Raw genomic sequence first — 57,671 nt, forward strand, 5'->3', positions numbered from 1 at the left:
AACCATCACCTGGATCCGGTCGAGGGAACTGTCGACAAAGCGGACGGTGCCGCCAATCGCACCCTCTTCACCAAGCACGTTCCAGGGCTCTAATGCGTTGCGCAGCTCAATCTCCACGCCCTCATACCGGGCGACACCGGCACGTGGGAACCGGAACTCAAAATGCGCCTTGAACCAGTCTGGCTTCATCTCAATGCCGAGGGCAGCGCTGGTTTGGCCCAACACCTCCTGGAAGTCCTGCCAGAGGAAGTAGGGCAGCATGAACTTGTCATGCAGCGCCGTCCCAAATCGGCGGAGGCCGCCATGATAAGGCTGATCCCAGAACCGGGCGATTAGGGCGCGGATGATCAGCTGTTGCGCCAGGCTCATCTCTGGATGCGGCGGCATCTCAAACCCACGGAACTCAACGAGGCCGAGGCGGCCAGCAGGGCCGTCGGGTGAGTACAGTTTGTCGATACAAATCTCCGCCCGGTGGGTATTACCCGTGACGTCGACGAGTAGGTGACGGAACAGTCGGTCAACAAGCCAGGGCGGACATTCCTTACCCGCAGCGCTGGTTGGGTCCGGCACCTGGGCCAGCGCAATCTCAAGCTCATAGAGGCTGTCATGCCGCGCCTCATCAAAGCGGGGCGCCTGGCTGGTTGGGCCGATGAACAGGCCAGCGAACAAATAGCTTAGCGATGGGTGGTTCTGCCAATACCGCACGATGGAGGCGAGCAGATCAGGACGACGCAGAAACGGGCTGTCATCGGCCGTGGCGCCGCCCACCACGATGTGGTTGCCGCCACCGGAACCGGCGGGGCGGCCATCGATATGAAACTTTGAGGCATCGAGGCCAGCCATCCGTGCCTCATCATACAGCGCCTCGGTAATCGCGATCTGATCCTGCCAGCTGGTGGCTGGGTGGATGTTGATCTCAATCACTCCAGGGTCTGGCGTGACCTTGATCACATTCATCCGTGGGTCATGGGGTGGGGCATAGCCCTCAATCTGCACCGCATGACCGGTATTGCTGGCGACCTCTTCAACCGCCTGCACCAGATCCACATACTCATCCGCTGACTGCAGTGGCGGGACGAAGACGCAGAGCTTGCCATCCCGTGGTTCAACGGCGAGGGCCGTGCGCACGGCGGGGCCATCGCCCTCAAAATCACTGTTGAACCCGTAGCCTGACGCGAAGCCCTGGGCGTCGGTGCGGACCTCTTGCTCGGTCATCCGGCTGATCGCACCAGCGGCGGTTTGAATGACGGGTGCGCGGGCAGGCAGGTTGCTGCGCGCGGCAAACGGGTCAAGCTGGTGGATCGCCTGGGTCGGTTCCCCATCACGCCCAGTGAGGGAACCAAGCGGCAAGCGATAACCGGCGGCGCTATCACCGGGTACGAGGAAGAGGGCTTTCCGCCGGGTCTTCCACTTCTCACTCTGCCATTTGTAATGGCGGCGGCGCTGTTTGGTCTTAGTGGCCTTCGCCTGCATCGGTTGGACCGGCAGGACGAAGCTGACCGGGTTGTTCAGCCCACGGTCAAAGACGGCCGACATGCGTGCGCGCTCTTCCGGGTCGGCGAGTTGGTTATCAATCGGGTCAATCTCAGGCGCCAGCGAATGCTCTTTCAGCATGAATTCGGCTGGATCTTCAAAGGCCGGTTGGACGGTGTCGTCCTCAATCTCCAAGGCCTGGGCCAGTTCGCGGGTGAAGGCCTCGGCATCCTTGATGTCAGGCCCATCGCCTTCTGGCTTTTCTTCCGCGATCAGCTGGTGATCAGACCATAGGGGCACCCCGTCACCACGCCAGTAAAGGCCAAAAGCCCAGCGCGGCAGGGTCTCACCCGGATACCATTTGCCCTGGCCGTGATGCAGCAGGCCGCCAGGGGCGAACCGGGCCTGCAATCGGCGGATCAGCTTGTCGGCATATTCCCGCTTATTCGGACCAACGGCATCGATGTTCCACTCGTCATCATCGCGCTCATCTGAGGCGACGAAGGTTGGCTCCCCACCCATGGTGAGGCGCACATCGCCAGCCTGCAGCTTAGCCTCAACCGCGTCACCGGCGCTGACGATCTCCGCCCATTCATCACGGCCATAGGGGCGCGTGATGCGTGGTGTCTCTTTGAGGCGCGTAACCGCCATCTCAAAGTTGAAATCCACATGGGCTGAGCCGACAACGCCGCTGATTGGTGCCGCACTTTGTGGGGCAGGGGTAGCGGCGAGGGGGATATGCCCCTCACCAGCGAACAGGCCGGAGGTGGCATCGAGGCCAATCCATCCAGCACCGGGCACATAGATTTCGGCCCAGGCATGGAGGTCGGTGAAATCAGCCTCCGGTCCATCGGCACCATCTGTGGCCTTAAGATCGGCCTTCAGCTGGATCAGGTAACCGGAGACGAAGCGCGCGGCATAACCCAGATGCCGGAGCATTTGAACAAATAGCCAGGCGGTATCGCGGCAGGAACCCTTGGCCCGGCCTAATGTTTCCTCCGGCGTTTGAACACCCGGCTCCATCCGCACGATGTAGCCGATCTTGTTTTGAAGCATGGAGTTGAGGTCGACGAGGAAGTCCACCGTTGAGCGTGGTGTCAGATCAACCTCGTTAACCAGTGCCTGAAGCAGCGGCCCGTTCTCTGTCACCTCAAGATAGGGGGCGAGTTCTTTTGCTGTGCCTTCGTCGTAAGCGAGCGGCACCTCCCGGCAGTCTTCCTCGAGGAAGAAATCGAACGGGTTGATCGCATCCATTCGGGCGACGAGATCGATTGCCACCTCAAACTCACGCACCTTCTCAGGGAACACCAGGCGCGCCATGAAATTGCCGAATGGGTCCTGCTGCCAATTGATGAAGTGGTCAGCCGGGGTGATCTTCTGTGAGTAGCTGATGATCGGCGTCCGGCAATGCGGGGCTGGGCGCAAGCGCACGATCTGCGGCCCCAGCTCTACCGGGCGGTCATAGTGATAGGTCGTGCGATGGGTTAACGCGACGCGAATGCTCATCGGTAAGGCTCTGGACGGCTTGAAAACGGCTGTTTAGCTGCGACAGGCTTGTACGCAACCCGCCAAGCCTAACACAAGTGCCATCCGGAAGGGGCAGCCATCCGTTAGCCGTCACCCATCAGTCAGAACCACGTGCCAGGCGTAGCTCGTCACCTGGCTTCACGACCTTCTGCAGGATAAAGGCGCCCACGGTGAGAGCTGCACCAATGGCATCGCTGATTAAGCCGCCCTCAATTAAGAACAGGGCCGCAATCAGTAGGCAAACCCGTGATGGCCAGGCGGCGGCACTCTTGATGAACCAACCCTGTACAGCGGAGGCGAGTAGGAACACGCCGATCGATGCGGTCACACCTGCCTGCAGGATGGCAATCCAGGTGCCGTCCATCAGCAGCGCTGAGTTGTAGAAGAACATGAACGGCACGATGAAGGCGGTAATCCCGACCTTGAACGAGGTAACCGAGGTCTCCATCGGGTTCGCCCCGGAGATACCGGCCGCCGCATATGAGGCCAGGGCCACTGGTGGCGTAATCGCTGAGACAACCGCGAAATAGAAGACGAAGAAATGCGCCGTCAGCATTGGGATGCCTAGCTCAACCAGACCTGGCGCCACGACCGATGCGGCAACAGCATAGGCCGCCGTGGTTGGCATCCCCATGCCCAGTAGGATTGAGATGCACATGGCGAAGAACAGGGCCAACAGTTGCGATGCCTCGGCCAGATCCAGCAGTAGGTTAGAGAAGCGCGCCCCAACACCGGTGAGGGAAATCACACCAACGATAATGCCAGCACAGGCACAGACGGCGATGATCTGGATCGACATATTACCTGCGATATCCAGCGCCTTAATGATGCTGCGTGGCCCCATGCGATGTGGGGTTAGCCAACTAACAACGGCAGCGGCGGCAATCGCCAGCGTTCCCGCCCGAATAACCGAGTAGCCTGCGAAGAGGGCGTAAATCAGGATTACAATCGGGATGAACAGGAAGACCTGTTTGGCCATGGCCTTGAGCTTTGGCAGCTCATCATCACGCATCCCACGCATGCCGAGGCGGGCCGCTTCAAAATCCACCATGAAGTAGATGGACATGAAATAGAGGATCGCCGGGATCACCGCGGCGGTGGCGATGTCGGTGTAGGGAATGCCCGTAATCTCCGCCATGATGAAGGCGCCAGCGCCCATGATCGGCGGCATAATTTGGCCACCGGTTGAGGCGGCGGCCTCGACAGCGCCTGCCGTCTTTTTTGGATAGCCAACCTTCTTCATCAGCGGGATGGTGAGAGAGCCAGTGGCCACCACATTGCCGGCCGATGTGCCATTGATCATGCCCATCAGTCCGGAGGCAAAGATCGCCACCTTGGCCGGGCCACCACGGGCACGTCCAGCCGCCGCGAAGGCGAAGTTAACGAAGTAATCGCCCACCTTTGACGCCTGAAGGAAGGCGGCGAAGATGATGAACAGGATAATGTAGGTGGAGGATACCGCCGTGGTCGGGCCCAAGATTCCGGCATCGGTGTAAACCTGGCTAAAGAAACGCTGCCACGTCACCGCTGGCGCGTTCAGGAAGCCAGGTAGGAATTGGCCAGCAAAGACATAGACCAGGAAGACCGAGGCGATGACAACCAGCGCCAGACCGGCAACCCGGCGTGTCATCTCCATAATCAATAAGGTGCCCGCAACGGCGGCGATTGAGATGCCAATCGGTGCAAATGGGGTGCCGGTGGAGTTCCGCATCAACGTGCCATAGACCGTGATCAGATAGATCGCGACGGCAACACCGCAGACAGCTAGAACCAGATCTGATGGGGCGAAGCGAAGCCGGGTCCGGCGGTTGAACCAGGACATAACAATCCCGCCCGCGCTGGCAATGATAAGCGGCAGGCCAAATAGCCAAGTTTCATTGAACTTGATGGTCTTATCGATGCCATTCCAGCTGACGCCATCGGCGATTTGAAAGGCGAAGTAGAGCGCCATGCCAAGCGACATTAGGGCGGGCGCCAGTAGGGCCCAGCCAACCCAGCCGAGAATGGTTTTTTCATCCGATTTCTCTTGGGCAAAGCCACAGCCAGCAAACATTAAGAAGCCGAGGGTAAGGGCACCCGCAATGTGGACGATCCGGAAGTTCCAGGTTTCCATCGGGAAGGTCGGCAGATAGGGGATATCAATCAGACCGGCGGTCATCGCACTGATCGAGAGACCGTTCAGGGCCGCCATGTGGAAGCCAGCATAGACCGTGGTCAGGAAGCCAATGATGTAGAATAGGCGTCCCTGGTACTGGCGGCGGTTGCTCTCAACCGGCTCATCATCTACCCCGTCGGCAATCATCGGTCCGGCATCGGTCTGTGGCGCTGTGGTCGCCGCTGCCTCGATTGCAGGTTCGGCTGCAGTATCTTCAGACGTCTTGTCGTTGTTAGGTTGGTCTGTCATTGGCGATGCTGCAGCGCCTTATGCGCTGTCCTTGGGGCGAGGGGGCTATTGATTGGTCTTTAGAGAATGAAGGCCGCGCCTCAACAGCGCGGCCTTCAACATGTGTTCAAACTGCACGCGGCAGATTAATTGCCGTGGATCAGATCGGCTGGGATCGACGCGCCGTTCTCGTTGAACCACTTCGCAGCACCTGGGTGCCAAGGCATGAAGTCGTTCTTGTCCCAGTTCTCAACCAGGGTGGAACGGGCAGCGCGGTGGATGTTCACCATGCGCTCGTTATCGGACATCACAACCTTGGTCGCCTCATAGACGAAGCTCTCAGGCAGGTCACAATTGGCGATGGCGAAGTTCCACATAGAAACCGAACGCGCATCGGCGGTCAGCGTGGTGTAGGTGTCGGCCTTGATGCTGAAATTGGCGACCGGGAAGGCCTCCATGATCTTCTTCTGCTCAGCTTCGGTGAACTCAATGATGTTCACGCTGGTCTGAACTTCCAGCTGGCTAACCGCTGGGACTGGAACACCAGCCGCAAACGCGATCACGTCTAGCAGGCCATCTTGAAGCTGGCCGCCAAGGTCGGTCCAACCGCCATTCCGACGCTCAAAATCAACGCCTAGGGTCTCCATCATGCGTGGGAAATAGGTGTCGGAGGTTGAGCCCGCAGGACCAAAGCCAATCTTGGCACCGGCTGGGATGTCAGCGATCGATGAAATGCCGGATGAGCTCAGCGCGGTGACTGAGAATGGGGTCTGGTACATCGGGAACATGGCGCAGGCATTGGTCATCTGCAGACCAGGCGCGATTGGATTGTTGCCGTCGATGGACTCACGGGCTGGACCCATGGTGGTCATGCCGAACGCCGCATCGCCCGTGTGGACAAGGGCCATGTTCTGCATTGGGCCGCCGGTGACTTCACCACCGCCGGAGACACCCAGCTCATCAGCGACAAGATTTGCCCAGCCAGAACCATAGGCGAAATAGGTGCCGCCTTGGCTGGCAGTACCAACGGTAAAGCTGGATGGCCAATTGGATTTGTCAGCGGCGTCAGCTGCCATAGGCAGTGACATCATTGCGAGGCCAGCAGCGGCCGCGATCAGTTGTTTCATGGAGGGGGTTCCTTTCCAAGATGGAAAGCCGTTGTTCCGGCTCATTTGCAAACAAATAGCGCGGTAACCTAGCCGGGCTCATCCAGCTTGGGAAGCTAACCTTGTGCTGCGGCGCAGCAGGCTTACGCGGCTAACGCCTTCGCCGGATCGCAGTAATCGAGCGATAGGCTCTCCGCCACCTGCTGGTTCACGACCTGGCCCTTATGAACGTTGAGGCCGGCACGTAGATGCGGGTCACGGATCATAGCTTCCAGGCCATGGTCAGCCAGCATCAGGCCGTAATGAAGGGTGGCATTGCCGAGGGCATAGCTCGACGTCTTTGGCACGGCACCCGGCATGTTGGCGACGCAGTAATGGATCACGCCATCAACAACATAGGTTGGGGCAGCATGGGTTGTAGCGTGGGAGGTTTCAAAGCAGCCACCCTGGTCGATGGCCACATCAACCACCACGGTACCTGGGCGCATGGTCTTGATCATCTCTGCCGTCACCAGCTTGGGCGCACTGGCGCCCGGGATGAGGACAGAGCCAATCACCACATCTGCTGCTGCAACCTCAGAGGCAATTGCCTCAGTGGTCGAGTAAAGCGTGTGGATACGGCCACCAAACTGGTCATCCAACTGGCGTAGGCGGGGTAGGGAGCGGTCGAGGATGCTAACCTCAGCACCGAGGCCGACAGCCATCTTGGCCGCTTGGGTGCCAACGACACCGCCGCCAATGACAGTTACCTTGGCAGGCGCCACACCCGGCACGCCACCCAGCAACAGGCCCTCACCACCCGCATGGGCCTCAAGGGAACGCGCCGCCGCTTGAATTGAAAGGCGTCCAGCAACCTCAGACATCGGGGCCAGAAGCGGCAGGCCGCCGGTGGCGCCAGTGACAGTCTCGTAGGCAATCGCCGTGCAACCGCTGGCCATCAAGCCTTCAGTCTGTGGGCGGTCAGCTGCCAGGTGCAGGTAAGTGTAGAGGATTTGACCGGCGCGTAGCTGTTTGAACTCAGCTTCCTGTGGCTCCTTAACCTTCACCACCATGTCTGACTTCGCGAAGATTTCAGCGGCGGTATCAACGATCTTGGCGCCTGCCTTACGGTAGGCGTCATCATCGGCGCCAATGCCAGCACCAGCCTTGGTTTCAATCAGTACCTCATGGCCGTGGGCGACGTATTCACGGACAGCGGCCGGGGTAAGGCCAACGCGGTATTCGTGGTTCTTGATTTCCTTAGGGCAGCCGACACGCATGGTTCATTTCCTCACGATATGAATATGGGCGCTATTCTCTGCGCCATTCATGCCAGAATATGCCGATAGACCCTGCAATGTCCTTGCAATTCGTGATCATGTTGCGCAGCATTGCGCACGAAATAAGCGTGATTAATAGTTTTAGCGCGTGAAAAGCGCGTTTAGATTTTTGCAGTGCGAAATAATGGCTGAAATGGACCGTTTTGACCGGCAGATTCTGGACGCTTTGCAGGACAATGCGCGGCTAAGCAATGTGCAGCTGGCCGAGCTTGTCGGGCTATCGCCATCTGCGTGTTCCCGTCGCATTCAATCGCTTGAGGATGCCGGGGTTATCTCTGGCTATCGCGCGGTCCTAAACCGGGAGGCGATTGGCCTGCCGATGACGGTGCTGGTCAATGTTTCAATCCAAACCCTAAGTCGCGATCAAATGGATGCATTTGAGGAGGCCGTGGGCAATATCCCAGAGCTTTTGGTTTGCTATCTCGTCTCTGGCAGTAGTGATTACCTGTTAAGGATTGCCGCCCGTGACCTCGGTGATTTTGAGCGGATCCACACTGAGCATCTGGCTGCGCTGCCCTATGTTTCGCGGATTGAGTCTAATTTTGCCCTGCGCGAGGTGGTTAACCGCGCGCCTTAACGCGTTGATATTTGACGCTTTGTCCTTCAATCATTCGGTGAAACTGGTAATCTGCGCGTGAGTGTCGTCAAACACTGTATGCAGCTTATTCTCGCAATTCTGAGAGTCCCCATGATGTCGTCTTTTGCTGTGCGGTCTATCCGCCGTGCCGGTTTGCCGCTGGCCTTACTGGCGTTGGTTGCGTTTATGGCCTCCACCGGTGCTCGCGATGCGGGTGCCGTTGAGTATGTAAACCCGGCACCAATGAAGGATCGGGTTCAGGCCTCCGCCCGGGATTGCCGACCAGTTGATACGCTGGCCGTGCCGATGATCACCTGGGGCGCTGATGCTATTGCCATTAACGCCAATGGGGCGCCCTCAACCCAAACCGGCACCCTGTTTGATGAGGCTGGCCTCGATGTCCGCCTATATCGTGAGGATGTGTTTGCCGAGCAGGTGCGCGCCTATCTGAACTGTGACAGCCCATTTCTGCGGGCCACAACCGGCATGGCGGCCCTCGCAACCGATGTGACAGAGGCCGACCCACGCACCGCCATGGTGCCAGTTGCCCAGCTATCGTGGTCAGCCGGGGGTGACGCCTTGGTGGTTCGCGGTGACCTGTGCTGCAAGATTGAGGCGCTACGCGGTGCAACCATCGCGATTCAGCAGGATGGCCCACATATCGATTACATGGCCAAGCTGCTTCAGGATGCGGGCTTGTCCGTTGATGACGTAACGATCCGATGGACCCGTGACCTAACCGGCCTCACCGGCTCTACCCCTGGTGAAGCCTTCGTCGAAGATCAGAGTGTTGATGCGGCCTTTGTCATCCTGCCGGACGCCGAGGCGCTGGTAAGTGGTGGCCTCTACGGTCCGGTGGTTAAGAATGCCCGGTTGGCAGCCTCAACCCGCTCAGCGAACCGGATTATCGCTGACCAGTATTTTGTCCGTGCGGACTTCCTGCGTAGCAACCCTGAGATTGTCTCCCAGTTTGTGAATGCCTTGCTGCGATCAGAGGAGCGGGTGCGTGAGCTGTTGACCCAGCAGGGCGCTGCAAGCAGTCAGCTAGCCCGCCAATCGGCCACCATGCTGCTCGATGATGTGGCGGCGGCCGAGGATATGGTCCTGCTTTACCTTGATGCCGAGACTATTGGCGTGCGTGGTAACCGCGACTTCTATGAGGATCGCAGCAATCCACGCCGGTTTGAGGCAGTAATGGGCCAGGCGCAATCGGCGCTGGCTGGGCTAGGCCTCATTGATCAGGTTCGCCCGATCTCACTACCGTCTGAGATTGTCTCCGGCTGGTCTGTGGACGCCCTATCGCAAGGGGTTGTGAGCCCAGATCGGGCGGCGCCCAGCTTTAACCCAGCTGCAGTGAACCAGGTCATCTCTGCCAAACAGGCACAAGGCACCCTGGACGATGCCACCTTGTTCGAGTTTGAGATCCGGTTTGAACCAAACCAGCGGGAGTTCCCGTCTGACATTTACCGCGATGATTTCAGCCGCGTGGTTGACCTGTCATCCACCTATGCCGGTGCGGTGATGGTGATCGAGGGGCATAGCGACCCACTCGGCTACCTGAAGGCGCGGCGCTCAAATGTCGGGCAGGTGGCCTTGCAGCGCCAGGCGCGTGCGGCCCTGAACCTGTCAATTGAGCGCGCCAACTCTGTTCGGGATAGCTTGATCAACTATGCCGGGGGTGAGGGTATTCAGCTCGACCCCGCACAGTTTGAAACGCTAGGCCTCGGCTTCCGTGAGCCGCGAACCGGTCTGGAGACGGACGGGGTTACGCCACGTGCCCCGGCAAGTAAGGCAGAGTGGCTATCAAACATGCGTGTTGTGTTCCGCCTGATCGCCGTTGAGGCAGAGGCCGCACAGTTCACCCTATTGGATTGAGGAGGCTAGAGATGGGACGTCGTCGCCGCCGCTCAACCCGGGGTGGTTTTGTCGCCCGATTACTAGGCGCCATGACACCGATTTTCATCGGTATCTTTGTGCTGGTGATGCTGGTCGATGGGATCTTCAACGATAACCAGCTGTTGAGCGAGGACCCCGATCAACGCTCTGCCGACCAGGCGACCCGCGCTGCATTTGCGTGGGCTGGCGGCGTTGGTGTGGGCGCTGAGCTTGCATCCGCGCTCGATAACAATCGGGTACGCCGCAACTACCTGCTCGCGATTGATGCTAGCGGATCCATGGAAGACAACGACAATTGCGCGCCATCTGGGCAGAGCAAGTTCTCCGTCGTGGCGCCGGCGGTTAGCAGCTTCCTCGATAGTGTTAGCCCCGACGATTATGTCGGCCTGATTGCCTTCCAACGGGATGAGGCAAGCCTGCTGCGCCCACTCGGTCCACCACGTAAGGATGAGATGCTGCAGGCGATTAGCACCATCACCCCAGGTGGCCGGACACCAATTGGTGCCACGCTCGTGCTTGCGAAGTCCGTGTTGGAAGCGCGTGCCGCGGCACAGGCTGGCTATGGTGAGTATACGATTGTGCTGGTAACCGATGGGGCCGCAACCGATCAGGAGATGATGGACCGGATGTTAAGCGACATCACGCTTGAGACCCCGATCATCATTCAAACCATTGGCTTCTGCCTGCGCCGCTCTCACGCGCTCAATGATCCCAGCCGGGTGATTTATCGGGCGGCTGATGACGGTCAAGCGTTGAGCCAAGGGCTCGCTGCCGCCGTCGCTGAGGCTAGCGATTTCGATGCGTCCGACTTTGAGCAGCTGAACTGATGACCAACGCACTCACTAATCCCAAGGCTGGACCTTGGTCCCGACGTCGCTTACTGCGCCTGATGCTTGGTTTGGGCATCGTCGGTGGCGCCACCGGCTATGTCGGTTTAAGCGGTGTCCAGTATCAGAAGCGTCGAGTGCGTCGCTGGATCGTTGCCTTTGACGGCAATGTGCCGAATGAGGATGGCGCCGCCATGCTGCAAACGGCACTAGACGACGCCAAGCTGCGCCTTGATCAGCCAATCCGGGTTGTTGGCCATACTGGCACCGTTGGCGCCGCTGCCGCCAAGCGCGCGCAGTCTGAGACGCGGGCCGAGGCGGTGCGCGATGCGCTGGTTGATGGCGGCATTGACCATAACCGTATTGCTGTCACGGCCCTGTCCGATCAGGCGCCACTTGAGCAACAGCCAGGTGAGAGCCGCCGTGCCTATGAACGGCGGTTGCAGCGGGTTGAAATCCTGGTCGGCAGCGTTGGTGGCTAAGGGACCAGATCAATGAGTCGTCAAGAAACCCATATGGCGGGCATTGAAAAGCTGCCCTGGTGGGGCTGGAATCCGGGTCTTGATAATGGTGATCGTGTCCTGGGCGAGGTGCTGGGCAGCATGCCGCAAGTGGATGCGAGTTCGATCCCGTGGCAGATCAAATGGCTTGAGAACCCCACCTCTTGGATTGCCCTGCCTGGTGCGATCACTTTGCAGCGGCATGACGCCATTCATGTGCTTTTGGGCCGTGGATTGCGATCCCAGGATGAGGCATTTGTCATTGGCTTCACCATGGGGGCAACCAAGGTGCTGAAGGGCTGGCAGGAGGCATTGTTTGCCTTTGCGACCAAGCACTTCTACCCCAAACCTTACAACTTCACTGATGATGATCTCTTCGCTCTTCGCCTTGGTTTTGGCGCTGGGCAGGATAGTAAGGCAACGCGGCTTGAACGGTTTCCGTTTGAAGATCACTTCGACAAAACGGTTGATGAGGTAAGGGCGATTGTGGGTATCAGCCTGCCGGATTTACACGCCTATTATCGGAAAGAGCGGCTGCTCAACCCACACACCAAAGAAACCGCGCGGCTGGATTTAGATGTTGGTGGGGTCGACCCATCTGATATTGCTAAACCCGACGGTGAAGAGTCCGATTGGAAGCGCGAGAAATAGGGCCATGGTGGCGCCCCACAAAGCCAATGTGATGGAAGCGTTGGGGATCAGCGAGATTGCTGACCGCCAGGCCCTGACCACTGCCATTAAGGCGGTCGACGATCACATGAAGCAACTGACCCCAGTTCCCTGGCGGGAGTGGGGCCGTCAGCTTTTTGCTGGTGCAGCCGCCGCTGCCTTGGTCGTCCTGGCCGATTTGTATGCGGGTATGGGTTGGATGGAGGCTGGCCTATGCGGTGTGATCGCCTGGATCGGACTATCCGTCATGGTAGAACCAGATGCCCCGAGCCTTCGTGATCAGAACACATGGCTATCGGTGGCCGATCTGTATGATGGTTTAACCCGGCTGGCAAAGTCGATTGATGCGCTCCGAAATCTGAAGATGGTGTCGGTTCCGACGGCGCGACATCCTGTCGATCAGATGTGCGATATCCTCTTGTCCATTGCTGAGGATTACCGTGTTGATCCTGGGGATGTTGTGCGCTCCCGTACCTTCTTGCATCACCATGTGCCCATGGCAGTAGAGGTTGCCCAAACCGTTGACCGTTTAAGCGCGCGCGGTGGTTTGTCCGAGGAGCAGGATATCGCCCTACAGGATGCCATTCAGCAGTTACATACGATCCGCGATGCTTTTGAACGGCAATTGCAGGCTTTGGCCCGTAACGACACGGATGATCTAAAGATCACCGGTGATGTGCTAGATAGCCTCCTCATCAAAACATCAGAAGCTGGTGCGACCGCCCGGTAGTTGAAAGAGTTTCCATGATCATCAAAAAGGCCCCATCGGAAGATCTTTTTGGCCGCTTCCGAGAGGTTATCTCTGACCCGATCAATGTGCTGATCGAGCGGGTGCCCCAGGCCGGGCAGGTCGAGAACGGCATTGTCACCCTGCATAACGGCAACCAGGTGCCACTGATTGGCGCCGGGGCTTACTACGGTCCCTATTCTGGCCTGCTTGTTATCAATCGCGGGGTCACAGAGCCTCTAGAAGAATACATCTTCCAAGAGGTTTTGAAGCAGCTGCCGGAAGCGCCGCGCATGATGGAACTGGGTGCCTATTGGGCGCATTACTCCATGTGGTTGAAGCGCGCGCGGCCTGATGGCCACTGCATCATGCTGGAGCCTGAAGAGGCTTACTTGGAGGCTGGCAAAGCTAACTTTGCCCGAAATGGGTTCAGTGGTGATTTCGTTCAGGGCTTCATCGGTCCCGATGGTTTCTCAATTGACGACTACATGGCGGAGAAGGGCCTTGATCGCCTTGATATCCTGCATGTCGATATCCAGGGGCTTGAGCCATACATCTTCACCTCAGCGGCAAAGCTGATTGAGGGCCATAAGATTGATTACCTCTTCGTTGCGACCCATGGCGATGACACCCACACCAATGTGCTGAAGGCATTGGAGGTGGCGGGTTATCGGATTGAAGCGGAAAGCGATTTTGAGCTTCACACCACGTCGACCGATGGGTTGGTATTTGCAACCGCACCCCATATTGACCCGCTGCTTGACGGTTTTCAGTTTAAGGGACGGCAAGAGCTGGCCGTTGCCATGCCGGACGAATTGGTAGCCATGCTGAACAGCAACGTCAGCCGGTGACCCTTAAAGCCCATATACGCGATACGGTTCGGCTCTCCCTGCCCGTGATGATTTCACGCGCTGGGATACTGACCATGATCCTGATCGACACACTGATGGTTGGGCGATTCAGTGCGACTGAACTCGCCTATCAGGCCATTGGCTGGGCGCCGGTCGTCGTCCTTACCACCGCCGGTGTTGGTCTGATGATTGGCACCATGGTGGTGACGGCTAACGCTCTGGGGCGTGGACAGCTTGAGGGCTGCGGCATCGCCTGGCGACGCGGCATGGTGATGGCCGGTGTTATCGGTTTGCTCGCGGCGGTTATCTGCCAGTTTGGTCCAAGCTTCCTGAGTGCAACGGGTCAATCAGCTGAACTCTCAAACGAGGGTGGGCGGGTGGTTGCTGTCCTCGGGCTTAGCCTGCCGGCCACCTATTTCTTTGTTGTCACCACCTTTTCCCTCGAGGGGTTAAAGCGGCCGGTGCCCGCGATGTGGGTCATGTTGCTCGCCAACCTGGTCAATATCGGCAGCAACTGGGTGCTGATCTACGGCCAGTTTGGCCTGCCCTCCATGGGGGCGGAAGGGGCGGCCTGGTCCACGGTGATTGTGCGGTGGATCCAGGTGTTTGTGCTGGTTGGCATCTTGCTAACCATGCGGGATGCCGCGGCGCTCGGTTTCCGTGGTGCTGGATGGGGCATTGGCAAATGGGCCGATTGGCAGCGTCAGCGCTCTATCGGCTACGCGAGTTCACTCAGTATTCTGGCTGAGAGCGTTTCATTTGCGACGCTGGCGATCATGGCGGGGTGGTTGGGCAATGCCCCGTTGGCGGCCTACAACATCGCCCATAATGTGCTGGCGACCATGTTTATGGTGGCGCTCGGCATCGGTTCAGCCACCGCGGTCCGGGTTGGATTTGCCCATGGCCAGGCAGACCACCGTAACCTCGCCATGGCCGGTTGGACTGGTCTGGGCCTGAACACCGTTTTGATGGCGGCGTTTGGCGTTGTGCTTTGGGTTTTTGCGCCGATGGTGGCCGGTGGTTTTACGACGGATGTTGATGTGTTGGCCCTGGCAACCGCGGCGATGGCCATTGTGCCTTGGTTGCTGATCGTTGATGGCGGTCAGGTTGTTATGGCCAATGCCGCCCGGGGGCGCAGTGATGTGTGGATCCCAACCGTAATCCAATTTGTGGCCTATTGCGTGATCATGGTGCCCATGGGGTACCTGCTCGGTGTGCGCTGGGATTGCGGTATTGATGGCCTGTTCTATGCCGTGCTGCTGGGCAGTGGCGCTGCCGTCCTGTTGCAATGCGTTCGATTTGCATGGCTAGGTCGGTTGGACCGGCGCGGTGGTTTGGTGGCGGCACAGGGTTTCTGAGCCAAGGCTTAAGATGATAGCGCTGCTGGATCGTCTAGCCGCACAACCTTCAAGCTCTGCTGCTTGCCCCGGATGTCAACCTCAACGGGGTCAAAGCCCATCACGCCCCAGCCCGCTTTCTCCATCAGCTCAACCGAGGCAACAACAGGCGTGTTCCATTCCTTGGCGAGGCTCTCAAGTCTCGCTGCCGCATTGACCACATCACCAATGGCCGTTGGCCGCCGTGCTTGCCCTGCACCCAAATCGCCAAGTACGGCAGTGCCAACATGAACACCGATGGCCATGCGCAGCGGCTCCTCAAGCCCCAGACGCTCATCCTGATTCAGCATATCCAAGGCCTCGAGCATGTCTGTTAGGGCGTTTAGCGCATTCTTGCAGCAATCCGAGGCGTCAACGGTCTCAGCATCTGACCGGTCCATAATATCCTCGGCACCGAATAGGGCCATGATGCCGTCGCCCATGAATTTGTCGACGCGACCACCATGCTTGCGGATCGCGGATTGCTGCCAGGTGAAATACTCGTTCAGCAGGAAAATCGTGTCATAGGGCAGGCGGTCTTCGCTGAGGCTAGTGAAGCCGCGGAGGTCTGCGAACAAAACCACAATCTCACGCTCAACGCCGAGGGAGCGGCTATCGAACTTTTTGATCTTCTTCATGGCGTCTTTGGCCGCCACGAGTTGCACAATTGAGAGCTGGCCAACAGGGCGCAGCTGACAAGCAAGCCGAACGCCTTTGGGCGCCCCAATCTTCTCTAGTAGTTTGGCCTCTGCTGGTTTGGGGTCCGGCTGTGGGTCGGATTGCGGGCCGATATGAACGCGGCAAGTGGAGCATCGCCCACGACCGCCACAAACCGAGGTGTGCGGAATACCATTGGACCTGCTGACCTCAAGCAGAGACGCACCGCGCAAGGCTGATACGGTTCGTCCCTCGGGGTATCGAACCTTTACCCGTGGCCCTAAATGCCGAACCCAAATGGCGATCAATGGTGTGATGAAGGCCAGCGCGGCAAAGCCGACATACATCCAAATCCAGATGACGGATTTGTCCTTAATCCGACCATAGGTCCAGGGCTTGCTAACGCTTGTAGCGCTAACGTTGGTGACCGCTACTGTCGTAAAGGATGCGGGTATTAAGAGCGGCGATGGTTGAACAACCTCTGCCCGCTCAGCGCGTCGCAGCTTGCGTTCGGCCTCAATCGTTTTGCCAGCCATCACATATCCGGCAATGGCAAGGGTCGGCACCAGAATGGCAACCGCGTGCCAAACCATCACGGTACGCTGATACCAGGGGTATAGGTTCAACCAGAAATGCATACCGATACAGGCATGGCCCCATACCACGAGGGCAAGCAGCACCGGCAGCCATGGCTCCCTTGGCCAGTAGCCTGGAATGGTTTTCCGATAGGTGTCGTTGAAGTCGATTAGCCAATTGCTGATGCGGGTGTCGGCCAAATGCTCAATCAGCAGGATGGGGATGGCCACCCCCAGCAGTAGCTGGATCAGCTCGCGCTTTGGCAGTCTGATGCTGTGGCGGCTAGCCGTCTTACCAAGTGCCAAAAACACATGGGTTATGAGCGCGCCGTAAAGCACAACCGTGCCGACGGGATGCCGCGTTACAACCTTCCGCCATTCCTGAACCCGCTCCATCAGATCAATGTCGAGGATGCCTAGGCTGTGGTTCAGAAGATGGGTGAGAACATAGACAAACAGGATAATGCCGCTAACCAAGCGGCCACGCCGCGCAATGGCGTCGAGGTCCCATTTTTTCGCACTCGATGGCTTCGGGCTTTCTGATGTGCCCGTTGTTCCCCCAATACTCATAAAACCCCCAGGCCTATCGCATCTGTTCTAGATCGGTGGCCCAGTTGCGGTCTGCCCGTTCGGTTAAACGGGCCTGATCCGCACGCCATTGATCACGCGTGTTCTCAGTGTAGTGGAGGAAGAGGCGACCATCGGTGATGGTGAAAAGCCGTGGATCGCCAAAGACATACTGCCCAACCGTAACTGGCCAGGCGCCATGGCCACCATAGGCCGGGGCATAGGTTTCCGGGTTGGCGCGGAACGCCTCTAGATTCATCTGGCTGGTGAACAGCCAGCGGGCACCTTTCCAATGATAGCTGAACTCGTCACTACCTTTGGCTGGTGCATCTGCTTCGAAATAAGTCACCGGGTCAAAGCCACCCATGGCTAGGTTGCCAATCGGTGTCGTTCGGATCTCAGAGACCTGTGCGCTGGCTTGTTGAACTTGCAGGGTGAGGCCGAGCAGTAGGCCGACCCCAGCCATCAAGAGGCCATGCCCAAAGCGGGTGGGGCTTAAGAAGTACGAGCGGTTGGCCATGTGGACTGGATCCTGATCAGCGCGAGGTCTGTTCCCTACAGGCTAGATATATTCGCGGCCTGGTCAATCTAGGCGAGGTAAACACCCCGCGAACATGGCCCATATCGTGGGGTTCCTGCCGCGCCTTTTAGGGCATCAACTAAGCGGCTGGGGATCGTTTCTTTCGATATCCACACGATTTTTGAAAATTTTGTATTGAATTTTATCTAAATTGCAGGCGATTATGGTGTTGTTGATATGCAATACAGCTGCAGAGGGGGCTCTAAGGCAAGGCGCATATCAGCCCCACCTTAGTGGGTTTGGGATCATAGGCGCGAGGCTTTGGCGTCAGCACTAGAAGCACTGGGGGGTGGCTAGTGAGTATTCTGGATCAGATTTCCGTTGAGCAGCAGGCCTCCTTTGGCCCACTTACCAATCCCGGTCTCGGTATTGGGGCCGAAGGGTCAATAGCCAGCGGCGCAGGTCAGGCCGATATTACCGCCCAGGTGATGGCCTTACTGCCGGCCCTTAAGCCGCAATCGGAATCATCCGACCCCAGTATTGAAACCGCACTCCCAACATCATCAGTGTCAGCTGGCATTGATAACCGTGCCGCAAGTGACTGCGCCTATCCTGGCCTTGGGTGCTGGGCAGTGCAGCTTGGTGAGGCGACCCTTGATAACGGGCAAACCCGGTTCTTCATCAATGTGGTAGATGGATTCGGTAAGATCGTCATCCAGCTTCATGGTGTTGCCACCGACCGAACCTTTGGGGATGTGTACCTGCAAGGTGGTGAGATTGATCACCAGCTTCAGCTGTTTGCCTTTATCGGTGATTTCTTTGGCGATGTGCCCCGGCTCTTGCACCCGCTGCACCCGGTTGGCGATCAGGCTGCGATGATGGCGCTGTTAAGCCAGATCGCAGCTGCCGCTGACCGGATCTCGACCGCCAATATTGATTATGTAGAAGATCATCCGGCAGCGGATCGTGGCGCCGCCCAGGATGAGAATTCTGTCGTGGCCACACTGATCGACTTGATCGGTCGTGTGGTGCCTAGCTTCGATAACCGTAAGTTTAGTGGTTGGCAGACCCCAAGCGGCCTACAGCGTAACCTCGACCGTCGGATTGATCGGCCGTTCCATGATGATGACGATCTACTCTCTGAGGCTATGCCGCCGGCACCATCTGGCCGTATCGCGCCATTTTCAAAAGCGCAGATGACTGCTTGGTTCCGGTCCGCCGCACGCCATCAATACCGCACGACTGTTCCAGCGGCGCGTCTACCATTTTAAGCAAGCGTTTTGACTATCGAATGCGCTTTCAATAGTCTTTGCTAGATTATGCGTTGATGAGACATTAACCGCCTGAAATCTAAAGACGCTTGTGACAATCGCTCCGGCTGTAAGCCGCACCGCCAAACCGGATCCACTATCGCTGCAACGTGTGCAAGAGATGCACGCGGCATATCTGCATGGGCTGGATCAGACGGCACGAGATGCATTGGATAAGCAGGAGCCAAAGCTCGACAGCTGCATCGTTGCGGCAATTGTTAGTCCGGTTGCTTCCTATATCGGCCGACGCCAACAGCTTGCGACCTCAGCATCACCTGATGATGTTTCAGAGCTTCTAAAGTTTGCCGACACACTGCGTGCCAGCATGGATGGGGATATCCGCCCGCTCTCAGAACTTGGCGCTAAGGAAGCGCCCATGGTTAAGAAGTGGCTTGAGGTGGCCGTCGTTCAGGCGACCAGCTTGCTAAACGATGATCATGAGCGTGCAATCTCGAAACTGGTTTCCGAAGCCCCAGCAGATCGGCCAGATACGTTCGACGATCAACTGTTTCAGGGACAGGACCGCGTCTACTTCCAGCTCCCAAAGCCGGAGAGCAAGATCGCCGCTGAGATTGAACGTCACCTGATCGCTGGCGGTTACAAGGATATGGACTATCAGGCGGGTACAGTGATTAACCCGCAGGGTCCAATTACTAAGATTGGTCGCGCCTTACAGCGTGTCGGGCAAATGGAGTTGCGCGATGCCTATGCCAAGGACCCGGCCCGTGCCAGCGATATGATCGTCATGATCTCCCGTGACCCGGAAGACATTGCACGCATGTCCACAAAGCGGAAATGGGATAGCTGTATGAACCCCAGCCATTACCGCTTTGGGCGCCACGTAACGGCTGATCTTCAAGAGGGAACAGCTATTGCCTACCTTTTGAAGCCGAATGATGTGAATGCCGTGAACCCAATCGCCCGCATCGCTTTGAAGCCCTATCGAAATGAAGAGGGCGAGGTTTTGATGGTACCAAATCGAACCTTTGGCCTAACGCGCACACCCTTTGCTGATTTTGTCCGTGATGTCGCCGACACCTATGTCAACGAGGGCAAGACCGGCGTATTCAAGATTCATCATGATTTGGGCACCGATGACTTAGCGTCAGAGGTTGAGCGGTTCCCCGATGGGCGCATCGTCTCTGAGATTACGCTTGAGCCCAATATTCAGGCCGGTGAGCCAGTTCGTAAGCTGCCTGACGGCACGACGGCCAAACGAGGAATGCGCGTTGCCATCTAGTTCTGCCAATAGCCAATCGGCGATCATGGCCATCCGCTCTTTGTTTCAGCCCTGCAGCGCTCGTGAGCTATCCGCACGCATCAAGGCTGCGCTGGAGCAGGGGGACCTAATCCCCTTCGCTGGGGAGGTTGAGTGGCAGCTTGAGGCTGAGGATCTGGAGCGTATCTGGGAAGGTCGCTCAGAATCCATGGATGCCATGGGCCCAGATTTGCTGAACCTGATGACGGGCACGGCGATTGCCGAGGACTGGGAAACGCCTGTGGCTTTAACGATCAAAGACCCGGTTGGTTAGCGGCTGCCCGCAACCTTCGGCGTGGCTGTCTCGGATGGCGGCGCAATACGAGAGGCCTGCGCCCGGCGGTAGAATGCCAGGGCATCCCCAACATCCAATGCATTCGGGCCAAAGTTGGCTTTAGTAGCCGTCTCAGCCGGGATTTCCGTCATCTTAGGCAGGATCGTGGCGTAGTCGCGTGGTCCCGGTGTGCGACCGGCGCGGATGAAATGCTTCAACGCATCGCGGTTCACAAAGGTCTCATCAGCCGGATCGCCACTGATCGGTGGGACCACCATTGACCAACCTGGTGGCAGGCGGCGGCTCATCATATCCTCAGCGTCCAAATGCTCGGGCAGATCACCCCAATAGGCCTTCAGTTCCTCGGCGGCATCAAGGCCACGCTGGGCCGCTGCACCGATCTTTGGCGCGATCTCTTCCGTCGTGGCTTGGAACAGGCCTGCGGCTTCCTCCTGATGCATCATGACGGCGGCCTCAACCCGGTAGGGAAGTCCGATAAGGCGGTTGGTGAATGCCATCTCGGCAATGCTGGTTGAGAATTCATCAGCAGGTGTCACGCCGCGGCCAAAAATCATGTGGAACGCGTCATGCCATTCCCGGCCTTCGGTCTTGTTAAAGACTCCATGAAAAGCGTCGATCTGTTCGCCGATCGTTGGCTCTGCGGTGGCGCCGGCGGCTTGCTTTGATGCGTCGGACATTAATCTCTCAACCAGTTTGTTGGGCTGTGTTTCGCCCATTAAACACGCGAGCCTGAAAGCGCTAAGGGGCAACTGGTACCCAGTTAAGCAAAAGCCCGCACCATGCTGCATGGTGCGGGCTCTAAACTGTCTTAAGCCGGTGGTACTTAGCCGGCCTCTGCCATCTGTTTGGCCATGCGTTTGCGCACATGTGGGTCAAGATAGCGCTTGCGCAGGCGGATCGTTTCCGGCGTTACCTCAACCAACTCATCATCATTGATGTAGGAGAGGGCGGCTTCCAGGCTCAGCTTCTTCGGTGGGGTTAGTTGAACCGCATCATCCTTGCCCGAGGCGCGAACATTGGTCAGTTTTTTACCTTTGAGTACGTTTACATCGAGGTCGTTGCCACGGGTGTGTTCACCGATGATCATGCCCTCATAGACCTTCACGCCCGGGTCGATCAGCATCGGCCCACGCTCTTCCAGGTTCCATAGGGCGTAGGCGACAGCCTCACCATTATCGTTGGAAACCAGAACGCCAGTGTGGCGGCTGCCAATCGGGCCTTTATAGGGCTGATACTCATGGAACAGGCGGTTCATGACACCGGTACCGCGCGTATCTGACAGGAACTCAGACAGATAACCGATTAGGCCACGGGATGGGGCGTGGAACATCAGGCGCTGTTTGCCGCCGCCTGATGGCCGCATCTCTTGCAGCTCACCCTTACGCTCAGAAATCTTCTGAACCACGGTGCCAGAGAACTCTTCATCAACATCGATGATGACTTCTTCAATCGGCTCCATCCGTTGCCCGTCTTCTTCCCGGAACAGGACGCGGGGGCGGGAGATGGAGAGCTCAAAGCCTTCACGGCGCATGGTCTCAATGAGGACCGCCAGCTGAAGCTCGCCACGGCCGGCAACTTCAAAAGCATCCTTCTGGTCGGTCTCAGTGACACGGATAGCGACATTGCCCTCGGCCTCACGCATCAGGCGATCACGGATCACGCGGCTCGTGACTTTGTCACCCTCCGTACCAGCCAGCGGGCTGTCATTAACCGCGAAGGTCATGGCCATGGTTGGTGGATCGATAGGCTGTGCTGGCAGCGCCTCGGTCACCTCTGGCACGCAAATGGTGTCGGCGACACCTGCCTCTGGAAGGCCCGCAATGGTAACGATGTCACCGGCCTCAGCTTCATCAACCGGCTGCTGCTGAAGGTTTCGGAACGCCATGACCTTTGCAATCCGGCCCTGTTCAACCAGCTCGCTCTCGCGGTTGAGGACCTTCACTTGCAAGTTCGGTTTCACAACGCCGCTGGCAACGCGGCCAGTGATCAGGCGACCAAGGTAAAGGTCATAGCTCATGATCGTGCCGATCAGGGTGAACGGCGCGTCTTTATCCACGGTTGGGGCAGGGACGTGGCCCAGTACCAGCTTGAACAGCGCATCCAGGTTTTCCCGGGAGCCCTCAAGGCTGTCATCGGCCCAGCCATCACGACCGGAGGCAAACAGGTATGGGAAGTCGAGCTGATCTTCATCGGCATCAAGGGCGGAGAACAGATCGAAGACCTCATCCAACACCTCATCTGGGCGGGCATCACCGCGGTCGACCTTGTTGATCACCACGATGGGCTTCAGGCCACGGGCCAGTGCCTTGCCAACCACGAATTTGGTCTGGGGGAGGGGCCCCTCAGCGGCATCGACTAGCAGGATGGCACCATCCACCATGGAGAGGATACGCTCAACCTCGCCACCGAAATCGGCATGGCCGGGGGTGTCGACGATGTTGATGCGGGTATCTTGCCATTCGACGGAGGTCGCCTTGGCCAGGATCGTGATGCCACGCTCACGCTCCAGATCATTGCTGTCGAGGGCGCGTTCGGCCACCTGCTGATTGTCACGGAAGGCACCGGACTGTTTCAGCAGCTGATCGACGAGGGTGGTCTTACCATGATCGACATGGGCGATGATGGCGATGTTGCGCAAATCCATGGGGCAGCTCGCGGGCAAATCGGTTTTAAGCGGAAGTTGTGAGGCTTATATACTGCGGCGCAGCAAAGTCACAAGCGTATCCGGCCAAATTAGCCCGCATAGCTCCCGTGATGGTTCGAACGCACCTGGCGAGATTAATCGCGCTTGCCGAAGCCGTAGGTGCCTTTTTGCGCCTGATCTGCCGCAACTACCGCCGCACGCTTGGCCAGTAAGCGATCTTGAGCGTCCATGGCGAGGAAGGTGCCGGTATGCTCTGGCATGTGACCGATCACCTGCTTCCACGGGCCGTGCTTGGCGTGGTCGCGGGCGTAGTCATCGAGAGCGACCTGCCCATCATAGGTTCGATCAACGACAAGTTTGAGCGTCGTCAGTAGGCGTTGGCCACCTTGTGAATCAACCTGAGGTGCCGCCATGGCAAGCCCATCGGCAGCAGCACCGGTCGCCACATTATCTGGGGTCATAACGCGAGCTGCTTCACGCAGGGTGACCAGGTCGCGGGCAAAGGCAGCCTGATCGGTTGTGCCGTTGCGATTGCCTTCCCAGGCCTCGACCACCTCGTCTTCTGCACCCTTGAAGATCATATCGCCTGCGATGTCCGTAAGGCGTGCGCGCTCAGCTTTTGAGAAGGTTGAGGAGACGAGCGGTAGATCAACCAGTGATTTCACGAGTGAGTCTGCCTGCAAGAACTGCTCAGCATTGGTCAAGCCAGAGCCAACAGGCGTAAACAGGGTCGCCATTGAGTTTGCCTGGCTCAGCTCTTCGCCCAAGGTTGGATTGCCGTTGTTGTGAGCGCCCAATAATGGTTCAGCCGCCAAGTTTTGCAGGACAAGCTCGAACTTTGGGCCTCGGGAAGGCTGTCCGGCAATGTCCGCCATGCGCTGTGCCTGCCTTGGCTCCGCCTCGGCGAAGCGCTCAATCAGTGGCTGATCGTCTGCGGTTGCGTGACCTTGGGCGATCAGTTTGGTGGCGAGTTGTGCGCCAAGTGTTGGTGCGGTCATTGGTTAGTCCTCCGGTTACTTTTCTCTTTTGCTCCTGATCTTTTGTCGTCAGGTTGCGAGGCCGTGTAATCAGAGCGTTATCTAAAGTCAAAGAAAGACGTCAATTGGCTTTGCTAATGCCAGCTATGCGAAAATGGGCTAAGGGCTTTCTCGCGCATCGCATATCACAAACATATACATTCGGTTGACGGCTAGGGGCATGCCCGCTGTCTGATAAAAAGAAGAATGGTGGGCAGCATGGTTGTATCGTTGATGGCTCGCACAAAACTTGGGGAAATGGCTGAACAAACTGGCCGTGTAACCCCGAAAGAAATCGAACTTCTCGACCGGTTTGCGACAGAGCATCCGGACCGAACTGCGCCGCTCGAAACGGCACTTCAGGAGCCCTGGCGCGGTGGCCCTGGCCCGGCTAGCTGGTACGAGTTTCAAGACCAGCCCCGCCAAAGTGATTCCATGGATAGCGGCATCACTGGTGAAAGCGAGGCACGCCTCGCTAAGAACCTTGCTGCCTGGTTCACCCCCGATGGTATGAACCAATCAGCCGTGTCCCGGTATCTGGAGCGTCGTGCTGTTGTTCGCACGCTGGTTGATATCGCCCCGACCGATCAGGCGTTCTCAATGGCTGAACGCGATGCCCTTCAGGATGCCGCCGCTAAGCTGATTGATACAAAAGAGCCTCTGGTTTCCCAGATGAGCTGGCAGATCGACTGGCAGCAAATCCGCGATGACAAACTGCCCGAAAGCCGCTTTGCTAAAGATCTCGGGGATCTCCAGGATGTGGTTCCAGCCTTCTCACCGACAGGGCTTGCCACTGGCCGCGCCACTGAAGCGTTGGAAGCAGTAGCGCCGCAGATGCGCACGCAAGAGGGTGTCAACCTATGGAACGCCCTGGGTCAAGTGGTGGCCGACGTTGAAGAGGGCATGCGGGTCGCTGATGATGGCGGTAAAGTTGCCTTCATCGCTGACCAGAGTGTTGTTGATCCGAACATTTATACCCGTGGCTATCGCAAATACGGACCTTTCAAAGAGGCGCTAGCGCACGGTAACACCAACATGGTTGGCATGTTCTTGAGCTTAGATGCCCTGGATCGTCATGAGAGCCGCCGCGAGAAAGCCGCGGCTAAAGATCAGACTGCGCGACCAGGCCCAGGGGGCCGTTAACGGCCGCCCCAAGGCATCGATCGCGGCCCATTATTCCTTGTTATTCAATAGCCTGTTTATAAGCATTTGCTGTTCTGGGCTTGCTGTTTTGGTTTAGCGGCGCCATCTACTGTCTTGCGATGCAACCAAGCATTGGCGGCTATTTATTGGGCATTCGATTTGTCACGACGCGACACGTCGTTGTGAGTGCTTGATGGCTTAGCGCCGCCTTTGGGATACATCTGGCCTTATGGAACCCACACTATTTCGCTTCATCTGGCGCCATTCTAAGCGCGAACAGATCATGGTGCTCTTGCTGACGCTGGCATCATTTCCGTTCCTATACATGACCTTGGAGCTGCCCAAGATTATCATCAATGATGCGTTGAGCGGCGAGGCGGGGCCACATGATTTGGGCTTCTTGAGCGTTAGCCCAGTTTCATACCTCATGCTGCTTTGTGCGGCTTTGTTCGTCCTGATCCTGATCTCCGGTTTTCTGAAGATGCGGGTCAATGTGTACAAGGGCGTCTTGGGCGAGCGGATGCTGCGCCGCTTGCGGTTCCAAATGATGGACCGGGTCCTGCGCTTCCCGATGCCGCAATTCCAGCGCACCAGCCAGGGTGAGATCGTCTCGATGGTGGCATCGGAGACGGAGCCGCTGGCCGGCTATATCGGTGATGCCATTGCCCTGCCGGCCTTCCAGGGCGGCACGATGCTGACCATCCTGATTTTTATGTTTGTGCAGGACCCAGTCTTGGGTCTGGCCGCCACGGCAATGATCCCGATCCAGGCGGCGGTGATCCCACGCCTGCAACGACAGGTGAACCAGCTGGGTAAGCAGCGGGTGCTCAAGGTACGTCGCCTATCGGAAGAAATTGGTGAGAGTGTGTCTGGCATCCGGGATATCCGGATTAATGGCACCGCGCGTTACACGCTCTCAGGTTTCTCCCAGCGGCTGGGCGAAATCTTCGGCATCCGCATGTCGATCTATCACAAGAAGTTCTTCATGAAGGGGCTGAACAACTTCTTGGGCCAGATGACGCCGCTCTCCTTCTATGCGATTGGTGGCTATCAGGTGATTCAGGGTGACCTGACGATCGGTGCGCTGGTCGCCGCCGTTGCCGCTTACAAGGACCTCGCTGCCCCGTGGAAGGAGCTGCTGAACTACTACCAACGGATGGCGGACAGCAATATCAAGTACGACCAACTGCATGAGCAGTTCGTGCCGGATGAGCTGCTGGAGAAGCAGCTGCAGTACTGCCCAGGGACGGAGCCATTCGCCCTAGACGGCGTCATCTCTCTCAACAACGTTTCGCTTGCCTCCGCTGACGGTGTGCCGGTGTTCAGCAACCTCTCCCTAACGGTGGAAGAGGGGGCAACGATTGCCATCACCGGCACGGATACAACGGCGCGGGAGCGGTTCGTTGAGATGCTGACCAGGATCACCCCGCCTACTGGTGGTCGGATCCTGCTTGGCGATCAGGACATCGCGACGATACCCGAGACCATTCTGGGGCCGAATTTCGGCTATGTCGGGCCCGACAGCTACATCTTCAACGATACAATCTTCGACAATGTCTTCTTCGGCATGAAGACGACGCCCGACCTTGCTGGTGATGGCGGGAAACCAACCCTAAGCAGCGCCCAGGTTAAGGACGATAAAGAGGCGGGCAAACTATGGATGAAGGAGGCTGAGGCTTCCGGTAATTCCATCGATCCCTACACGGCTGATTGGGTAAATTACGAGAATATCGGCGCCCTTGATCAACAGGATGCCTTGAATTGGTGGTTGCAGGTTATCGAGGTGACCGGGGCAACAGAGACCCTGTTCAAGCTCGGCCTCGATACGGTCATTGATCCCAATGAATATGCCGGGATGGCGGCGCAGATTTTGGGGGCGCGCCAATATATTCGCCAACGGCTGACCACCCGCGATCAAGAGCACTTTGTCAGCCCCTTCGATTACCAGCGCTACAACACCTATGCCTCGGTGGCTGAGAATATCCTGTTCGGCACGCCGATGGATGATCGATTGGCGACCTCACAGCTCGCGCAGAATGATTACTGCCATTCAGTGTTTAAACGCTTCGACCTCGTTGAGCCGATCCAAGAGATTGGGCTGAAGCTAGCTGAGATGCTGGTGGAGATGTTTGAGGACCTGCCACCGGGTCATGAGTTCTATGAACAGTACAGCTTTGTTGATGAAGAGGTGCTGGATCGCCTGCCAAAGATCCTGCGACAGGTTCAGTCCAAGGGGCGTTCTTCCCTTAGCTTGGACGAACGGAACCTACTGGCCAGCCTGACCTTCGAGCTGCGGGTTGAGCGACATCGCTTGGGTCTGATCGATGAAGAGCTGCAGAACCGGTTGGTCGAGTTGCGGCACTACTTCCACGACAACTTGCCGGTTGAGTTGCGTGACGCCGTCGCGATGTTCGACCCGCATGACTACAACCCGGCGCTGAGCATCCGCGGCAACCTCCTCTTTGGTAAGGTGGCGTTCAGCCTCGCCGGTGCAAAGGAGAAGGTTGAGGCCCTCATTGATGAGGTGTTGGAAGATTTTGGCATTAAGGAGAGCGTGATCCTGCTGATCCGTGACCTGGATGCGGGCGTTGGCGGCAGTAAGGTGCCAACCCTGGGCAGGCAGCGCATGGCCTTAGGCCGTGCCCTGGTTAAGCGGCCAAAGATTCTAATCGCGAATGCCCCGCTTCAGGCCATGGCAATTGATCAACGGGATGTGGTGCGCCAGCGCATTCGTAACCTGCTGCCCGATACCACCATCATCTGGCTGGACCAGGATATCGTTGATGATAGCGACGTCGATCGCCGCTTTGAAATCCGCGATGGTCGCTTGATCGAGACGATTGATGCCCAGTCCGATGTGGCCGCCGATATGACGAAGCCTACAGCTTATGGCAACCAGACTGAGACCGCTGATCTTGCCCTCGCCGATGATCAAAGTGCCGAGGTGCGCTTGCTGGCGCAGGTGCCAATCTTTGCCCATCTACAGCCACAGCAGCTTAAGCTCTTGGCTTTCACAGCTGAGCGTTTGCAGTTCGAGGCTGGTGAAGCCTTCTACCAACCGGGTGACCAGCCAGACGGCGTCTATGTCGTCATTGATGGCATGGTCGATATGATCCGCGGTGTGCGGGGTGAAGAGATGGTGGTGGCCACGCTGGGACCAGAGGGGGTGATCGGTGAGCTTGAGGTATTGTCCAGTATCTCGCGTGTTGCCCTGATCCGGGCGGCAACCAAAGTCTCGGCCCTGCGCATTGATCCGATGGTGTTCATCAACTTTGTCCGCAACGACCCGGAATTGGCCTTTGCCGTTATCCGTGGTATCGGCCTGCGTTCAATTGGCCGTGCCGATGAATGGCGCCAGGCCTCCAAAGATCTAGAAGATAAGGCCGGTGCCGCTGAGTAGCGGTGCGGGGCAAGCTCAGTGAGGCAGTCATGCTAACCGTTGGTGATCAGTTTCCAGCCTTCGCCCTTAAGGCCGTGGTCTCACGCGATCCAGACAATGCGGTGATTGAGCTGACGGAGCGGTCCCATCCGGGCAAGTGGAAGGTCATCTTCTTCTGGCCAAAGGATTTCAGCACGGTCTGCCCCACCGAGTTGATCGGCTTTGGTGATCTAAACGCGGCATTTGAAGAGCGGGGCGCCGTGCTCTATGGCGCATCGACCGACAGCGATGCCGTGCACCGCGCCTGGCGGGAGCATGAGCTGGCGCTGCGGGATATGCCCTATCCCATGATCTCAGATATCAAGCGGGAGCTGTCGGAAGCACTGGGCATCTTGCACCCTGATGAAGGGGTTTGCCTGCGCGCGACCTATATCCTCGATCCCGATAATCGTATTCGCCATGTCTCAGTCTATGACCTGCTGGTCGGGCGTAACCCGCAAGAGGTTCTGCGCACGCTTGATGCGCTTCAGACGGATGAGAAATGCCCCTGCAACTGGCAGCGTGGCGAGGCGACCGCCACCGTTGCCTAAGGGCCTTAAGGCTGGATTAGCCTAATGGCCGTTGCGGCGGCTGGTCACTGCCGGGGGCGACCTCTGGGTTCAGCTTACTACGCCCGGCTTCCCGATGAATGATGTAGAGGCCCGAGGCGACAATGATCACCGAGCCGATAATCGTCGCCAGGCCAGGGATATCGCCAAACACGGCAAAGCCGTAGAACGCACCCCAGATCAGGCTGAGATAGTTGTAAGGCGATAGCAGGCTCGCATCGGCATAGCGGAATGCGCTGGTAAGGCAGTATTGCCCCGCACCACCCATCGCACCAATCACTGCCAGGATCGCAAAATCTGCAAGGGTTGGCGTTGTCCAGAACCATGGCAGTACGGCCCCGGCACAGGTCATGATCATGATCGTGCCATAGATGGTGATGGCCGCCGTACTCTCCGTCTCGCTCATCTGGCGGATGAAGATTTGCACCATCGCATAAGAGAAGGCACCGAACAGGGCGACATAGGTGGCGGGGTTGTTCTGCGCGAAGCCAGGTTGCATCGCGATAATCACACCGATAAAGCCAACCGCCACGGCTGCCATCCGATGCATGCCCACACGTTCCCCCAATAGCGGGATGGCCAGCAGCGTTACAATCAGTGGGCTTGAGAAGATGATCGAATAAACATCCGAGAGCGGCAGCTGCTGGAAGCTGAAGACAAAGCAGGCCGTGGTCAGCGCCATCACGAAGCCACGGGACACGTGAAGGAATGGCCGCTCAGTCTTGAGCGCCTTCCAGCCGCCCTCAAACCGCAAGCACAGCAGCAAGACCGGCAGCGACAGCAGGGACCGGAAAAAGATCACCTGCGGGATCGAATAGGATTGGCTGATGATCTTAATCAGCACATCCATGGACGCCAGGATGCTGATACCAGCCACCATCAGTACGACACCGAGTACGGGTCGATGGATAATGCTGGAAGACATAAAACAGGCCTTAAGCGGGAGGGCGGTTATCAGAGCTGGTCAGCTGATCATTGAATTCAGCTGCCGTCATAGCACTGCTAGCGGCCACGCGACCAGCATCCCTGATGATGTAGAGCGTGCAGAGGAAGACTAGGCACACCCCGATCACAGTTGTGCTTCTCGGCGCGGTGTTAAAGATAAGCAGGCCAAAGATGACCGCCCAAATGATCTGAGTGAAGTTCATTGGGGCGACGATCGACGCATCGCCCCTTGCAAAGGCCATGATGATCAAGAGCTGTGCGACAACCGCTGAGATTGCACATCCCAGAACGGTGGCAATTGTTCGAGGGTCCGATATCCAACTGATATCGGTTGCCGCATCTGCGCCAACAATCTGGCTCCCAACTGGGTTGAAGATGGCCAGCGGCAACAGAATCAGAAGAACAACAATATTTGTTAGTAACATCACTTTTTCGGGTGGATCAGCCCCATCCAATGCCCGCAAGATTAGTGTGCCACTGGCAAAGCTAAAGGCCGCCCCAATTGGAAACAGTACCACTGGGTTCAGGGATTGGATGTCTGGCTGCAGGGCAATTAGGACGCCGCAGAAACCCAGGGCAACGGCCAGCCATCGATGCCAGCTTAATCTCTCACCTAGGATCAATGAGGCCAGAACGACACCCAAAAGCGGTCCAGAAAAGCTGATCGAGTAGGCATCGGCGATACTCGGCATATAGCGATAACCGTAGAAGGCGCACTGGACCCCGATCGCCGCCACCAGGCCATGGCCAAGGACAAGTTTGTAACGGTCTGGCCATACGATGAACCGTCCATATTTCAGCCGACACCATACCGATGCGGTTAGAATGGTCGCCACAGCGTTGAAGACAATCAGTTGTTCGATGGCCACGGCGCCATCAAGCAGCTTTGAGAAGGTATCCATCACCGAAAACAGGCCGTAGCCACCAAGTCCACAAAGGATGCTCAGCAGGTGTGGTGGCAATGATGGTCCAGCATTAGAGCTGGTCATTCAAACCTCTCAAACAGATAGCGGGATTGGAAAGAGCGCGGGCTGATTGGTGTTAAGCCAGCGTCTCGAAAAAGCCGAAGAGCAGGCGGGTCAGGCTTTCACTGCAGATATCAGCGGTGGCCAGCGTCTCTTCGTGGGTTGGTGATCCTGGGCCAACACCTTCAGCGAAGTTGGTAATCGCAGCACAGGCCGCAACGCGCATGTCGCAATGCCGGGCGATCAGACATTCGGGCACGACCGACATACCGACTGCATCGGCCCCGATGGTCTGCATCATCCGGATTTCGGCAGGGGTCTCGAAATTGGGGCCAAGCACACCGGCATAGATCCCCTCATGTAGGAAGATGTTATCGCCAAGCGCGATATCGATCAGCCAACTGCGCAAATCCATGTCGTAGGCGTTGTGCATGTTGGGGAAGCGCGGGCCAACCCGATCATCATTCGGGCCGAGCAATGGGTTGGTGCCCATCAGGTTGATATGGTCCGCGACCATCATCAGGCTGCCCGGGGTCATGGATCGGTTCAGGCTGCCGGCCGCTGCGGTCAGGAACAGAATGTCGGCGCCCAGCTTCTGCAATGCCCGGATGGTGATGGAGAGGGCCTCCATAGATTCCGCTGGCCCCTCATAGAGGTGCTGGCGTCCCTGTAGGCACGCAACCTGCGCACCGCCAAGCCAACCCATATGAAGGTTGCCTTCATGCCCCTCAACATTGGCGCGGATGAAGTTGGGAATATCGCTATATGGCACCGTCACCGAGTTTTGCATCGCGCTGGCGATGTGGCTTAAGCCGGAGCCAAGTACCAAAACGGCGCGTGGGGTCCAATCGGCTGGCTTCTTCGTCTCCAGCACGGCCACGGCCTCTTCAACCGCTGCGTGAATTGCCTCTACCGATTGCATGTCCGAAACCCCTTAAAGCCAACTACTGCCCTGCTGGTGTCCAAACCGCCGGATCGGCGGCACCCTGATCACCAGAGGCCATGTCTTTAACTTCATGGGGCTGGTTATCATCAAACGGTGGGAACCACACGTAACCTATGCCCTTCTTTGAGGCATAAGCCAATTGCCGGGCAATCTTGCTTGGGCTGTGGAACATCTCAACCCTTAGGCCGCGATCACGGAGTTGCTTGGCAATCGCTGCGGCATTCCCGCGTCGTTCTTCCGACGGCAGGACAACCAAAACCTGTGTCGGGCATTTGGCGCCGGTTTCCAGCAGGCCATCGGCAACCATTTTGCCAAAGATGCGGGTGAGGCCGATTGAGATGCCAACACCAGGCAGCTTCCGGTTGATGTAGCTGCCAGCCAAATCGTCATAGCGACCACCGGCGATGATGCTGCCAAAGCCTGGCTTGTCGATGAACCGGCCCTCGTAAACTGTGCCGGTGTAGTAATCGAAGCCACGCGCGATTGAGAGGTCCGCAAGCACGTCAGCATTAGGCACTTCATTGGCCAGATGATCCATAACGAAGCGCAGCTCCTCAACGCCTTCGCTAAGCATCTCATGCTCGACACCCAGGGCCAGAACCCGGTCGGCAAAGCTGCTGTCAGGTGTTTGGATCTCGGCGAGGGCTAGGCTCTTCTCAGCCGTGGCTTGGTCGAGGCCAACTTCACTAACCAGCGCCTTCACCACGCCCTCAGCACCGATCTTATCGAACCTGTCCAGGGTGCGGATAACCGGCACGCGATCTTCAATACCAAGGCCGCTAAGATAGCCGTCCAGAATTTTACGGTTTGAGACGTGCATGCGAACGGGGCCGATGCCCAGGCCGCTAACACATTCCAGGGCCACCGCAGGGATTTCAGCATCGAAGTGCAGTGGCAAGTGATCGACGTTAATCACGTCGATATCGCATTGGTAGAATTCACGGAACCGACCATCTTGAGGTCGCTCACCGCGCCAGACCTTCTGCATCTGATAACGCTTGAACGGGAAGTCGAGCGCGTTGAAGTGCTGGGCCACATAGCGGGCAAAGGGCACCGTCACATCAAAGTGCAGCGCCAGTCTTGCCTCTGACTTATCCGCCTCTTCCGCGTGCAGGCGTTGGATTGTGTAGATCTCTTTATCGACCTCACCCTTCGCCACCAGCACATCAAGCTCTTCCACCGATGGGGTTTCGATGGAGGCAAATCCGTAGCTTTCGAACACCCGGCGGATGTGATCCATCCAGCGTTGCTCGACGAGGCGCTGCTCAGGCAGCCATTCGGGGAAGCCGCTGATCGGGCGCGGGCGATAGATGGCGCGTTTGCTCATTATTTGGTGCGGGGTCTAAGGGAAAGAGAAATGGCCGCTAAGCCTTGCCCTGCCTGATAAAGCCGCCGCCTTTGATGGTCAATGCCGGGGCGGTCATATCAAGGCTGGATTGCAGCATTAATTGTTACAATATCGTGAAGAGTGGCGCTGATGCTCTTTGTATTGTCAACTAAATGTATATAAATAGAGGTGCGATAAACGCATTAATCACCGATCGCGCCCAACCGACGCCCCCAAGGCATCTGCCTAGAATGTCGTTGGCCACTAAATCGGTACCCAACAGAAGAGAAACGACAGAACCATGAGGTTGGCTGACATAATTCCCAATAAAGTGAACCAGCTTTGCGACCAGAACATCAACCGGGCTGAACTGCTAGAGCGCCTGCAAAAGCGCCGCCAGGCAGAGCTAAAACAAAAACAGGCTGCACCAGCGCCGTCCCGCGGCCCAGGTCGATAAATCGCTAAGCAATCTTGGTGTTGGTCTTCCATCACCAAATCGCGCGCCGGTCTTAAGGTCGGCGCGTTTTTGATTCTGAAGCACTAGCATTGAGTGGAAATGCCTTGCTTCGATTTTGCCGCACTTTCCGATGGGGCGATGAATGGCTATCTTGGCGCGCCTTCCACCCGGATGTGAGTGCCACCCATGGCATTGGATATGCCAAATCAAGCGACACCTGCACCAGTAAACCGCTCAACCGGCCCAATAAGTTTGGGCCAGTTTGGCGTGTGGTTGGTTGCCTTGGTGATGGGGGTACCAATTGCGGTTGTGTTGTCCCGCCTGACCATCCCGGCAGATGATATCTGGTCCCACCTCACGGACACCGTGCTGGGCCTTTATGTCAGCAACAGCCTGCTGCTGGTTCTTGGCACGACGGTTGGTTCGCTCATTGTCGGTGTCGGATGTGCCTGGCTGGTTGCAAGTTGTGCCTTCCCTGGGCGACGCTGGATGCGGTGGCTGCTGTTAGCGCCAGCCGCCTTGCCGGCTTATGTGGTGGCCTATGCCTATACTGACCTTTTCCAGTTTGCCGGGCCGATCCAAACCACGTTGAGGGATGTGTTCGGCTGGCGGCACGGTGATTATTGGTTCCCGGAAATCCGCAGCATGGGCGGCGCCATTTTGGTGATGACCGCCGTCTTCTTTCCCTATGTCTATATCTTCACTCTGGTAGCGTTTGCCGCACAGGGCGACCGCATTATGGCGATTGCTCGCAGCCTCGGGCGTGGCCCGTGGGGGGCGTTCTGGTTTGCGGCACTGCCGCTTGCCCGTCCGGCGATCATTGGTGGGTTGGCCCTGGTTATCATGGAGACCCTGGCCGATTTTGGTGCCGTTCAGCATTTCAGTATTCCGACCTTTACCACGGGCATTTACCGCACCTGGTTTGCCATGGGGGCGCCACTGCCGGCCGCCAAGCTTGCGGCGCTACTGCTGTTGGCGATTGGCCTGGTCTTGATGATTGAGGCGGCGTTGCGTGGCCGTGGTCATAGTTCCGGCTCAAACAGCCAATCTGTTAGTGGGATGCCAACGCTGTTTCACCTTAAAGGCTGGCGCGCGCTGTTCGCCTTCACGGCCTGCGCAGTGCCGGTGTTGATTGGCTTTATTGGTCCTGTCCTCACCCTGATTGCCCTGGCCATTCGGCCTGAAGGTTTGCAGGCTCTGCCCCTAATGTTGTCCGCCATCTCGGACACCTTGCTGTTGGGTGTGCTGGCTGGCCTTGTGACGGTGACGATCGCGCTGTATCTGGCCCGCTCGGTCGGGCTTCGTGGTTCTGGCGGTGATCAGCTGGGGCTCCTGCCGCGTGCTGGCGTTCGGTTGGCAACCTTGGGTTACGCCGTGCCGGGCCTGGTCTTGGCGGTTGGCATGTTGGCGCCTTTTGGGGCCATAGACCGTCTGCTAAACGCCATTGCTGAAAACTGGTTCGGTGTCAGCGTTGGGCTTGTCTTTAGTGGGACCATCTTCACCCTCATCTACGCGTACTGTGTGCGCTTCCTAACCGTTGCGGTGAAGGGGATTGAGCCGGGGCTTGGCCGCCTACCGCCTAGCATGCTGCAAGCATCCCAAAGCCTTGGGGTTACCGGCTGGCGCCGTATGTTGCGTGTAGAACTGCCGATCCTAAGGCCGAGCCTGCTGGCAGCCTTGGTTTTTGTGATTGTTGAGGTGGTGAAAGAGCTGCCAGCGACCCTGGTACTCCGGCCATTCCAGATCGAAACACTAGCGCTTTTGGCCTACCGCTATGCCAGTGATGAACGGTTGGTGGCCGCCGCCTTACCGTCATTGGTGATTGCACTGATCGGACTGATCCCGGTCATGATCCTGGGCTATGTCATGTTTGGCAGTGGTCAGAAGGCGGCCGAGCCCGCAACGAAAAACAGCCCCGTTTGACCGGGGCTGCTCTTCAATCAGTTCTGTAATGCTGGATTATGGCCAGCCAACCTGATCCGCGATCTTCAGCGCGGCTGGGTTGTTCTTGCCGAAGGTCCGGGCATTCACCGTGTCTTCCTTAAAGGTACCGACCAGTTCCAGCGCCTCAATCGGGGCGACATTTGGATTGGTTGGATACTCGTTATTGGAGCGGGCGAAGATTGCCTGCGCTGCTGGTGAGCTTAGGTACTCGAGCAGGCGACGGGCCTCATCCGCATTTGGTGCGTTGGCAAGGATGCCAGCGCCGCTGATATTGGCATGGGCGCCGCGACCATCTTGGTTCGGGGCAATGAAGCCAACTTTTGCTGCAACGTCACGGTTGGCCGCGTCGTCAGAGGTAGCAAGGCGCATGTAGTAGTAGTGGTTGGCGATCGCGTAATCGCACTCACCAGCGGCCACGGAACGGATCTGGTCGGTGTCGCCGCCTTGTGGTGGGCGTGCCAGATTGTTTTTGATGCCTTGAGCCCATGAGAGAGCGGCGGCCTCACCATCAGCTGCAATGATCGAGCCGATCAGCGACTGGTTGTAGATGTTGTTTGAAGAGCGAATGCAAACCTCGCCCTCATATTTTGGCGTGGCCATCTCTTCATAAGTTTTTGGTAGTTCAGTGCCAGCGGTGGCTTCACGGTTGTAGATGATGCCGCGAACCCGCTTGGACAGACCATACCAAAGCCCCTCAGGGTGGCGGAGGGAGGCTGGCACGTTCTGGTCCAGGATAGCTGAGTTTGCCGCCTGGAACAGGCCAGCATTATCAGCGCGCCACAGGCGACCAGCATCAACGGTGATTAGGATGTCTGCTGGGCTTTGTGCACCTTCAGAGACGATCCGCTCAAGCAGGGCATCGGACTTACCCTCGATAATATTAACCTTAATGCCGGTCTTCTCGGTGAAGGCGTCATAGACCTGGCGGTCGGTGTCATAGTGACGACCGGAATACACATTCACCTCGGCGGCACTAGCCGGGATGGCGAACACGGTCAGCGCTAGACCGGCCAGCAAGCTTGCAGGGCGGGTCATCAAACCTTTGATCATGGGATGTTCCATCTTGGTTGGAAGGGGAGTAGGGGCAGGCACCAAATCTGAATGGCGCTATCTGCAAATAAGAACAATTCTCATTTAACAGATTGCGGCGTTGGTTCAAGGGAAATCGTGTGCCCCTGTCACGCCTTGGTTATTGGGCGCCGACACATGGCGCTAGAAATGATAAAACGGAAGCTCAGTTAGGTGCTTTGGGCCAGAATTTTGGGAAATTCAAAGGGCAGATGGTTTTGGGCAATCGGGTAAAGGCCGGGTTGGTTGGCATTTTTGGCCTGCTAGCGTTGACGGTGGGTACATCGCTTGGCCTCTTGGGCCATGATGGGCGACCGACACAGGCGCAAGCGTGTGGATCGCCGGTTCCAGCAGCGATGGTCAATGTTGAGATCATCCCTTGGAATGTCCGTTACGATTACACCCGTAGCCAAGCTGAACTATCGGCCCTTGTGCAGCGCCAGACCTGGCTAAGCAATGCGCACAGTGCGCGTGGCCTCTATGAATCTGAAATCATGCATCGCCATCGGCTCGTCTTCCATGAGGAGCAGGGCGGTTGGCTGTCATCAAACTGCTTGGCCGTCGCAGAACTTGGCGTCCAGCTGACCTATCATCGGCCAACGATCTATCTGGCTAAGGAGTTGGCTTGGGCTCGCTGCGTTGCGGTTGAGGTCCGGCGGCATGAAGAGAAGCATGCCCGTGTCGATCGGGAGATGATGGATTGGATGCGCGCCTATACCGAGGGGGAGGTCACGAAGTGGCTCTCCGAACGTCCAGTGCAGAAGCCTGCGGATATCCAGCTGGCGAAGGCTGAGATTGATCGTGAATTGAAGGCGGTGATTGAACGCGCCGTTCAGGTATTCGCCGCTGAACGGAACAAGCGCCAGCTAGCTGTCGATACGCCGCAAGAGTATCAGCGTATCGAAGACGCCTGCCCGAACAACTGATCGTTTAACCGGCTTTGCGGAACCGTCCGGTGTCGTCGTCGAATAGCTCGGCGAGGCTATTCATCATGGTGCCGCCCAGCTGTTCCGCATCGACAATGGTGACCGCCCGGCGGTAGTACCGGGTGACATCATGGCCGATGCCGATGGCGGCAAGCTCGATTGAGCTGCGGCGCTCAAGCATATCGATGACTTCGCGCAGATGCCGCTCAAGATAGCCGCCGGGGTTTACCGATAGGGTGCTGTCATCAACCGGTGCACCGTCCGAAATCACCATCAAGATGCGGCGTTGTTCCGGGCGGGTCATCAAACGCTGACTGGCCCAAAGCAGGGCCTCACCATCGATATTCTCCTTCAAGATGCCTTCGCGTAGCATCAGGCCCAGATTGCGCCTTGCCCGGCGCCATGGTTCATCCGCGGCCTTGTAAACGATATGGCGGAGATCGTTGAGACGGCCCGGCCGTTCTGGCTTGCCGGCAGCGATCCATTTCTCTCGCGACATGCCGCCCTTCCAGGCACGGGTCGTGAAGCCGAGGATCTCAACCTTAACCCCGCAACGCTCCAGCGTCCGGGCCAGGATATCGGCGCTGACCGCCGCGATGGAAATCGGGCGCCCACGCATTGAACCAGAGTTGTCGATCAGTAGGCTAACCACTGTGTCGCGAAACTCGGTTTCCTTCTCCTGTTTATAGGAGAGGGGCATCTGTGGGTTCACGACAATGCGCGATAGGCGGGCGGCATCGAGGATGCCTTCCTCAAGATCGAAATCCCAAGACCGTGTTTGCTTGGCTAGCAGGCGCCGCTGCAGGCGATTGGCCAGGCGTGCGATGACCCCTTGAAGATGGCTCAACTGCTGATCGAGTAGGAGGCGCAGCCGGGCTAGCTCATCGGCATCACACAAATCCTGGGCGCTGACCACCTCATCAAACTCGGTGGTGAAGGCGCGGTACTGGTTGGCGGCCTTTGCATCTTCAAAATCTTGGTCCGGGCGACGGCGTGGCTGGCCGGGTTCTTCCACCCCCATGCCGTCTTCCATGTCCTGTTGATCATCCTGGTCCTGGGCCTCGCCCATTTCCAGCTCTTGGGTCTCTTCGCCGGTCTGCTCAGAGTCCATCGCCGTGCTGTCGTCGCTTTCGCTGTCACCGCGGCTTTGGTTGTCGGCTTGTTCCTGCTCGTCATCGGGCTGATCGCCCTCACCATCATCGCTGTCATCAGCGTCCTGATCATCGGCAAAGTCGGTTTCTAGCCGGACCAGTAATTGGCGGACGGCGCGGCCATACTCTTCCTGATCATCCAGCAGGTTCTTCAGATCATTAAGCTGGCTACCGGCGCGGCTCTCAACAAAGGGGCGCCATAGGTTCACAGCCTCGGCAATGCCTGGCGGTGGTTTGTCACCGGAAAAGGCCTCACGCGCCATCTGGTGCAGGGCTTCAGCCAGCGGAATATCGTCCCGGCTCTGGCAGCGATCATACCCCGCCTTGCGGCAGCGTTCGATCATGGCGGCGGTTAGGTTCGCCCGGGTGCCGACCATCGTCTGGGCGCCGAGGCTTTCGCACCGGGCTTGCTCCATCGCCTCAAAGACGGCGCGGGCGGTCTCACCGCTCGGCATGCCGCTGGCGTGGATGGTTTGATTATGGTGGCGACGGCGTAGGGCTGCAGAATCAGCGGACCCACGGACTAGAGCGGCATCGCTGGCCGATAGCTCCCGGCTGGGCAGTGACAGGCGTGCCCGCTTGCCGCGCAGGCTCGGCGCATCAGCGGTAAACGAGATCTCCAGCTCGGGGTCACGCGACATCGCACGCGTTGCCGCGGTTGTGGCCCGCTTGAAGTTCTCTACTGGTTGGTCGTCCTGATCCGACATGTCAGGGGGTACAGCCCTTATGCGGTGGCAGTTACCACGCCGGTCTCTGGCAGCTCAGTGCCAAAGCAGCGTTGATAGAACTCGGCCACGGTCGCCCGCTCCAACTCATCACATTTGTTGAGGAAGCTAACCCGGAAGGCAAAGGCAAGGTCGCCGCCGAAAATCTCAGCATTCTCAGCCCAGGTGATGACGGTTCGTGGTGACATAACCGTGGATAGGTCGCCCATCATGAACGCATCACGGGTAAGGCCAGCCAGGCGAACCATGGCATCAATCTTATCTCGGCCCTCAGCGGTGTCGTAGCTGGCGCATTTAGCCAGCACGATCCCGGCCTCAACCTCCGGCGGCAGGTAGTTGAGCGAGGCAACGATGTTCCAGCGGTCCATCTGGCCCTGGTTGATCTGTTGGGTACCGTGATAGAGGCCGGTCGTATCGCCAAGGCCAACCGTATTGGTGGTGGCAAAGACGCGGAATGCGTTGTGTGGGCGGATTACGCTGTTTTGATCAAGCAGGGTCAGCTTGCCCTCAACTTCCAATACGCGCTGGATAACGAACATCACATCAGGACGGCCCGCATCGTATTCGTCAAAGACGAGGGCGCAGGGGCGCTGCAGGGCCCAGGGAAGCAGGCCTTCCTTATACTCGGTGACCTGTTTGCCATCGCGCAGGACGATCGCGTCCTTACCAATCAGATCGATCCGGCTGATATGGCTGTCGAGGTTGATACGGATGCACGGCCAGTTGAGGCGTGCCGCGACTTGTTCGATATGGGTTGATTTACCCGTGCCGTGATAGCCCTGGATCAGCACCCGGCGGTTGCGGGCAAAGCCAGCCAGGATCGCCATCGTGGTGTCATGGTCGAACTGATAGGTGTCATCCACCTCTGGCACATATTCCCCACGGTTGGAGAAGCCGGGCAGCTCCATATCGCTATCGAGGCCAAAGGTCTGGCGCACCGATACGGTGATGTCTGGTGTGGCGTCAGGGTCTAGGCCGCTGGCTTGGTCCGCCGCGAGGGTAGCTGTGGCACTCATGATAGAAAAATCGCCCTATGGGTAGTCAGGTGGGAATAGTCATTGGTGCGCCGCACCATGCCGTTGAAAACGACCGTAAACGGCTGGCTGATCCGCGTCCAGATGATGGTGCGGATTTCCTGCCGTCCACTTGAAATCGGCATGATTTGGCTGGGGTCAAGCGCTGGGCAGCTATGAGCTGCTTAGACGTCAGCCGGTGCCTGGATGGAAGCGAAGGCCGTCTTCAATGTGGAATAGGCCTGATTGATAGTCTTGAGTCGCTCTTCAGCCTTGGCATCACCACCATGTCTATCGGGGTGGTGCTCCTTCACAAGCTGCTTGTATCGGGCCTTGATCGCATCGAAATCGACCGGTGGTTCCAGGTTCAGAACTGCAAGGGCGTCAATCTCAGCTCGGGCGGCTTGGCTGTTCTGTGCCCGGTGTTCGCGGCGCCATTGTTTCTCCCGCTCACGGCGTTCAAAGCTGGCGCGGGTTTCGTCGTCCATCGCAAAGCCACGGACTTGCTCCCGCAGCTTGTCTTCCATCCCCGCCTTACTGCCCATGCGCCATGTGGGGCGCTCCCAGGTGTGGGCGGCACGTTGGTGGGCATCGATGTCGTGGGCCGACATGCCTTCGAAATAGTCCCAGCTCTTGTTGTACTCACGCACATGGTCGAGGCAGAACCAGTAATACTCATCCGCGCTTTGCGTATTGCTCTGCCGGGATTTTGGTGCCCGGTACTCGCCCGCCTCGGTACAGCCAGGATGATCGCACTGCCGCTTGGGCGGTGCGTCATGGCCATCGAGCCATTTGAAGTTGGAGCGGTACTGTCGTCTCGGCATAACTTGACGATTATGGGTTGTGGCAGGGTGCCCGGCAAGCGCTGGGCATGAAGAAAAACCAGCAAAACTGCGGATATTTCCCTTGACCTAAGGGCTGTCGGTCGCGGCGTCTTTTGGTTTATCGCGCTCGCCATGTCGGTCCGCGCGGGCGACCAACAGCAGCCCGCCACCGATTAGGGCGAGACCCGCCAGATCAAATAAGCCCAGCGGTTCACCCAGGGTTAGGGCGGATGACATCACCCCAACCACCGGCACGCCAAGGAAGGTCAGCGAGGTCGTGGAGGCGGGGAGTGCGCGGCTTACCGTGACCGCAGCCCAGATACAGAAGGCCGTCGCGATGGGCCCGTTATAGGCCAGCACGACATAGGTCTGGGTGGTCCAATCAATTGATCTATCTGCCTCCAGGGTCAGGGCAATCGGCACACTGATCAGGCTAGCCACCAAGAATTGCCAAGGTGCTAACTCAAGCGGGCTCGATTCCCAGCGATGCTTACGCACATGGAGCAGCATCATGGCCCAGCTAACCGCCCCCAGGACGAGCCAGAAATGCCCGATCAGGATACTGCGGTCAGACCAGTCTAACGCCCAGGGGGTGAACAACGCTGCCAATCCGGCAAGGCCAACGAAAAGGCCCAGAAGCTTGGTGCGGTTTACCGCCTCGCCCAGCAACAGGATCGCACCCGGCACCACCCAGAGCGGGGTAGTGTAGGCGACCATCGATGACCGGCCTGCCGGTACATGCTCAAGACCCAGATAGATAAAGACCTGGAAGGCGGCGATCTGAAGGGCTCCAACGGAGAACACCACCGGCCAGTCCGCACGGGGTGGCAGACGCATGCGGCCAATGAGGGGATTAAGGGCAAAGAAACAGGCAGCACCCATCACGCAGCGCAGCGCGCCAAAGGTGAGCGGTGGTATCCCGTCCAGGCCAACCTTCATGATCGGCCAGTTCACGCCCCATAGGATCATGATCGAGACAAACAGTAGTAATGCTGCTTGCCGACTGACGACGGAATTTTCTTCACTCTTGATTGCCATGGCGCTGCTCTACATGTTCACAACAGCAATAGCCACCATCAGAAATCAGCAGGACCAAAGGCAATGGGCACAGTAGCAGAGACCATGCGGCAGAAACTTGAGGCTGAACTCAAGCCCGTTGAACTGATCATCAAGGATGAAAGCCATAAGCATGAGGGACATGCCGGGCATGATGGTCGGGGGGAGTCGCATTTCCGTGTAACCATCGTCGCCGAAGCTTTTGCCGGGCAGAATCGCGTTGCCCGCCAGCGGATGGTTCATAAGGTCTTGGCTGAGGAACTGGCCGATCGGGTGCATGCACTTGCACTCAAACTTCAAGACCCTGAAGAAGCTGTGGGTTGATTGCGCAACCAATCGAAATCATAAAATAATATCCAGAATTCGCGCATAGGTAGCAAAATGCACCTGTGTGCAATCATGCCCTTGTGTTCATGATAGGTTCCTGCATACTCGCCTTAGAGATCAATACAGGAACAGGGGCTAAGCATGCTTATGACCAGGAAGAAGAACACAGAGCGGGTCGTACCGACCGTTGCACAAACCCGTAAGAACGCGAGTGAGGCGATGCTTCGCGCGGCGGGCACAACGCTTGTTGGTCGAAACATCCGCATTGATGGGCGGCGAACCAGCGTCCGGTTAGAGCCAGCGATGTGGAATGCCTTCTTCGAGATTGGTCGCCGTGAAGACCGTACCGTCGATGAGTTGGCGAGTGACATTGCCCGGCTGAAAAAGCATGAGACATCGCTCACCGCTGCGATCCGGGTGTTCATCATGGCCTATTACAAAGAGGCCGCGACCGAGGAAGGGCACGAGGCTGCTGGCCATGGGATGGAAGAGGGCCAGGCGCTCTGGTCCCCTGATGGCCAGCTCAGCGGTGCCTTAAATGCGGTGTGTGATTGGATGGGTGAGGCGNCTTAACTGCCGCCCCACGGCCCACTGGTTCGGGCCGCTTTATCCCGGCCAGCTTATCCGAAGGTGACCTTCAGGATCTCATAGGATTTGCTGCCACCAGGTGTGGTGACCTCAACGCTGTCGCCCACCTGCTTGCCGATTAGGGCGCGGGCCAGCGGGGCGCTGACCGACAGCATCCCGGCCTTAATGTCAGACTCATACTGGCCAACGATTTGATAGGTCACCTCTTCATCGGTGTCCTCATCCGCCAGCTCAATCTTCGCACCGAATTTAACCGTATCGCCGTCAAGTGCGGACGGGTCGATTACATCGGCGCGGGCTTGCATGTCTTCGAGTTCAAGCACGCGGCCTTCAATAAAGCTCTGGCGCTCACGGGCGGCGTGATACTCGGCATTCTCCGATAGGTCGCCATGCTCGCGCGCTTCCGCGATGGCTTTAACGACATTCGGGCGATCCACGGTTTTCAGCCGCTTCAATTCTTCTTGCAGACGCTCATAGCCTGCGGCGGTCATGGGTGCCTTATCCATGGCTATCTTTACCTCATCCTCGCAAGGTTATCGGCAGTGACTGGTTCGGCCAGCCTTGGCCAATAACGTAAAATTGGCCGCGGGGTCCGTTGATCTGCCGAAACGGGCAATGACCAAAAGCTCTCGCGGCCTTATCCGCACCCGGCTGGGCAACGGATAGGTTGTGGGGGTCTAATAGGCTCCCTGAAGATACGACTGCAGCGGGTCGACGCTCATGTCACCCCGGCGTAGCGCGGCGATGGCCGCCACGGCCGCACGGGCACCTGCGACAGTCGTGTAATACGGAATGTTATTGACCAGCGCCGTACGTCGCAAGCTAAAGCTGTCCGAAATTGCTTGGCGGCCTTCTGTGGTGTTGAAGACCAACGCAATCTGACCATCGATCATGGCGTCGACGATATGGGGCTGGCCCTCAATCACCTTGTTGATCGTGCCGACCTCAACCCCGTTCTCGCTCAGGAACTTGGCGGTGCCGCGGGTGCCGATCACCTCAAAGCCCAGATCATTCAGATCCTTAGCGAGATCGATCACTGCCGCTTTATCTTCATCCTTAACCGAGACGAACACCTTGCCCTCTTGAGGCAGGGTAACGCCGGCGCCCAGTTGAGACTTGGCAAATGCCAGACCGAAATCGCGGTCGAGGCCCATGACCTCACCGGTGGACTTCATCTCTGGGCCCAGGATGACATCGACACCTGGGAAGCGATTGAACGGGAAGACGGCTTCCTTCACTGCGGTATGGCCAAGCTTTTTCTCTTTAAGCTCGAAGCTAGCCAGGCTCTCACCCGCCATAATACGGGCAGCAATCTTGGCAATTGGCACACCGGTCGCCTTGGCAACAAACGGTACGGTACGCGATGCCCGTGGGTTCACCTCAAGCAGGTACACTGTTTCATCCTTGATCGCGTACTGAACGTTCATCAGGCCGACGACGTTGAGCGCCTTCGCAAGCTTCTCAGTCTGGCGCTTGATCTCATCCAGCACATGTTCGGACAGGGAATGCGGCGGTAGGGCACAGGCGCTATCGCCAGAGTGGATGCCCGCTTCCTCAATGTGTTCCATAATCCCGGCGATGAAGACGGTGTCCTTATCGGCGAGCGCGTCCACATCGACCTCAACGGCACCCTGAAGGTAGCCATCGATCAAAACCGGATTGTCGCCAGACACTTGCACCGCGGTTTCGATATAACGGCGCAGGCCGGCCATATCGTGGACAATCTCCATCGCCCGGCCGCCCAGGACGTATGATGGGCGGATGACCAGCGGGAAGCCCACATCTTCGGCAACCGCTTCAGCTTCTTCAAGCGAGCGGGCAACACCGTTAGAGGGTTGGCGTAAGTCCAGTTGCTGCAACAGCTTTTGGAACCGCTCACGATCCTCTGCTAGGTCGATGGCATCGGGGGAGGTGCCCAGGATTGGAATCTTTGCTTCCAGCAGTTCCTCGGCAAGCTTAAGCGGGGTTTGGCCGCCTAGCTGCACGATAACGCCCAATACTTCGCCATTGCTTTGCTCACGCCGGACAATGTCGATCACATTCTCAGCCGTCAGTGGCTCGAAATAGAGGCGATCAGCCGTGTCGTAATCGGTGGAGACGGTCTCAGGATTACAGTTGATCATGATCGTCTCATGCCCCGCCTCACGGCAGGCCATCACGGCATGAACACAGCAATAGTCGAACTCAATCCCTTGGCCGATCCGGTTCGGACCACCGCCCAGGATAACAACCTTCTTGCGGTCGGAGGGCTCTGCCTCACACTCGGCCGGGTTAATCCCGTCGCCCTCATAACAGGCGTAGAGATATGGCGTTGGGGACGGGAACTCAGCCGCGCAGGTATCGATGCGCTTGAAGACGGGTAGTACCTTCTGATCGATCCGGGCATCGGCGGTGAACAGCTCAGTATTGCCGGTTAGCTCCCCGATCTTACCGTCTGCAAAGCCGAGCTTTTTGATCCGCATCCATTCTTCAGGGGTCTTTGGCAGGCCGTTCTTCTTAAGCTCGGCCTCCGCATGGACGATGTCTTCAATCTGGCGCAGGAACCAGAGGTCGTAGCTGGTGATCTCGTGAATGTCTTCGATGCTCATGCCATGGCGCATGGCTTGGGCGACGATTAGCAGGCGGTCCGGAACGGCACGGCCCAGGGCGCCTCGCATCGTGGTTTCCGATGGCTCGGTCTCACCATTATTCAGCTCAAACTGATACTCATCGAGGCCACTAAGGCCGGTTTCCATGCCGCGCAGGGCCTTCTGGAAGCTCTCAGCGAAGGTACGGCCAATCGCCATAACCTCACCAACCGACTTCATGGCCGTGGTCAGATATGGATCAGCGCCTTTGAACTTCTCAAAGGCAAAGCGTGGAATTTTAGTGACCACATAATCGATGGTCGGCTCAAAGCTTGCCGGGGTCGCACCACCGGTGATGTCGTTATCCAACTCATCCAGCGTGTAGCCAACCGCCAGCTTGGCTGCGACCTTGGCAATCGGGAAGCCGGTTGCCTTAGACGCCAGGGCGGAGGAGCGGCTAACCCTTGGGTTCATCTCAATCACCACCATCCGGCCATTCTTCGGATTGACGGCGAACTGGACGTTGGAGCCACCGGTATCCACCCCAATCTCGCGCAGGCAGGCGAGGGAGGCGTTCCGCATCAGCTGGTATTCTTTATCGGTCAGGGTCAGGGCCGGGGCTACGGTGATGCTGTCACCGGTATGGATGCCCATCGGGTCCACATTCTCAATCGAGCAGATGATGATGCAGTTATCCGCATGGTCGCGGACCACCTCCATCTCATACTCTTTCCAGCCTAGGACACTTTCCTCGACCAGTACCTCACCCACCCGAGATGCGCGTAGGCCGGAGGAGACGATGTCGACGAACTCTGCCTTGTTATAGGCAATGCCACCGCCGGTGCCGCCAAGGGTAAAGCTTGGGCGGATAATGGCCGGCAGGCCCACATCCTCAAGCGCGTTGAGGGCTTCCTCCAGGGAGTGGACAACCGCACTGCGCGGGGATTCAAGGCCGATCTTGCTCATCGCCTCACGGAACTTTAGGCGATCCTCAGCCTTCTCAATTGCCTCACGGTTCGCGCCGATGAGTTCAATGCCCAGATCTTCCAACACGCCCTGCTCGGCGAGTGCCAGCGATGTATTCAACGCCGTTTGGCCGCCCATGGTCGGGAGCAGCGCATCGGGCTTTTCCTTCTCCAGGATGGCGGCAACAGCATCCGGGGTAATTGGCTCGATATAGGTCGCATCGGCCATGCCCGGGTCGGTCATGATCGTGGCGGGGTTCGAGTTGATCAGGATCACCCGATACCCCTCTTCACGCAGGGCCTTACAAGCCTGGGCACCGGAATAGTCGAACTCACAGGCCTGGCCGATCACGATCGGCCCAGCGCCGATGATGGCGATGGATTTGATGTCTGTACGTTTGGGCATAGTGACTTACGCGGCGTTAGAGGCTGATTTGCTGGCGTCGATATTGTCCATGAAGCGCTGGAACAGATAGTGGCTGTCATGGGGGCCTGGTGAGGCTTCAGGGTGATACTGGACGGAGAAGATTGGCTTCCCGCTGACCGACAACCCTTCATTGCTGCCATCGAATAGGCTGACATGGCTGGGCGCCACGCCATCGGGCAGGCTGTCAGGCATCACACAGAAGCCATGGTTCTGGCTGGTGATCTCAACCTTACCAGTGGTCATATCCTTAACGGGGTGATTACCGCCGCGATGGCCATGGTGCATCTTCTCGGTCTTACCGCCGAGGGCGAGGGCCAGCAACTGGTGGCCAAGGCAGATGCCAAAGATTGGTTTGCCGGTCGCGATCAGGGTTTGCAGCGTTGGCACGGCATAGGTGCCGGTGGCCGCAGGATCGCCAGGACCGTTGGAGAGGAAGATGCCGTCCGGATTATGGCTCAGCACATCCTCAGCACTGGCGGTGGCGGGCACCACGGTAACGTCACAACCATGGCCGGCAAGCATGCGCAGGATGTTTCGCTTAGCGCCGTAATCGATGGCGACAACTTTGCGGACCGGGGCGGTCTGCTCACCATAACCTTCACCCAGCACCCAAGGGGTTTCGGTCCAATGATGGGTTTGGCGGCAGGTGACGTCCTTGGCGAGGTCCATGCCTTTGAGGCCCGGCCATTCCTTCGCCTTGGCGATGAGAGCATCGATATCGAGGTCGGGGCCGAAGCCGATCACACCCTTTGCGGCACCATGATCGCGCAGGCGGCGGGTCAGGCGGCGGGTATCAATCCCAGCAATACCGGTTAGGTCGTTTGATTTAAGCCAGTCATCCAGGCCGCGGCTGGCGCGCCAGTTGGATGGCTCGGTGATGTCGGCGCGCAAGATCAGGCCGCGCGCTGCTGGGGTGGTGGTTTCCAGATCTTCTAAATTGGCACCCACATTCCCGATATGGGGGAAGGTAAAGGTGATGATCTGGCCCGCATAAGAGGGGTCGGTCAGGATCTCTTGATAGCCGGTAAGGCTGGTGTTGAAGCAGATTTCACCGACCGTATCGCCGGGTTGCCCCAGTCCACGGCCCCAGAAAATGCTGCCATCATCAAGCACCAGTGCCGCATCGGCGCCGGTTGGACGGCCTGTGGTAGGCGTCATCGTCATAGCTGGAAAGGCCCTCGGGTCTCAGTTTCACGACGCGGCTCTAAAAGCACCAGAATGGCTGAATTCCGCGTAGGTTCTGTCGGTGGGCGGACCGGTTTTTCGGTGCCCTGACAACCCGAAGCCGGGAAAGTAATCGGTTCGCCCCCCTCTGGCTAGTGAAACTTCAGCCAATTATCCCATCACGCCCATGCGCCCCGCGCAGGGCAGGGGCGGTTCCCCTTGAATCCAACGGATTAGCATGTAACTTGACGATTGTTGCGGTGCCAAATACGGGCTGATTTGTCCACCGAGCGTCCCGCGACACCGCCCGATAACCGAGAGACTAACGGATACTGATTCCATGGCTGAGACACTGCGTGATCAATTCGCCCAAGGCCTGAAAGAAGCCATGAAGGCTAAAGAAAAGACGGCTGTTTCCACGCTGCGCCTAATCCTGGCTGCGCTAAAGGACCGCGACGTTGCCGCCCGCACCAAGGGGCAACTCGACGGCATCAATGACGATGAGATCCTATCCATGCTGCAGAGTATGATTAAGCAGCGCCAGGAGAGCATCTCTCTCTATGAGCAGGGTGGCCGCTGCGAACTTGCTGAGCAGGAGCGGGGTGAGGTTGCGATCATCCAGGGCTTCCTGCCTAAGCAGATCGAGGGCGATGAGCTCAACACCATTGTTGAGGGCGTGCTGACCGAGATCAGCGCTGCTTCAATTAAGGATATGGGCAAGGCCATGGGCCTGCTTAAGTCCCGTTATGCCGGTCAGGTTGATTTCGGCAAGGCGAGCCAACTGGTCAAACAGCGACTCGCAGGGGCTGCATAAGCACCCGAGTCGGTGTCCAGCCGATTTATCCACAAGCCATGCACCCGCTTATCCGAGGTTTTCTGTGCTTCGCGCCCGGAAAACCGTCGGCATGCTAGGTGCTGCGCGTCTGATCGCCTAACAATGGCGACATGAGTTTCACGCCCGAATTCCTTGATGAGCTTCGACACCGTCTGCCAGTCAGTCAGGTGGTGGGCCGTCATGTGCAGTTGAAGCGGCAGGGGCGAGAGTTCATTGGCCTAAGCCCGTTCAATAAGGAGCGGAGCCCATCCTTCACCGTTAATGATCAGAAGCAGTTCTATCACTGCTTCTCCAGCGGGAAGCATGGCGACATCATCAGCTTTGTTATGGATGTGGAGGGCTTGTCCTTCCCTGAGGCGGTTGAGGCCTTAGCCGGTCAGGCTGGCCTTGATGTGCCTAAGCCGACACGTGAGCAGGCTGAGCGGGCGGAACGCGCGAAGACCCTGCACGATGTTTGTGAAGCTGCCTGTCAGTTCTTTCAGCGCAGCCTGGCCGGGCCGGAAGGTCGCCAGGCTCGCGAGTATATTGAAGGGCGTGGGCTCGATGCAGCGGCGGTTGTACAGTTCCGCCTAGGCTATGCGCCCTCAGACCGCCAAGCCTTACGCAAGACCCTCGCAGGCCAGGGCTATAGCGATGATCTGATGGTTGAGGCTGGGCTGATCAAACGCTCAGATTATGGTGATCGGGATCCATTCTCATTCTTCTCCGACCGGTTGCTGTTTCCAGTTGCAGACCGACGTGGCCGGGTAGTGGCATTTGGCGGCCGTTTGTTGAACGGCGATGGGCCCAAATATCTAAACTCCCCCGATACCCCGCTCTTCCATAAGAGTAAGCTGCTCTATCACATGGATGGCGCCCGCTCTGCCTCGGCCAAGGGGCACACAGTGATCGTGGTTGAGGGCTACATGGATGTGATCGCCCTGGTCCGCGCTGGCTTTGGCGGTGCCGTGGCGCCGCTGGGCACAGCCCTGACCGAGGATCAGGTCGCCGAGGCTTGGCGCATTGCTGGCACTGGCGGTGCGGCGCCCATCCTTTGTTTCGATGGTGATAATGCTGGCCAGCGAGCCGCATTCCGGGCGGTGGAGCGGGTGCTGCCTCATCTGGCACCGGATAAAACCGTTCGCTTTGCCACCATGCCACCCGGTGAAGATCCCGATAGCCTGCTTAAATCGGGTGGCAAACAGCAGCTCATGGCCTGTTTGGAAGCAGCGGAGAGCCTAGTCGATAAGGTTTGGCAGCTTGAGATCGCTGAGCGGAGCTTAAACACACCGGAGAGCTGGGCCGGGCTGCGCGCGGCTATCGACCGCCGGGTTGGTGCCATTGCCCATGAAGATCTGCGCGGTTTCTATCGCCAAGAACTGCAGGGCCGCCTGCGCGACGCCAATTATCAGCAGCGGCAATCGCAGCGGCCGAAACAGCAACGTGGTGGCCGGTTTGAACCGGCGGTGAAGCCTAAGCGGATGGCGGCTGCAACCCCACTTGGTTTGCGCCTGGTGCTGAAGACCGTGATGAACCACCCGCCCCTCATCGACACCTATCATGATGAGGTGTGTGAGTTACCCTTCGCCGATCCTGAGTTTGCCGCGCTGCGTGACCTGATTATCGATGTTTGGTCCGGTGATCATGAGATCGATGGTGAGGCGCTTCAGCAAGCAGCCACGTCCGCTGGTTTAGCCGGCGCCTTAGGCAGGCTCGCGAGTGGTCAGGGGATTGAGTTCGTGGCTTTTGCCCGCCCTGGTACGCCGCTCTCAACCGCCAAGGCGGGTCTCAGAGAAACCCTTGCCAGCCTGCATGCGCAATCAGTTGCCTCAGAGCTTGGTGAGGCCGCGCGGGCACTGGCCGGGGATGCCGCAAAAGACAGCGAACCGACCGAAGGATTGGACCGCTGGCAGTCCTTGAACCAAGCGATGGTTGATGCCAAAACCGTGCTTGTTGGCAGCTCTCAGGGCTCTAACCAGGACGCAGATGGTTAGAAAAAGCCGCCAATGGCGGAAAAAGTTGGGAAAATATCGTCTCAAGGGCTGAAAATTTTCGTTTCATGCGCTATGTCAACCCCCATGTAAGAATGCGGGAAGATTAACCCGTGCGATTTTCATCCCGGCTCCTCATATGGAAGCGGTTGCGGTAATCGCACCATTTTACTGGGGTGTGGGACTAGAGATTGGGGGCCTTTCGCGGCCTCGAAAAGCGGGGCTGCTTGGGCTGACGAGTTCAATGCGCCCCTAGATGGTTAGAGCAGATTCCCGGGCTTTGCGGATTAGTGAGCACCGGTGATTTTTGAGGATAGCGAGCGGCATGGCCACTAAAGCAGCCACCAAAACGTCTGATAAAGCAGCCAAAAAAGGCGAGGATAGCGGCGATCAGCCCATGATCGACAATGTCGGTCAGGCGGTTAAGAAGATGATCGCGAAGGGCAAGGAGAAGGGCTACATCACCTATGATGAGCTGAACGCCGCCCTGCCAGCCGATCAGTACTCTTCCGAACAAATCGAAGACACGATGTCCATGCTCAGCGAGATGGGCATCAACGTTGTTGAAAACGAAGAGCAGGAAGAGCCCGAAGGCGATAAAGCTGCCAACTCCAATGATGATGACGATGAGGACGATAAGAAGCGTGCCTCCGGCAACATCAATGATGACGATGTTGGCCGCACCGACGATCCCGTGCGCATGTATCTGCGCGAAATGGGCTCGGTTGAGCTGCTAAGCCGTGAAGGCGAGATCGCGATTGCGAAGCGGATCGAAGCTGGTCGCGAGATGATGATCGGCGGCATCTGTGAGAGCCCGCTGACCTTGCTGGCCGTCACCCGCTGGTACGACGCCCTCCAAAGCGAAGAAATCCTTCTGCGTGAAATCGTTGATCTGGAAGCCACCTATGGCGGTATCCCAGATCCGAACGATGATGGTGATGCAGCCATCCACCTCCGCGGCAATGTCGAGGAGGAAGAGGAAGAGAAGCCAGAGGACGATAAAGCCGAGGACGACAAGGCTGAAGCTAAGTCCGACGAAGATGAAGAGGACGAGGAGCCCGATGAGGATGTCGAGAACGTCGATGAGACGTCCGACACCCCGGATACTGAGGAAGATGAAGACGAAGAGGGGCAAATGTCCCTTGCTGCCCTGGAAGAGGCCCTGCGCCCACAGGTGATGGAAGTCTTCGAAGAGATTGCAAAGAAGTACTCAAAAGTCGCCCATATGCAGGAAGCGCTCCTGCAGTCGTCGAAAGATGGCGTTGAGGCGGATGAGAAGCTTCGTAAGCAGTATGAAGAGCTGAACACCGACCTGACGGATAAGTTGAAAACTGTCCGCCTGAACAATGCCCGCCTTGAAGAGCTGTTTGAGCAGCTCTCCAACATGCAGAAGGCGTTGATGCAGGTTGAGGGCAAGATGCTTCGCTCTGCCGTCGATGCAAAGGTGAAGCGCGAAGATTTCCTCAAGCATTATTACAACGCCGAGCTTGATCCGAAGTTCTTTGAGCGGGTGAGCGTCCTAACCGGCCGTGGTTGGAAGCGCTTTACCACCAAGCATGAAGAGCTGGTCCATAAGACCCAGGCGCGTGCCGAAGAGATTGCCGATGATTTCGGCCTACCGATCAGCGATTTCCGTCGCATCTCAACCACCGTGCAGAAAGGCGCACGGGAGGCCGCGAAGGCGAAGAAGGAGATGGTTGAAGCCAACCTCCGCCTTGTGATCTCGATTGCCAAGAAGTACACGAACCGTGGCCTGCAATTCCTCGACCTCATCCAGGAAGGGAATATCGGCCTGATGAAGGCGGTCGATAAGTTTGAGTATCGCCGCGGTTATAAGTTCTCGACCTATGCCACCTGGTGGATCAGGCAGGCGATCACCCGTTCGATCGCCGACCAAGCCCGGACCATTCGTATTCCGGTGCACATGATTGAGACGATCAATAAGATCATCCGTACCTCGCGCCAGATGCTCCATGAGATTGGCCGCGAACCACAGCCGGAAGAGCTGGCCGAACGTCTCGGCATGCCGCTGGAGAAGGTTCGTAAGGTTCTGAAGATCGCTAAGGAGCCGATCTCCCTCGAAACCCCAATCGGTGATGAGGAAGATAGCCATCTGGGCGACTTCATTGAGGATAAGAACGCTGTCATTCCACTGGATGCGGCGATCCACTCCAACCTACGGGAAAGCACCACTCGGGTTCTGGCCTCGCTCACCCCACGGGAAGAGCGGGTGCTTCGGATGCGCTTTGGTATCGGTATGAATACCGACCACACGCTTGAAGAAGTTGGCCAGCAATTCTCGGTGACCCGGGAGCGTATTCGTCAGATTGAGGCGAAGGCCCTGCGCAAGCTTAAGCACCCAAGCCGGAGCCGTAAGCTACGCAGCTTCCTCGACACGTAAAACTTGCCCTCATAGCCAACCAAAAAAAGAAGCGCGGACCCTGCTGGGTGCCGCGCTTTTTAGTTGGAGGAAAACTGTAATCCGTAATGCCAGCCGTTTAACTGCCGTTCTCGGCCGCCTCTAAATCGTATTCAAGGCTGCTCAAGCCCTCTTCCAGATAATCGGCCAGCATCGCCATACCGCCCAGATAGGCTGCCGTGCGCGGGTTCCATCTGGCCTTGGCATCAGTAACAGCCTGGGGGAAATCATTGGCGGTGTAGTCACCACGGCCAAGCCAGGCGAGAGCGACCAACTCGCACTGCGCTTCCATTGAGAGTGTATCGATCGCGCCGGTTAGCTCTTCATCATCGGCGGCGGTCACCTTCTCATCGGCGAGCAAGGCGGCATCCTCAGCATGGGGAACGAAACCATCATGGGTGGCACGGTCGAGCTCCACCTGCTCCTCAGAGGCACGCATTTTGACGATGACGAAACCGGCCTCTTCCGGTTTTAGGTTCTGCAGCATGATCTTTCTCCGCCAAGCTTTTTGTCATCGCAGCTGAGGTAATCAGGGCAATGACGCTGTAACGGTGATCAGCATGGCAGGCTCGATGGGCCCCGGCCTTGATCGGGATCAATTATCCGTCGATCGGCGATTTGCTTATCGGCCGAATTCTGCCGCTTCCAAATCGTAATCCATTACTGACAGCCCTTCTTCCAGGTAATCGGCCAGCATGGTCATTCCAGTTAGGTAGGCCGGTGTGCGACGGTTCCAGCGATGCTTGGCATCCCTAAGAGCTGCGCGCCATTCGGCGGGTGTGTAATCACCCCGCCCGACCCAAGCGAGGGCGATTAACTCGCATTGCTCATCAACGGAGAGGCCGCCAATTGCGTCAGAGACTTCATCGTCTAGCGGCATGGTAAGAGGGCGATCGAGCAGCATCGATACCTCTTCATCGCTTGGGTCGAAGCTGCGGCGTGCACTGTCTCCAAAGCCCTCAAGCGGTTCATCTTCATCCCCGAAGCTTCGCATCCTTACGATGATATAGCCGGCGGTTTCCGGCTTTAGGTCCTGCAACATGGCGATCACTCCCTGATCTGGCTTTTGCTCCTTTGCCGCTAATTCGTTGGGCGGCGGTTGTTTTGTCTGGCCGGTTCTTGTCGCTTCTCGCCGACCGAATGCTGCCAATCTGATTGGCCCAGCACTGATGCTGTCATGAATTTGCCAGCTTGGCGTTAGAGGATGGGCGGTGACTGTTGGTGCACAAATCAGTGAATAAGGGGTGGCGACCATCCACACGGGTGCTAACTTCCTGTTCTGCAATAGATTGAAGCTAGGCGGCTGACATGGCCATCGATCCCCAAGACGACGCAAAATCTGATCAAAAAGCGACCTTGCCCGGGTTCCAGCGTGAGGCTGTCGGACAAAGTGACGATGGGGGTGATTCAAATGCGGGGGCCCCAGCGGATCGCGGGGGGCTAGGCCGTGATGGCAGCGGCGGTGTCTTGGTCGATGATCTGCCCGACGATCCACCGGTCGGTGATTTTGATCCGCTAGCCGAGCTTGATGACCCAAAGCCAGAGGCACGGACGCACCCAGCAACCAACCAGACCGGCAACGCGGGCGCGTCGAATACCTATAAAGAGCTGGCCTTCAAAGATTACGTCTTCAGCGATCGGATGGCTGATTGGCTTCTGGTCTATGTCGGGCCAAATCCAAAGCCCTATGCCGGAACCTATAAGCGAATGGTGAGGCGGCGCAGCACCATGCTCATCTCCTGGTCGTTCCCAGCCTTCTTCTTCACCCTGGCTTGGTTCATCTATCGCCGGATGTGGTTGCTGGCCTTGGTTCTGATGGGCGGGCCATTTCTGTTGGTCAACATCTCCCCCGTGATCTTCGCCAACACCTTTGGTGCCGTTCCATTCATTGGCGCGCTGCTTGGCAAAAGCATGTATCTCAACCGAGCCTTTCGACAGATCTATGCCATTGAGCAGATGTCGATTGGTGATGAACAGAAGCGTGAGCTGATTAAGGAGGCTGGCGGCATCTCGGTGATTGGTGGGGTGCTGGGCGCCTTTGCGATGATTACCGCCTATGGGATGGTGCTCGTGATGCTGGCAGCCTTACTGGGCGTTGCCGCGCAGCTGCCGACCTACTGATCGATACCAGTTTAGCTCACGCTTTCCGCCGTCTGGTCGCAAGCCAAACGCCAGCTGCCGCCACCGCCATGCCGAGCAGCTGAATGACCGTCATCTGCTCATCAAACATGAGGTAGGCGATAATCGCCGTGACCGGTGGCACCAGGTAGAACTGTGTCGCCACTTTGGATGCAGCACCATGGCGAAGCATCAGCACCAACAGGCTGATTGCACCGATTGACAGCACCACGCTTAGCCAGAGCAGCGCGAAGACGAACTCGCCCGTCCAGGTGACCTCGTTCGTTTCGAGTAAAATGGCGAAGGGCAGGGTAGCGAGCAGTGCGCCCACATATTGATAGAAGGCGCCAGACCACAGGGGCACGTTCTGGGCCTTCGCTCTCTGAACTAGGGTGCCGAGGGTGATCGCAAACAGACCGAAGATGCAGGCCAGAACACCGGTGAGGTTAATGCCCTCAACAACGCCCGCCTGAAGCCCCGGCAGAAGCACAGCAATAACCCCAAGAAGTCCGAGCCCGAGGCCAGCCCATTGCCGTTTGCCAATACGCTCTTTCAGAAACATACCCGCTAGAAGCGCCGTCGCGATGGGCTGTAGGCCGACAATGATTGCGGCAATCCCTGCAGACAGGCCGATGCTGATGGCCCAGAAGACAGCGCCCAGATAACCGGCATGGGTCAGAATGCCGATGGTTAGGCTGGCGCCAATCTCGGCGCGCCCCAGCCGGGATGGCTTGAGCCATAGGATAGCTAAGCAGACCAAGCCAATGACAAAGGCATATCGCAGGCTAAGGAAGGTAAAGGGTTCGGCGTAGGGCAGGCCGTATTTTGCGCCGATGAACCCAGTCGCCCAAAGCGGGACAAACGCCACCGGCATTAGCTTGATGACCAGATCTTGTTCGTCCCCGCTAGGCTGCGCCGGGGCATCCTTTGGCGTTGCGGATGATTGATCGTCAGTCATTGATTGGCAGAAGCAGTGTGAAAAAGTGCCGGATGGCGAGCGCCAAGAGCGATAGCATATTCCGTTACTAGATCGCTTGGAAAAGCCACTGTCGCAAACCGCTTTTCCGCAGCCTCATCATTCGCTACACAGGGCAACGGTGGGGCCTGTAGCTCAGCTGGTTAGAGCGGACCGCTCATAACGGTTTGGTCGGGGGTTCAAGTCCCTCCGGGCCCACCAACCTGTTTTTATATCATTGAAAAATAAAGAAAGTAGCCGTTTTGTGACTAACCTAATCCGGTCGGTTAGTCACATTGGTTCTCTTTTTGAACTTTCTCCGCAGCGCGTCCGGCAGACTTTCGTCGTGAATAGTCCCTGACATAAGTCTCTAGCTCGCGGAGGGATTTATGGCCCGTAATGCTAGCGATCTCCAACGTTGTGCCCCCAGCATCGCCTATTCGCTTTGCAGATGCCTTTCTAAGGCCGTGAGCGGAACAGTTCTCCGGTAGTCCAGCCTCACGGCATTGCTTCTTGAACCAATTCCCAAACCCAGCATGGGTGAATGGCTTTCCGTGAGTCGTTAGGAGGAAAGTCAGCTGGCCTTTCGTTTGACTGATTTCTGCATTGAGATCAGCTGTGATTGGAGCCTCAACTCTGGCACCCGTCTTCTTCTGTCGGAAATCAATCCAGCCATCTTTGACATGTTGCCAACCTAGCATAATCACGTCCTGACGGCGGCAAGCAGTGTCCAGTAACAGTTGATAGGCCAGACGAGCTTTTGTGCCAGGCTTATGGTGTCGTTCA

At 57.7% G+C, this 57,671-nt stretch carries 47 protein-coding genes and 1 tRNA gene (2 of these 48 only partly in view); 23 read left to right on the top strand and 25 right to left on the bottom strand.

Going from position 1 to position 57,671, the window contains the following annotated elements:
- The 4 genes from KI792_08630 to ald all read right to left on the bottom strand — a co-directional run.
- Positions 1-2,979, bottom strand: partial view of a transglutaminase family protein gene (locus tag KI792_08630; protein MBV6633082.1) — the 5' portion only. 390 nt of this gene lie to the left of the window's left edge; 2,979 of the gene's 3,369 nt are visible here — the first part of the coding sequence; it begins with the start codon at positions 2,977-2,979; its stop codon lies off the left edge, out of view.
- Between the two features lie 118 nt (positions 2,980-3,097).
- Complete coding sequence (locus KI792_08635) at positions 3,098-5,302, bottom strand: TRAP transporter fused permease subunit (GenBank protein ID MBV6633083.1); 2,205 nt, start codon at positions 5,300-5,302, stop codon at positions 3,098-3,100.
- A gap of 227 nt (positions 5,303-5,529) precedes the next feature.
- Entirely contained in the window at positions 5,530-6,510 is a 981-nt protein-coding gene (locus tag KI792_08640; GenBank protein ID MBV6633084.1) for a TAXI family TRAP transporter solute-binding subunit, read from the bottom strand.
- Positions 6,511-6,632: 122 nt separating this feature from the next.
- Positions 6,633-7,748 (bottom strand): alanine dehydrogenase, encoded by a 1,116-nt coding sequence (gene ald / locus KI792_08645; protein MBV6633085.1) that lies wholly within the window; start codon positions 7,746-7,748, stop codon positions 6,633-6,635.
- Positions 7,749-7,932: 184 nt separating this feature from the next.
- On the opposite strand from ald, the gene KI792_08650 reads away from it, so the two are divergent.
- From KI792_08650 to KI792_08685, 8 genes are all read left to right on the top strand, one after another.
- Positions 7,933-8,385, top strand: coding sequence for an Lrp/AsnC family transcriptional regulator (locus tag KI792_08650; protein MBV6633086.1), 453 nt, complete (start codon positions 7,933-7,935; stop codon positions 8,383-8,385).
- Between the two features lie 114 nt (positions 8,386-8,499).
- Positions 8,500-10,260: a nitrate ABC transporter substrate-binding protein gene (locus KI792_08655; GenBank protein ID MBV6633087.1), complete on the top strand. Its 1,761-nt coding sequence runs from the start codon at positions 8,500-8,502 to the stop codon at positions 10,258-10,260.
- Positions 10,261-10,271: 11 nt separating this feature from the next.
- Positions 10,272-11,108 (top strand): VWA domain-containing protein, encoded by an 837-nt coding sequence (locus KI792_08660; protein ID MBV6633088.1) that lies wholly within the window; start codon positions 10,272-10,274, stop codon positions 11,106-11,108.
- Entirely contained in the window at positions 11,108-11,590 is a 483-nt protein-coding gene (locus tag KI792_08665) for an OmpA family protein (protein ID MBV6633089.1), read from the top strand. The genes KI792_08660 and KI792_08665 overlap by 1 nt, the downstream gene beginning before the upstream one ends.
- A 12-nt stretch (positions 11,591-11,602) precedes the next feature.
- Positions 11,603-12,259, top strand: a complete 657-nt coding sequence (locus tag KI792_08670) for a hypothetical protein (GenBank protein MBV6633090.1) — start codon at positions 11,603-11,605, stop codon at positions 12,257-12,259.
- Positions 12,260-12,263: 4 nt separating this feature from the next.
- Positions 12,264-13,007, top strand: a complete 744-nt coding sequence (locus tag KI792_08675) for a 5-bromo-4-chloroindolyl phosphate hydrolysis family protein (GenBank protein ID MBV6633091.1) — start codon at positions 12,264-12,266, stop codon at positions 13,005-13,007.
- A 14-nt stretch (positions 13,008-13,021) separates the two neighbouring features.
- Positions 13,022-13,855, top strand: coding sequence for an FkbM family methyltransferase (locus KI792_08680; GenBank protein MBV6633092.1), 834 nt, complete (start codon positions 13,022-13,024; stop codon positions 13,853-13,855).
- A gap of 74 nt (positions 13,856-13,929) precedes the next feature.
- Positions 13,930-15,213, top strand: a complete 1,284-nt coding sequence (locus tag KI792_08685) for an MATE family efflux transporter (GenBank protein MBV6633093.1) — start codon at positions 13,930-13,932, stop codon at positions 15,211-15,213.
- An 8-nt stretch (positions 15,214-15,221) separates the two neighbouring features.
- Here KI792_08685 and KI792_08690 read toward each other — a convergent pair whose 3' ends face one another.
- The gene (locus tag KI792_08690; protein ID MBV6633094.1) at positions 15,222-17,033 is read right to left on the bottom strand and encodes an adenylate/guanylate cyclase domain-containing protein; all 1,812 of its coding nucleotides are present in this window, start codon (positions 17,031-17,033) and stop codon (positions 15,222-15,224) included.
- A gap of 13 nt (positions 17,034-17,046) precedes the next feature.
- Entirely contained in the window at positions 17,047-17,550 is a 504-nt protein-coding gene (locus tag KI792_08695) for a hypothetical protein (protein MBV6633095.1), read from the bottom strand.
- Between the two features lie 356 nt (positions 17,551-17,906).
- Here KI792_08695 and KI792_08700 point away from each other — a divergent pair, with 356 nt between their 5' ends.
- The 3 genes from KI792_08700 (at position 17,907) to KI792_08710 (ending at position 20,392) form a co-directional block, all read left to right on the top strand.
- Positions 17,907-18,821 carry a hypothetical protein gene (locus KI792_08700; protein ID MBV6633096.1) on the top strand — a complete coding sequence of 305 codons (915 nt, stop codon included), beginning with the start codon at positions 17,907-17,909 and terminating at the stop codon, positions 18,819-18,821.
- 160 nt (positions 18,822-18,981) lie between these two features.
- Positions 18,982-20,100 (top strand): hypothetical protein, encoded by a 1,119-nt coding sequence (locus KI792_08705; protein ID MBV6633097.1) that lies wholly within the window; start codon positions 18,982-18,984, stop codon positions 20,098-20,100.
- Between the two features lie 25 nt (positions 20,101-20,125).
- A complete protein-coding gene (locus KI792_08710) occupies positions 20,126-20,392 on the top strand; it encodes a hypothetical protein (protein ID MBV6633098.1) in 267 nt (88 codons plus the stop codon).
- On the opposite strand, the gene KI792_08715 is transcribed toward KI792_08710, so the two are convergent.
- From KI792_08715 to KI792_08725, 3 genes are all read right to left on the bottom strand, one after another.
- A complete protein-coding gene (locus tag KI792_08715; GenBank protein ID MBV6633099.1) occupies positions 20,389-21,090 on the bottom strand; it encodes a hypothetical protein in 702 nt (233 codons plus the stop codon). The genes KI792_08710 and KI792_08715 overlap by 4 nt on opposite strands.
- Positions 21,091-21,236: 146 nt before the next feature.
- The gene (gene typA / locus KI792_08720) at positions 21,237-23,057 is read right to left on the bottom strand and encodes a translational GTPase TypA (GenBank protein ID MBV6633100.1); all 1,821 of its coding nucleotides are present in this window, start codon (positions 23,055-23,057) and stop codon (positions 21,237-21,239) included.
- Between the two features lie 134 nt (positions 23,058-23,191).
- Positions 23,192-24,055 carry a hypothetical protein gene (locus KI792_08725; GenBank protein ID MBV6633101.1) on the bottom strand — a complete coding sequence of 288 codons (864 nt, stop codon included), beginning with the start codon at positions 24,053-24,055 and terminating at the stop codon, positions 23,192-23,194.
- A gap of 276 nt (positions 24,056-24,331) precedes the next feature.
- On the opposite strand from KI792_08725, the gene KI792_08730 reads away from it, so the two are divergent.
- The 3 genes from KI792_08730 to KI792_08740 all read left to right on the top strand — a co-directional run bounded on the left by KI792_08730 (position 24,332) and on the right by KI792_08740 (position 29,185).
- On the top strand, positions 24,332-25,216 hold the full coding sequence (locus tag KI792_08730) for a hypothetical protein (GenBank protein MBV6633102.1): 885 nt from the start codon (positions 24,332-24,334) through the stop codon (positions 25,214-25,216).
- A gap of 229 nt (positions 25,217-25,445) precedes the next feature.
- A complete protein-coding gene (locus KI792_08735; protein ID MBV6633103.1) occupies positions 25,446-28,616 on the top strand; it encodes a cyclic nucleotide-binding domain-containing protein in 3,171 nt (1,056 codons plus the stop codon).
- 29 nt (positions 28,617-28,645) lie between these two features.
- A complete protein-coding gene (locus tag KI792_08740; protein ID MBV6633104.1) occupies positions 28,646-29,185 on the top strand; it encodes a peroxiredoxin in 540 nt (179 codons plus the stop codon).
- Between the two features lie 16 nt (positions 29,186-29,201).
- Here the strand turns inward: KI792_08740 and KI792_08745 are convergent, their stop codons facing one another.
- From KI792_08745 to hisS, 4 genes are read right to left on the bottom strand one after another with little or no spacing between them, the layout of a single operon-like run.
- Positions 29,202-30,128: a DMT family transporter gene (locus KI792_08745; protein ID MBV6633105.1), complete on the bottom strand. Its 927-nt coding sequence runs from the start codon at positions 30,126-30,128 to the stop codon at positions 29,202-29,204.
- A 10-nt stretch (positions 30,129-30,138) separates the two neighbouring features.
- Positions 30,139-31,137, bottom strand: a complete 999-nt coding sequence (locus KI792_08750; protein MBV6633106.1) for a DMT family transporter — start codon at positions 31,135-31,137, stop codon at positions 30,139-30,141.
- 52 nt (positions 31,138-31,189) lie between these two features.
- Positions 31,190-32,035, bottom strand: coding sequence for a purine-nucleoside phosphorylase (locus tag KI792_08755; protein ID MBV6633107.1), 846 nt, complete (start codon positions 32,033-32,035; stop codon positions 31,190-31,192).
- Positions 32,036-32,057: 22 nt separating this feature from the next.
- Positions 32,058-33,386, bottom strand: a complete 1,329-nt coding sequence (hisS, locus tag KI792_08760) for a histidine--tRNA ligase (protein MBV6633108.1) — start codon at positions 33,384-33,386, stop codon at positions 32,058-32,060.
- 643 nt (positions 33,387-34,029) lie between these two features.
- Between hisS and KI792_08765 the strand changes: the two genes are divergently transcribed.
- On the top strand, positions 34,030-35,766 hold the full coding sequence (locus KI792_08765) for an iron ABC transporter permease (GenBank protein ID MBV6633109.1): 1,737 nt from the start codon (positions 34,030-34,032) through the stop codon (positions 35,764-35,766).
- A 36-nt stretch (positions 35,767-35,802) separates the two neighbouring features.
- On the opposite strand, the gene KI792_08770 is transcribed toward KI792_08765, so the two are convergent.
- A complete protein-coding gene (locus tag KI792_08770; protein ID MBV6633110.1) occupies positions 35,803-36,822 on the bottom strand; it encodes a Fe(3+) ABC transporter substrate-binding protein in 1,020 nt (339 codons plus the stop codon).
- 245 nt (positions 36,823-37,067) lie between these two features.
- Here KI792_08770 and KI792_08775 point away from each other — a divergent pair, with 245 nt between their 5' ends.
- Complete coding sequence (locus tag KI792_08775; protein ID MBV6633111.1) at positions 37,068-37,781, top strand: hypothetical protein; 714 nt, start codon at positions 37,068-37,070, stop codon at positions 37,779-37,781.
- Between the two features lie 4 nt (positions 37,782-37,785).
- On the opposite strand, the gene cobT is transcribed toward KI792_08775, so the two are convergent.
- The 4 genes from cobT to KI792_08795 form a co-directional block, all read right to left on the bottom strand.
- Positions 37,786-39,639 (bottom strand): cobaltochelatase subunit CobT, encoded by a 1,854-nt coding sequence (gene cobT, locus KI792_08780; GenBank protein ID MBV6633112.1) that lies wholly within the window; start codon positions 39,637-39,639, stop codon positions 37,786-37,788.
- A gap of 17 nt (positions 39,640-39,656) precedes the next feature.
- Entirely contained in the window at positions 39,657-40,673 is a 1,017-nt protein-coding gene (cobS, locus tag KI792_08785) for a cobaltochelatase subunit CobS (protein MBV6633113.1), read from the bottom strand.
- A 182-nt stretch (positions 40,674-40,855) separates the two neighbouring features.
- The gene (locus KI792_08790; protein ID MBV6633114.1) at positions 40,856-41,494 is read right to left on the bottom strand and encodes a J domain-containing protein; all 639 of its coding nucleotides are present in this window, start codon (positions 41,492-41,494) and stop codon (positions 40,856-40,858) included.
- Positions 41,495-41,581: 87 nt separating this feature from the next.
- Positions 41,582-42,532, bottom strand: a complete 951-nt coding sequence (locus tag KI792_08795; GenBank protein ID MBV6633115.1) for a DMT family transporter — start codon at positions 42,530-42,532, stop codon at positions 41,582-41,584.
- Positions 42,533-42,595: 63 nt separating this feature from the next.
- On the opposite strand from KI792_08795, the gene KI792_08800 reads away from it, so the two are divergent.
- Both KI792_08800 and KI792_08805 read left to right on the top strand, forming a co-directional pair.
- A complete protein-coding gene (locus KI792_08800; protein MBV6633116.1) occupies positions 42,596-42,874 on the top strand; it encodes a BolA family transcriptional regulator in 279 nt (92 codons plus the stop codon).
- 222 nt (positions 42,875-43,096) lie between these two features.
- Positions 43,097-43,450, top strand: coding sequence for a ribbon-helix-helix domain-containing protein (locus KI792_08805; protein ID MBV6633117.1), 354 nt, complete (start codon positions 43,097-43,099; stop codon positions 43,448-43,450).
- A 47-nt stretch (positions 43,451-43,497) separates the two neighbouring features.
- Here KI792_08805 and greA read toward each other — a convergent pair whose 3' ends face one another.
- The 3 genes from greA to carA form a co-directional block, all read right to left on the bottom strand.
- Positions 43,498-43,971: a transcription elongation factor GreA gene (gene greA, locus KI792_08810; GenBank protein ID MBV6633118.1), complete on the bottom strand. Its 474-nt coding sequence runs from the start codon at positions 43,969-43,971 to the stop codon at positions 43,498-43,500.
- 171 nt (positions 43,972-44,142) lie between these two features.
- Positions 44,143-47,403 carry a carbamoyl-phosphate synthase large subunit gene (gene carB, locus KI792_08815; protein MBV6633119.1) on the bottom strand — a complete coding sequence of 1,087 codons (3,261 nt, stop codon included), beginning with the start codon at positions 47,401-47,403 and terminating at the stop codon, positions 44,143-44,145.
- A gap of 6 nt (positions 47,404-47,409) precedes the next feature.
- The gene (gene carA, locus KI792_08820) at positions 47,410-48,582 is read right to left on the bottom strand and encodes a glutamine-hydrolyzing carbamoyl-phosphate synthase small subunit (protein MBV6633120.1); all 1,173 of its coding nucleotides are present in this window, start codon (positions 48,580-48,582) and stop codon (positions 47,410-47,412) included.
- A 346-nt stretch (positions 48,583-48,928) separates the two neighbouring features.
- On the opposite strand from carA, the gene KI792_08825 reads away from it, so the two are divergent.
- The 3 genes from KI792_08825 to rpoD all read left to right on the top strand — a co-directional run bounded on the left by KI792_08825 (position 48,929) and on the right by rpoD (position 53,794).
- Complete coding sequence (locus KI792_08825) at positions 48,929-49,402, top strand: GatB/YqeY domain-containing protein (protein ID MBV6633121.1); 474 nt, start codon at positions 48,929-48,931, stop codon at positions 49,400-49,402.
- 131 nt (positions 49,403-49,533) lie between these two features.
- Entirely contained in the window at positions 49,534-51,396 is a 1,863-nt protein-coding gene (dnaG, locus tag KI792_08830; GenBank protein MBV6633122.1) for a DNA primase, read from the top strand.
- A 322-nt stretch (positions 51,397-51,718) separates the two neighbouring features.
- Positions 51,719-53,794, top strand: coding sequence for an RNA polymerase sigma factor RpoD (gene rpoD / locus KI792_08835; protein ID MBV6633123.1), 2,076 nt, complete (start codon positions 51,719-51,721; stop codon positions 53,792-53,794).
- Positions 53,795-53,891: 97 nt separating this feature from the next.
- Here rpoD and KI792_08840 read toward each other — a convergent pair whose 3' ends face one another.
- Both KI792_08840 and KI792_08845 read right to left on the bottom strand, forming a co-directional pair.
- Positions 53,892-54,299 (bottom strand): DUF3775 domain-containing protein, encoded by a 408-nt coding sequence (locus KI792_08840; protein ID MBV6633124.1) that lies wholly within the window; start codon positions 54,297-54,299, stop codon positions 53,892-53,894.
- 135 nt (positions 54,300-54,434) lie between these two features.
- Entirely contained in the window at positions 54,435-54,854 is a 420-nt protein-coding gene (locus tag KI792_08845; protein MBV6633125.1) for a DUF3775 domain-containing protein, read from the bottom strand.
- A 266-nt stretch (positions 54,855-55,120) separates the two neighbouring features.
- On the opposite strand from KI792_08845, the gene KI792_08850 reads away from it, so the two are divergent.
- Positions 55,121-55,933 (top strand): DUF2628 domain-containing protein, encoded by an 813-nt coding sequence (locus KI792_08850; GenBank protein ID MBV6633126.1) that lies wholly within the window; start codon positions 55,121-55,123, stop codon positions 55,931-55,933.
- A gap of 16 nt (positions 55,934-55,949) precedes the next feature.
- On the opposite strand, the gene KI792_08855 is transcribed toward KI792_08850, so the two are convergent.
- Entirely contained in the window at positions 55,950-56,804 is an 855-nt protein-coding gene (locus tag KI792_08855) for a DMT family transporter (protein MBV6633127.1), read from the bottom strand.
- A gap of 226 nt (positions 56,805-57,030) precedes the next feature.
- On the opposite strand from KI792_08855, the gene KI792_08860 reads away from it, so the two are divergent.
- Positions 57,031-57,107: transfer RNA gene (locus KI792_08860), tRNA-Ile, on the top strand.
- A gap of 65 nt (positions 57,108-57,172) precedes the next feature.
- Here KI792_08860 and KI792_08865 read toward each other — a convergent pair.
- Positions 57,173-57,671, bottom strand: partial view of a tyrosine-type recombinase/integrase gene (locus KI792_08865; protein ID MBV6633128.1) — the end only. The gene runs 536 nt beyond the window's last position; 499 of the gene's 1,035 nt are visible here — the last part of the coding sequence; its start codon lies off the right edge, out of view — the gene reads right to left on this strand; it ends in the stop codon at positions 57,173-57,175.

This window comes from Alphaproteobacteria bacterium SS10 (assembly GCA_019192455.1).
In the GTDB taxonomy this organism is placed as follows: domain Bacteria; phylum Pseudomonadota; class Alphaproteobacteria; order TMED2; family TMED2; genus TMED2.

Bases quoted from the DNA above. Each gene is read 5' to 3' on its own strand.
- KI792_08640 (MBV6633084.1), bottom strand. From the start codon at position 6,510: ATGAAACAACTGATCGCGGCCGCTGCTGGCCTCGCAATGATGTCACTG.
- KI792_08770 (MBV6633110.1), bottom strand. From the start codon at position 36,822: ATGACCCGCCCTGCAAGCTTGCTGGCCGGTCTAGCGCTGACCGTGTTC.
- KI792_08825 (MBV6633121.1), top strand. From the start codon at position 48,929: ATGGCTGAGACACTGCGTGATCAATTCGCCCAAGGCCTGAAAGAAGCC.
- KI792_08680 (MBV6633092.1), top strand. From the start codon at position 13,022: ATGATCATCAAAAAGGCCCCATCGGAAGATCTTTTTGGCCGCTTCCGA.
- KI792_08730 (MBV6633102.1), top strand. From the start codon at position 24,332: ATGGCTGAACAAACTGGCCGTGTAACCCCGAAAGAAATCGAACTTCTC.
- KI792_08655 (MBV6633087.1), top strand. From the start codon at position 8,500: ATGTCGTCTTTTGCTGTGCGGTCTATCCGCCGTGCCGGTTTGCCGCTG.
- KI792_08690 (MBV6633094.1), bottom strand. From the start codon at position 17,033: ATGAGTATTGGGGGAACAACGGGCACATCAGAAAGCCCGAAGCCATCG.
- KI792_08850 (MBV6633126.1), top strand. From the start codon at position 55,121: ATGGCCATCGATCCCCAAGACGACGCAAAATCTGATCAAAAAGCGACC.
- cobT (MBV6633112.1), bottom strand. From the start codon at position 39,639: ATGTCGGATCAGGACGACCAACCAGTAGAGAACTTCAAGCGGGCCACA.
- KI792_08795 (MBV6633115.1), bottom strand. From the start codon at position 42,532: ATGGCAATCAAGAGTGAAGAAAATTCCGTCGTCAGTCGGCAAGCAGCA.
- KI792_08665 (MBV6633089.1), top strand. From the start codon at position 11,108: ATGACCAACGCACTCACTAATCCCAAGGCTGGACCTTGGTCCCGACGT.
- typA (MBV6633100.1), bottom strand. From the start codon at position 23,057: ATGGATTTGCGCAACATCGCCATCATCGCCCATGTCGATCATGGTAAG.
- KI792_08840 (MBV6633124.1), bottom strand. From the start codon at position 54,299: ATGCTGCAGAACCTAAAACCGGAAGAGGCCGGTTTCGTCATCGTCAAA.
- KI792_08755 (MBV6633107.1), bottom strand. From the start codon at position 32,035: ATGCAATCGGTAGAGGCAATTCACGCAGCGGTTGAAGAGGCCGTGGCC.
- KI792_08740 (MBV6633104.1), top strand. From the start codon at position 28,646: ATGCTAACCGTTGGTGATCAGTTTCCAGCCTTCGCCCTTAAGGCCGTG.
- KI792_08750 (MBV6633106.1), bottom strand. From the start codon at position 31,137: ATGACCAGCTCTAATGCTGGACCATCATTGCCACCACACCTGCTGAGC.
- KI792_08725 (MBV6633101.1), bottom strand. From the start codon at position 24,055: ATGACCGCACCAACACTTGGCGCACAACTCGCCACCAAACTGATCGCC.
- KI792_08800 (MBV6633116.1), top strand. From the start codon at position 42,596: ATGGGCACAGTAGCAGAGACCATGCGGCAGAAACTTGAGGCTGAACTC.
- cobS (MBV6633113.1), bottom strand. From the start codon at position 40,673: ATGAGTGCCACAGCTACCCTCGCGGCGGACCAAGCCAGCGGCCTAGAC.
- KI792_08685 (MBV6633093.1), top strand. From the start codon at position 13,930: ATGATCCTGATCGACACACTGATGGTTGGGCGATTCAGTGCGACTGAA.
- KI792_08705 (MBV6633097.1), top strand. From the start codon at position 18,982: ATGCACGCGGCATATCTGCATGGGCTGGATCAGACGGCACGAGATGCA.
- KI792_08670 (MBV6633090.1), top strand. From the start codon at position 11,603: ATGAGTCGTCAAGAAACCCATATGGCGGGCATTGAAAAGCTGCCCTGG.
- KI792_08695 (MBV6633095.1), bottom strand. From the start codon at position 17,550: ATGGCCAACCGCTCGTACTTCTTAAGCCCCACCCGCTTTGGGCATGGC.
- carA (MBV6633120.1), bottom strand. From the start codon at position 48,582: ATGACGCCTACCACAGGCCGTCCAACCGGCGCCGATGCGGCACTGGTG.
- KI792_08845 (MBV6633125.1), bottom strand. From the start codon at position 54,854: ATGTTGCAGGACCTAAAGCCGGAAACCGCCGGCTATATCATCGTAAGG.
- greA (MBV6633118.1), bottom strand. From the start codon at position 43,971: ATGGATAAGGCACCCATGACCGCCGCAGGCTATGAGCGTCTGCAAGAA.
- hisS (MBV6633108.1), bottom strand. From the start codon at position 33,386: ATGAGCAAACGCGCCATCTATCGCCCGCGCCCGATCAGCGGCTTCCCC.
- ald (MBV6633085.1), bottom strand. From the start codon at position 7,748: ATGCGTGTCGGCTGCCCTAAGGAAATCAAGAACCACGAATACCGCGTT.
- carB (MBV6633119.1), bottom strand. From the start codon at position 47,403: ATGCCCAAACGTACAGACATCAAATCCATCGCCATCATCGGCGCTGGG.
- KI792_08635 (MBV6633083.1), bottom strand. From the start codon at position 5,302: ATGATTGCCGACGGGGTAGATGATGAGCCGGTTGAGAGCAACCGCCGC.
- dnaG (MBV6633122.1), top strand. From the start codon at position 49,534: ATGAGTTTCACGCCCGAATTCCTTGATGAGCTTCGACACCGTCTGCCA.
- KI792_08765 (MBV6633109.1), top strand. From the start codon at position 34,030: ATGGCATTGGATATGCCAAATCAAGCGACACCTGCACCAGTAAACCGC.
- KI792_08790 (MBV6633114.1), bottom strand. From the start codon at position 41,494: ATGCCGAGACGACAGTACCGCTCCAACTTCAAATGGCTCGATGGCCAT.
- KI792_08855 (MBV6633127.1), bottom strand. From the start codon at position 56,804: ATGCCGGTGGCGTTTGTCCCGCTTTGGGCGACTGGGTTCATCGGCGCA.
- KI792_08715 (MBV6633099.1), bottom strand. From the start codon at position 21,090: ATGTCCGACGCATCAAAGCAAGCCGCCGGCGCCACCGCAGAGCCAACG.
- KI792_08775 (MBV6633111.1), top strand. From the start codon at position 37,068: ATGGTTTTGGGCAATCGGGTAAAGGCCGGGTTGGTTGGCATTTTTGGC.
- KI792_08660 (MBV6633088.1), top strand. From the start codon at position 10,272: ATGGGACGTCGTCGCCGCCGCTCAACCCGGGGTGGTTTTGTCGCCCGA.
- KI792_08710 (MBV6633098.1), top strand. From the start codon at position 20,126: ATGGCCATCCGCTCTTTGTTTCAGCCCTGCAGCGCTCGTGAGCTATCC.
- KI792_08675 (MBV6633091.1), top strand. From the start codon at position 12,264: ATGGTGGCGCCCCACAAAGCCAATGTGATGGAAGCGTTGGGGATCAGC.
- KI792_08745 (MBV6633105.1), bottom strand. From the start codon at position 30,128: ATGTCTTCCAGCATTATCCATCGACCCGTACTCGGTGTCGTACTGATG.
- rpoD (MBV6633123.1), top strand. From the start codon at position 51,719: ATGGCCACTAAAGCAGCCACCAAAACGTCTGATAAAGCAGCCAAAAAA.
- KI792_08735 (MBV6633103.1), top strand. From the start codon at position 25,446: ATGGAACCCACACTATTTCGCTTCATCTGGCGCCATTCTAAGCGCGAA.
- KI792_08650 (MBV6633086.1), top strand. From the start codon at position 7,933: ATGGCTGAAATGGACCGTTTTGACCGGCAGATTCTGGACGCTTTGCAG.